General features: G+C 55.4%; 40 protein-coding genes (2 of these 40 cut by a window edge). 28 read left to right on the top strand and 12 right to left on the bottom strand.

The genetic code is table 11. From position 1 onward, the window contains the following. The 11 genes from BM258_RS20405 to BM258_RS20355 form a co-directional block, all read left to right on the top strand. Positions 1-1,443, top strand: partial view of a hypothetical protein gene (locus BM258_RS20405; protein WP_090075082.1) — the 3' portion only. 183 nt of this gene lie to the left of the window's left edge; 1,443 of the gene's 1,626 nt are visible here — the last part of the coding sequence; its start codon lies beyond the left edge, outside the window; the stop codon is at positions 1,441-1,443. Continuing rightward, on the top strand, positions 1,436-3,631 hold the full coding sequence (locus BM258_RS20400; protein WP_090075081.1) for a hypothetical protein: 2,196 nt from the start codon (positions 1,436-1,438) through the stop codon (positions 3,629-3,631). The genes BM258_RS20405 and BM258_RS20400 overlap by 8 nt, the downstream gene beginning before the upstream one ends. After that, the gene (locus BM258_RS20395) at positions 3,624-4,118 is read left to right on the top strand and encodes a hypothetical protein (protein ID WP_090075080.1); all 495 of its coding nucleotides are present in this window, start codon (positions 3,624-3,626) and stop codon (positions 4,116-4,118) included. The genes BM258_RS20400 and BM258_RS20395 overlap by 8 nt, the downstream gene beginning before the upstream one ends. After that, positions 4,115-5,413 carry a hypothetical protein gene (locus BM258_RS20390; RefSeq protein WP_090075079.1) on the top strand — a complete coding sequence of 433 codons (1,299 nt, stop codon included), beginning with the start codon at positions 4,115-4,117 and terminating at the stop codon, positions 5,411-5,413. Before BM258_RS20395 ends, BM258_RS20390 begins: the two co-directional genes overlap by 4 nt. Position 5,414: 1 nt before the next feature. Further along, positions 5,415-12,653, top strand: coding sequence for a hypothetical protein (locus BM258_RS20385; RefSeq protein WP_090075078.1), 7,239 nt, complete (start codon positions 5,415-5,417; stop codon positions 12,651-12,653). Next, positions 12,646-13,647, top strand: coding sequence for a hypothetical protein (locus BM258_RS20380; protein ID WP_090075077.1), 1,002 nt, complete (start codon positions 12,646-12,648; stop codon positions 13,645-13,647). Before BM258_RS20385 ends, BM258_RS20380 begins: the two co-directional genes overlap by 8 nt. Continuing rightward, complete coding sequence (locus BM258_RS20375; RefSeq protein WP_090075076.1) at positions 13,634-15,604, top strand: M48 family metalloprotease; 1,971 nt, start codon at positions 13,634-13,636, stop codon at positions 15,602-15,604. The genes BM258_RS20380 and BM258_RS20375 overlap by 14 nt, the downstream gene beginning before the upstream one ends. Then, the gene (locus BM258_RS20370) at positions 15,601-15,963 is read left to right on the top strand and encodes a hypothetical protein (RefSeq protein WP_090075075.1); all 363 of its coding nucleotides are present in this window, start codon (positions 15,601-15,603) and stop codon (positions 15,961-15,963) included. Before BM258_RS20375 ends, BM258_RS20370 begins: the two co-directional genes overlap by 4 nt. Before the next feature lie 266 nt (positions 15,964-16,229). Further along, entirely contained in the window at positions 16,230-16,754 is a 525-nt protein-coding gene (locus BM258_RS20365) for a TRAP transporter small permease (RefSeq protein ID WP_090075074.1), read from the top strand. A gap of 29 nt (positions 16,755-16,783) precedes the next feature. Continuing rightward, a complete protein-coding gene (locus BM258_RS20360) occupies positions 16,784-18,073 on the top strand; it encodes a TRAP transporter large permease (protein ID WP_090075073.1) in 1,290 nt (429 codons plus the stop codon). 75 nt (positions 18,074-18,148) lie between these two features. Next, on the top strand, positions 18,149-19,201 hold the full coding sequence (locus tag BM258_RS20355) for a TRAP transporter substrate-binding protein (protein ID WP_090075072.1): 1,053 nt from the start codon (positions 18,149-18,151) through the stop codon (positions 19,199-19,201). Between the two features lie 116 nt (positions 19,202-19,317). On the opposite strand, the gene BM258_RS20350 is transcribed toward BM258_RS20355, so the two are convergent. From BM258_RS20350 to BM258_RS20320, 6 genes are all read right to left on the bottom strand, one after another. Then, a complete protein-coding gene (locus tag BM258_RS20350) occupies positions 19,318-21,480 on the bottom strand; it encodes a tetratricopeptide repeat protein (RefSeq protein ID WP_090075071.1) in 2,163 nt (720 codons plus the stop codon). Beyond that, on the bottom strand, positions 21,444-22,520 hold the full coding sequence (locus tag BM258_RS20345; protein WP_090075070.1) for a family 8 glycosyl hydrolase: 1,077 nt from the start codon (positions 22,518-22,520) through the stop codon (positions 21,444-21,446). Before BM258_RS20345 ends, BM258_RS20350 begins: the two co-directional genes overlap by 37 nt. Then, positions 22,517-24,958 (bottom strand): cellulose biosynthesis cyclic di-GMP-binding regulatory protein BcsB, encoded by a 2,442-nt coding sequence (locus BM258_RS20340; RefSeq protein WP_090075069.1) that lies wholly within the window; start codon positions 24,956-24,958, stop codon positions 22,517-22,519. The genes BM258_RS20345 and BM258_RS20340 overlap by 4 nt, the downstream gene beginning before the upstream one ends. Continuing rightward, on the bottom strand, positions 24,955-27,159 hold the full coding sequence (gene bcsA, locus BM258_RS20335) for a UDP-forming cellulose synthase catalytic subunit (RefSeq protein ID WP_090075068.1): 2,205 nt from the start codon (positions 27,157-27,159) through the stop codon (positions 24,955-24,957). Before bcsA ends, BM258_RS20340 begins: the two co-directional genes overlap by 4 nt. A 243-nt stretch (positions 27,160-27,402) precedes the next feature. Next, positions 27,403-28,311 carry a cellulose biosynthesis protein BcsN gene (bcsN, locus tag BM258_RS20330; protein WP_090075067.1) on the bottom strand — a complete coding sequence of 303 codons (909 nt, stop codon included), beginning with the start codon at positions 28,309-28,311 and terminating at the stop codon, positions 27,403-27,405. Between the two features lie 236 nt (positions 28,312-28,547). Then, complete coding sequence (locus tag BM258_RS20320) at positions 28,548-29,318, bottom strand: DeoR/GlpR family DNA-binding transcription regulator (protein WP_090075065.1); 771 nt, start codon at positions 29,316-29,318, stop codon at positions 28,548-28,550. A 228-nt stretch (positions 29,319-29,546) separates the two neighbouring features. Between BM258_RS20320 and deoC the strand changes: the two genes are divergently transcribed. From deoC to rbsK, 7 genes are all read left to right on the top strand, one after another. Continuing rightward, positions 29,547-30,218, top strand: a complete 672-nt coding sequence (deoC, locus tag BM258_RS20315; protein ID WP_090075064.1) for a deoxyribose-phosphate aldolase — start codon at positions 29,547-29,549, stop codon at positions 30,216-30,218. A gap of 95 nt (positions 30,219-30,313) precedes the next feature. Beyond that, positions 30,314-31,360 (top strand): autoinducer 2 ABC transporter substrate-binding protein, encoded by a 1,047-nt coding sequence (locus BM258_RS20310; protein WP_090075063.1) that lies wholly within the window; start codon positions 30,314-30,316, stop codon positions 31,358-31,360. Between the two features lie 77 nt (positions 31,361-31,437). Continuing rightward, positions 31,438-32,937 carry a sugar ABC transporter ATP-binding protein gene (locus tag BM258_RS20305; RefSeq protein ID WP_090075062.1) on the top strand — a complete coding sequence of 500 codons (1,500 nt, stop codon included), beginning with the start codon at positions 31,438-31,440 and terminating at the stop codon, positions 32,935-32,937. Positions 32,938-32,947: 10 nt separating this feature from the next. After that, positions 32,948-33,925: an ABC transporter permease gene (locus BM258_RS20300; RefSeq protein WP_090075061.1), complete on the top strand. Its 978-nt coding sequence runs from the start codon at positions 32,948-32,950 to the stop codon at positions 33,923-33,925. Between the two features lie 11 nt (positions 33,926-33,936). Next, entirely contained in the window at positions 33,937-34,926 is a 990-nt protein-coding gene (locus BM258_RS20295) for an ABC transporter permease (protein ID WP_090075060.1), read from the top strand. A gap of 108 nt (positions 34,927-35,034) precedes the next feature. After that, positions 35,035-36,117: an aldose 1-epimerase family protein gene (locus BM258_RS20290; protein WP_090075059.1), complete on the top strand. Its 1,083-nt coding sequence runs from the start codon at positions 35,035-35,037 to the stop codon at positions 36,115-36,117. A 47-nt stretch (positions 36,118-36,164) separates the two neighbouring features. Continuing rightward, positions 36,165-37,094 carry a ribokinase gene (rbsK, locus tag BM258_RS20285; protein ID WP_090075058.1) on the top strand — a complete coding sequence of 310 codons (930 nt, stop codon included), beginning with the start codon at positions 36,165-36,167 and terminating at the stop codon, positions 37,092-37,094. An 88-nt stretch (positions 37,095-37,182) separates the two neighbouring features. Here rbsK and BM258_RS20280 read toward each other — a convergent pair whose 3' ends face one another. Next, positions 37,183-38,076, bottom strand: coding sequence for a helix-turn-helix domain-containing protein (locus BM258_RS20280; RefSeq protein ID WP_090075057.1), 894 nt, complete (start codon positions 38,074-38,076; stop codon positions 37,183-37,185). 575 nt (positions 38,077-38,651) lie between these two features. Between BM258_RS20280 and BM258_RS20275 the strand changes: the two genes are divergently transcribed. The 5 genes from BM258_RS20275 to BM258_RS20255 all read left to right on the top strand — a co-directional run bounded on the left by BM258_RS20275 (position 38,652) and on the right by BM258_RS20255 (position 46,703). After that, positions 38,652-42,068 carry a DUF5107 domain-containing protein gene (locus tag BM258_RS20275; protein WP_090075056.1) on the top strand — a complete coding sequence of 1,139 codons (3,417 nt, stop codon included), beginning with the start codon at positions 38,652-38,654 and terminating at the stop codon, positions 42,066-42,068. A 30-nt stretch (positions 42,069-42,098) separates the two neighbouring features. After that, positions 42,099-43,073 (top strand): substrate-binding domain-containing protein, encoded by a 975-nt coding sequence (locus BM258_RS20270; protein ID WP_090075055.1) that lies wholly within the window; start codon positions 42,099-42,101, stop codon positions 43,071-43,073. A 144-nt stretch (positions 43,074-43,217) separates the two neighbouring features. Further along, positions 43,218-44,720 (top strand): sugar ABC transporter ATP-binding protein, encoded by a 1,503-nt coding sequence (locus BM258_RS20265; protein ID WP_090075054.1) that lies wholly within the window; start codon positions 43,218-43,220, stop codon positions 44,718-44,720. Between the two features lie 14 nt (positions 44,721-44,734). Beyond that, a complete protein-coding gene (locus BM258_RS20260; RefSeq protein WP_090075053.1) occupies positions 44,735-45,733 on the top strand; it encodes an ABC transporter permease in 999 nt (332 codons plus the stop codon). A gap of 64 nt (positions 45,734-45,797) precedes the next feature. After that, complete coding sequence (locus BM258_RS20255; RefSeq protein ID WP_090075052.1) at positions 45,798-46,703, top strand: aldose 1-epimerase; 906 nt, start codon at positions 45,798-45,800, stop codon at positions 46,701-46,703. A gap of 37 nt (positions 46,704-46,740) precedes the next feature. Here BM258_RS20255 and cbiQ read toward each other — a convergent pair whose 3' ends face one another. From cbiQ to BM258_RS20235, 4 genes are read right to left on the bottom strand one after another with little or no spacing between them, the layout of a single operon-like run. After that, positions 46,741-47,469 carry a cobalt ECF transporter T component CbiQ gene (gene cbiQ, locus BM258_RS20250; protein WP_090075102.1) on the bottom strand — a complete coding sequence of 243 codons (729 nt, stop codon included), beginning with the start codon at positions 47,467-47,469 and terminating at the stop codon, positions 46,741-46,743. Continuing rightward, the gene (locus tag BM258_RS20245; protein ID WP_090075051.1) at positions 47,466-48,053 is read right to left on the bottom strand and encodes a cobalamin biosynthesis protein CbiL; all 588 of its coding nucleotides are present in this window, start codon (positions 48,051-48,053) and stop codon (positions 47,466-47,468) included. The genes cbiQ and BM258_RS20245 overlap by 4 nt, the downstream gene beginning before the upstream one ends. Next, positions 48,050-48,676 carry a cobalt transporter CbiM gene (gene cbiM / locus BM258_RS20240; RefSeq protein WP_090075050.1) on the bottom strand — a complete coding sequence of 209 codons (627 nt, stop codon included), beginning with the start codon at positions 48,674-48,676 and terminating at the stop codon, positions 48,050-48,052. The genes BM258_RS20245 and cbiM overlap by 4 nt, the downstream gene beginning before the upstream one ends. Positions 48,677-48,681: 5 nt before the next feature. Next, positions 48,682-49,455 carry a DUF4198 domain-containing protein gene (locus BM258_RS20235; RefSeq protein WP_090075049.1) on the bottom strand — a complete coding sequence of 258 codons (774 nt, stop codon included), beginning with the start codon at positions 49,453-49,455 and terminating at the stop codon, positions 48,682-48,684. Positions 49,456-49,700: 245 nt separating this feature from the next. On the opposite strand from BM258_RS20235, the gene nikR reads away from it, so the two are divergent. Next, on the top strand, positions 49,701-50,183 hold the full coding sequence (gene nikR / locus BM258_RS20230) for a nickel-responsive transcriptional regulator NikR (protein WP_244544794.1): 483 nt from the start codon (positions 49,701-49,703) through the stop codon (positions 50,181-50,183). 275 nt (positions 50,184-50,458) lie between these two features. Beyond that, on the top strand, positions 50,459-52,186 hold the full coding sequence (locus BM258_RS20225; RefSeq protein WP_175528183.1) for a sensor domain-containing diguanylate cyclase: 1,728 nt from the start codon (positions 50,459-50,461) through the stop codon (positions 52,184-52,186). A 67-nt stretch (positions 52,187-52,253) separates the two neighbouring features. On the opposite strand, the gene BM258_RS20220 is transcribed toward BM258_RS20225, so the two are convergent. Beyond that, the gene (locus BM258_RS20220) at positions 52,254-54,203 is read right to left on the bottom strand and encodes a glycoside hydrolase family 127 protein (RefSeq protein WP_244544793.1); all 1,950 of its coding nucleotides are present in this window, start codon (positions 54,201-54,203) and stop codon (positions 52,254-52,256) included. A gap of 380 nt (positions 54,204-54,583) precedes the next feature. Here BM258_RS20220 and BM258_RS20215 point away from each other — a divergent pair, with 380 nt between their 5' ends. From BM258_RS20215 to BM258_RS20205, 3 genes are all read left to right on the top strand, one after another. Then, complete coding sequence (locus tag BM258_RS20215) at positions 54,584-55,312, top strand: FadR/GntR family transcriptional regulator (protein ID WP_090075046.1); 729 nt, start codon at positions 54,584-54,586, stop codon at positions 55,310-55,312. Beyond that, on the top strand, positions 55,309-56,469 hold the full coding sequence (locus tag BM258_RS20210; protein WP_090075045.1) for a PLP-dependent transferase: 1,161 nt from the start codon (positions 55,309-55,311) through the stop codon (positions 56,467-56,469). Before BM258_RS20215 ends, BM258_RS20210 begins: the two co-directional genes overlap by 4 nt. A gap of 175 nt (positions 56,470-56,644) precedes the next feature. After that, a protein-coding gene (locus BM258_RS20205) for an ABC transporter substrate-binding protein (RefSeq protein WP_244544792.1) crosses the window boundary here: on the top strand, positions 56,645-57,671 show its 5' portion. Its footprint extends 743 nt past the window's final position; only the first 1,027 of its 1,770 coding nucleotides appear in the window; the start codon lies at positions 56,645-56,647; the stop codon falls past the right edge of the window.

The raw sequence follows: 57,671 nt of genomic DNA, 5'->3' as shown, positions 1-57,671 counted from the left end.
GAAGTATCCAATCCGGTGCGGCTTGCGGTCTATCGGCGGCTTCTGGATGCCATGGATGCGACCCGCAGCATGAAACAGGATCCGCGCCAGTTCGATCATGTCTCGCGGGCGCTGTTTTATGATGTCTGTCTTTTGCCCCTTGGCGCGATGATCATGGAGGAGATGGAGGAGACTTATCTCTTCAGTCTTGATGCCGAGCTTGAGCCTGTATCCGAGGTGGACTATCAGGCCTTTTGCGCGCGTTTTTCCGAGCTGTTTCAAACGGTCTGTGATCCTGATATGCCTCTGGTAGATGGTGCTTCTGGTGAGGATCAAGCTGCGGACAAAGCGGATAAATGGCATCTTTTCTGGGAGCGGGCCGCACATCAGCTTTGGGGCGAATTGCAGCGCGTGCGCCATGGTAGCGGCGTGGTGTCCGGGGCTGCCTATTCAAGTGTCGTCTATGATGATGTCTTGCTCAGGTTGATCTATGGTCTGGACCCCAGACCCAAGCTGAAATTTGATCCCGGGCGTGACAGCTTCGATTTGACCGATGAGCAGAATGCGCATCTGGCCCACCCCAAGCAGGGAGGGGTGGTGGGCATTCACACCAGTTCGCGGGTTGAGGATATCGAGGATATGCTGCTCTCGGAGATGGTTTTGCCGCCACCGCTCCTGGCGGACAAGCTGCTTAATTCCTCCTTCTTTGCGCGTCACCGTCCTCCGCCACTGGATCAGAAGAAACAGGTTGTGCTGATCGGAGCCAGTATTGATGACGGAAGTGATCCGGTGATAGCGCTGGCCAAGGCTTGTTGGCTGGAGGCGGTGTTCCGCATGGGGATCGTCTTTTACCAGAGTGAGCTGCTGCAAAGCGAAATCCGCTTCGGGCAATGGCACGGACAGATGGGCCTTGTTTCTTCTCGCATGCGGGTGGGGGACTATTCCCACTTGCAAGGGCTCAATCCGCTGACGGCGAACCGCGCGCAGCTGCATCGCTTTTTTTGCGATGCGGGCTGGCTGCCGGGCTTCCTCTCGATGATGCCCGGGGTTGAAGGGCACCAGACAGGGGAGGCCGCGCGGCGCCAAGCGCTTGGATCGCAGGATTTGCAACTCTACGACATTCTGGATGCGCTATTGCCTGAAGCCAGCGATCTGGATAGCGATATGCTGCCTGATTTCAGTGCCGCTCTGATGGTGGTTATCCGGCGCGCCCATGTGGCCAATGCTCCCCTTTTGCAAGGGCGACGGCAGGCAGCACTGGAAACCTTCAACCTGACCATCGGGTGCCCTGCCCAATTGCGCGGTGGGGCGATTTTCCAGCTCGAAGATGGCCAGAAGGCACCTCTTTCTCTTTCCATTCCGGGAGATGAAGGGCAGCCGATTGGCATGGATGCCCTTAACAAGCTGGCCGCTGATCTGGTCGTGGCGATCTTTCAATTTTATTGGGAGCAGGTGCATGGCTGAAACTGCAATCTATACCTTGCCGCGGCTTCCGGCTCCTGTGGCGCTGGACATATTGGCCCATCTGTTTGGAAAGACCGGAACCGCCATGGTGGACCGGTTTGACATCAGCGCCGAGCGCGATGGCTCGATCACACTTGCCTTTCGGTCTGATCATCGAAGCGTTGGGGCTGAAGAAGATCCGCGTTGGGAGGGGATGCTCTATCAGAGCTATAATCGTCACCCCTATATCGCGCAGAGGGGCGGGCGGTTGCCTGATGACCTTTCCAATGTGGCGCTTGAAGAGCGATCCACTGGCGATATTGCGCAACACTATGCCGGTTTGATCGGCATGGCGATCGCAGCCAGCCAAAGCAGCTTTCTTATTCAGACCGATGCCAGCACCACGGAACTGGCTGCCCCTGAGGAAGAAACCGCCTATGTGCTCGGTGTCGTCGGGGAATTCACCTCGGTTGCCAAGGCCTTTGCGCGCATCGAATGGCGGGCCAATGGCATGACGCTCTCCTGCCTTGGTGTGGAAAGAGCTGTGCCGGAAAGTGCCGGGGAGATTGACGGGCATCTGGCGATTGCGAAAATCGGCATCAGCCCGGATTGGGGCGGTGCGCAGGATATCGTTGCAAGGCATCAGGAACTGTTCGAGAGCAATGTCGATGTCCGTCTGGCCTATACGCTCGCAGAAGGCAATCTGTTGCTGCTCAAGCCGACGGTTCTGTTGGAAGAAAGGCTGCGCAAGGCCGCCAGCATGATCGTGGCCAGTGTTGCACGCTATCTGCAAAGCCAGACGCCCGTCGGGCTTGCTCTTGACTGGATGCGTGATGACAGTGGCTTTGCCTCTCTGGATGCCCTTGAGGTCGGCTTGCCGAAGCTGGATATTCTATCCTCCGCTCAAGCCACTATGTCCGATCCTCTTGCCGTTGTTCAGGAGAGGGATGGCGTAGCGCGCGGCCCGGTGCGCATTGAGTTTGTCAAGCTCACCCATCTTGATGATGCAACGGCGCATTTGCGCTCTCTGCTGGAAGAGCATGCCAGCACATTGGGGCATCGTCTTAGTCTTCAGAGGTTGCCCAACTATCAGGACAGCTCGGACCTCTTGTTGGAAATTGATCAGCAGATTGATGAACTGTCTATCCGGCGGGATCTTATTCTGGGTGAAGGGGCGGGAGACTGGCGCCTGCTGCGCTTTCCCGCTGATGGCCTCAGCGCCTTTATTGATTATCTCAGGCGGTTTAGCTTGGAGATCATCGATTCAGGGCATTTGCGTTATGCCTTCCGTGGCAGCCAGAACGACGTGCGCGGGGTGCATTTCCTGCTCTATCGGTTGCGCGATGTGGGCGTGGAGCCGGCCTATCCGGTTGCGCTTTGGGAAAGTCGTCTCAAATCGGGCACCATAAGCCATCGGGTTGATCCGATGTTCGCCCAGTTTGCCGTGTCGCAAAAGGCAAGGAGCCTTGTTTTTACGCCACCGGCGCATGTGGTGGTGCCAAACTTCCGCGCCACGCAAAGCGACATTGATGCTTATCTCAAGCAGGGCTTTGGTGGCCTGTTTGATCAGCAGACGCTGGAAGAAACGAAAGCCTTCGAGAGCCCGATCTATTGCTTCGGGGAAACTGAGCACGGTGCCATGCGCATCGAGATCCTTGATGGTGGCGCATTCCAGCCTATCCGGCGGGTCATTCCGTTCCTCAATGATGCTTTGCAGATCGGGCACTATGTCGACGCAGAGAGTTTCGCTTCCGAGGTGACCGAACAGAGCTGGCGGCAGGAGCGGTTGCACAGGCTGGAGGCGGCCAACGCGGATCTGTCCGCCCGGTTGGATGCCGACATCGCCACCGTGGACAGACAACTGGCGGCCCAGAGCGAACAGCTGCTTGGGGCCATGGCTGAGGAGGTCAATGCGCTAAGGGCCTATCTGTCCAAGATTACGGGCCTCATGGAAGATCTCAGTGATCGCTCAGTGGCGCTTGAGACGCTGGTTGGCGAGAGCATTCGCAATGCGGCCTCTTATGAAGATATGGTCAAGAAGGTACCGGAGAAATTCTCCGAGCTGGAACAAGCAAGGCGGAGCATTCAGGATGCCATCTGGACAGAGCATCAGAATTCTGACGCCTTCATGCAAACGGCAAAGCGCAATATCGCGGCAATCCACGATATGATCGACGATCTGCGGCAGGAGCTTGAGCCTGATGACTGAGCCTTCCGCACCTCGATCCCTTGGTGACTATAAGAAGCTGCTGGAGCCGTTCGATCACTCCTTCGAGCAGGGGCTGGCCGAGATTCCGGACAATATCATGCGGTCACGCAAGACCATTGCTCGCATCAAGGCCGCATCCAAAACGGGTAAAGGTGATATCAAAGGGTTTCTCGCCCAGCGAGCGGGGCAAACAAGGGAGGTGCGAAAGCGCTTCCGGCGGCAGAAATGGGCGCTGCGATTGAGCAAACTGCGCTATGGATGGGCGCGGCTTGGCAAGCGGATTTTCTACACGCTGCTGCATCTGCGTCTGTTTTGGTCTCGCTACAAGTGGGCGTTCATCATGCTCTTTGCTATCTGCGCTCTCTTTTACGGGGTCATGGCTTATTCCTCTGATGTGATCGATTTCGTGCGAACCCTTCTGGCATCCTTCTCTGATCGAGCGGGTGCGCAGTCAGCCTCTCTTCTCTTTCGGGGAGGGCTGGGATGATCTCCTCTCTTGTGCAGCGTCTGCGCCAGTTGATTGGAAGGCATGATGATAAAATCTTGCCTCCTTTTGATGAACGCCGCTCAGCTTCCTTGTCGCCGCTGTTGCAAGACGGGGCGCAAAGCCCCTATATGCGCGTGCATTCCAAGCGGCTCTTTTGGGTTGGTGGCGTGCTGTTTGCGCTCTGCCTGTTCGGTGCCGCTACCCTGTTGAAGCTTTGGCCGGATGTTGCGCCTTTTGACAGCATTTACCGTTTTCATGATGATGTCTGGCTGCCGCTGAAAGGGCGGCTCTGGACGGCGTGGTTCCCATGGAGCCTCATCCTGTGGGTGCCGTTGGGGGCGCTTGTCGGGCTCGGGGTCGGCATGTGGACGAGCGGCAAGGACCCTAGCCGTCCTCTGCATCGATTGATCATTTTGTTCTTGAGCGGCTTGCTGCGCTTACGTCTTGCTGGCAAGGCTGAACCGTCTGCCGGGCTGCTGCAGACAGTCGCTCATTGGAGCCAGAAGCCGGGATTGCGCTTTGACTATATGGAGCTTGTCATCAGGCATTCTCTTGATCATCAGTTTGAACAGATGGAAGCGGCTGTGCTCGCGGGGCGGCAGGTGGATGTGGCATGGCTGCGCCGGGCAGATCGCCTGATGCGGGCGCGTGCCTTGTTTCCGGCAAAAGAGGTCAATGCGGGTGAGGGGAACCTTGGTGAAGCCGAGGCGCGGTGGCTGGAAGCCTTTTTCGATCTGGCCTTTCTCAGTCACATCGACACAGATCAGGATGTGGCCGTTGCGGATTATCTCGCCGATCTGATGAAGGCACTCGGTCCGGAAGAAAGACAGAAATTCGCGCTGCTTGACGCCTTTGTTGCGGCTCGTCCTCTATCGAGCTGTCAATATGCGCTCTGGCAGGCTCTTGCGGGGTTTGATCAACTCTCCGCTTCAGCCAGTGCCCAGATCGAACAGATGCGGCGGGTGCCACCAGCGAGCGGACGCATTCCCGAATTTCTGGCCCCTTGTACCTTTGCCTTTTTGGCAGTTGCTGACCGGAATTGGGCCTTGGCTTCCCTCACTGCGCTTTCGAGCATCGAGCGGGCCTATAACGCCTTGCGTCTCTCTGGCGACTATCAGCAGGATGCGGATGCATTGGCCTGGTGGATTGGTCGCTCGCGGCTGGCGACCATTCGGTTGCTGCACCAGAGGAGCCATCAGACTTCCCTTTCTGCTGACGATCTGGCGCTTTGGCCTGATGAGCGTCCTGTTTATCACCCTCTGACGGGCAGCCGGTTGGCTGCGGGAGGGGTATAAGATGTTTTCCCAGTGGCGAAGTCGGACCTTGCAAAGGATTGAGGCCAAGAGGCGGGCGATTGAGCGTCTTGTGCCGTTGCGTCGGCGGATGGATGCGATTTTGCTGTCTCTCTATGGGCTTTTCCTTGTTTGCCTGGTGGCCTTCGGGGTCTTGCTTGCCAACGGTCATATGCGCTTTGGCTGGTTCGATCCTGATCCGATCCAGCCACTTGCCGATGATCGGCTGGCGAGCAATGTGCGCGATGAAGGGGCGCAGAGCGCCGGTGCTTTTGTTGCTGCCTCCTATCAGCAAGGCGACAACCGGCTGTCGCTGTTAAGAGAAAAGGGGCTATTGCATAGCGTCAATCTGAGTACGGGCGTCTGGGCCGAAGAGGAAGGCCTTGAGGGCGTAGAAGGGATCGAGAGCACGTTTGTTGATATGTCTTCGGCCTGCCCGACCCAGACCAAAGAGGCGCTTTCCCATTGTGCCGACGAGGCGGGCCTGTTTGCCTATTCCGCTGATGGTGGGCTGGTGGTACGCGACAAGACCGGCTGGCGGACGGTGCTGCCGGACACACGGTTTACCGGCGCATCTGGCGACGCCGTCCAGCAGGATGATCTGGTGGATGCGGCGGTTTCTGCAGACAAGCGCTGGCTGCTGCTGGCCACAAAGGCCGATGGTTTGGGGCTGTTTGATCTTGTGCGGCGTATCTGGGTGCCCATCTCCCATGCTGACCAACAGGCGATATTGGGGGATGAGACGCTCCAAGCGCCTGATCATATGGTCGCCTTTGGAGGCGATTTCCTGCTAGGCACGCAAAAAGGGCTTATGGCCCTGTCCTTGGGAGCTGATGGGCAGCTGGTCTCTTCCGGTCTTGTAAGTGACGGGCTCGGAACCATTCTCGATATGACCGTCTTTGACAAGGATGCGCTGATCCTTGCGAGCAATCCATGTGAGGGCGGTGCCTGTCTGTCGCTCTATCGCTATGAAGCCAGCGGGGATTTGCAGCGTTTGTTCGGGGAAACGCAGCTCTATCCGGCGCTGTCGCAGGCCCGGCTTTCGCGGGCGCTGGTGGCTGAAGATGGCAAAAGCATTCTCATGCTGGGAGAAGCGGGCATCTATCGCTATGACCGGGTGGGGCGGAACTGGCAACAGTTGCTTGATGAAGCCGTGTCGACCTATCTGGAAGTGCCCTCTGTGAATGGCATCTATTTTGCTGCTACTGGCAAGGTAGGCCTGCTTGAAAGATCGGGCGAGATGACCTTCTGGTCGATTGCCGGAGAGAAGGTGACCTCTCTTGCGCGCGATGAAACAGGCGCACTTCTGGTGCTAACGGCCAGCAACCAGACCTGGCGCATTGCTGACGATGCGGTCGCCATGATCAATGATGGTGTTGCGGCGCGCGAACCGCTTGCCAACATGAAGCGGGCTGTATCGGCCTTTGATCGTCTCGTGATGATCGGCAATTCCTATCTGGTTCTGCATGATATCAAAACGCGTTCCTATCGTTCCATTCCGCGGGCGCGCCTGTCTCCGGGGTTGCTGTTCGGGGCGGACACACAGCTTTATGGCGGTAAGGACGTCCTGTGGGGGCTTGCGGGTGATGAGCTTGAGGCGTGGCGCTTGACGGGCTCTGATGCTGAGCCTTCGCTTGAGCGTCTTGCGCACTCTTGGCTAACCTCCAAACCACGCGCCATACATAGGGACGGTGATGCTCTGTTGTTCGTTGATGCCGAAGGGCGCCCATTCCGGGCAAAGGCAGTTGGGCATTCCATTCAGCTTACGGCGCTTTTGGGCGAGGCTGATGACGAGCGAGGGCCGGTGCGGGATGTGATCAATGAGGGAGATCTCACCTATCTGGCGCGGGACCGCAGGGTTAGCGTCTATTCTCTTGCCGAGCGCGGCTTTATAGACACCCTCTCCATGCCCATCAGTGAAGATATTCGCGAAATTGCCCGTGTGGATGATGCGCTCTATTTTCTGGGATCGAACGGCAGCATTGTTGAAGAGGGACGCGGCAGGCGCTTGACAGGCAGCGATAAGCCCTTCTCCTTTCCGTCCGCTCGGATTTCTGATGCCATGAGCAATGGTACTGCGCTGTTTTTTGCCTCTGGAAATGGCGTCACCACCTATTCTTCAGCCGAGCGAAGCATCACGCAGAGCCTTCGGGTCGATGCCTCTGGCCCGTTGCGGTTTGCCGGTTTGGCCGGTTCTGTTCCCATTGTCTATGATGGGCGCAACGCCTGGTTCGGCAATGAAAGCCTGTCCATTGATGGGGCGCGGGTTCTCTCTGCCAGCAAGGTGGGCGCGGATATTGCATCCGTACAATATGATGGCGAGGTGACCTTTCTGGCGCGCCACACCATCAAGGATGGCGGCCTAGCTAAACCTTCCTGTTACTATCGCAATCCCGGCCCGGCCGGTGACAACATCATCGATGTGGCTGCTGTGCCTGATGTCGGGGTGGTGTCTCTGGTGGGGGGTGCCTTGTGGCTGAGAGATCAAGCCCATCGTCGCTTTGCAGGCTTCACGCTGTCTGCCAGCAGCTTGCCGCGCAATGCCCGCATTTCAGTGATCGACGATTATCTGGTGGTGCATAATGAACAGGACGCCTGGATTGTTCCTCTGGCGCGGCTGAGGATCTCAGATAGCTGTTCGCGATTGAATGAAGATCTGACCAACGAGACGACGCGGCTGAGCGCGGATCAACTGGCCGTCTCAAAATCTGACAATCTGGTTGGGCTGCTCTATACGGACGGGGAATATCGCATCTGGAAGGATGGCACACTCTCCGTGCAGATTCCTGCCGTTGAAGGGCCGCAACCAGCCCCGCAGAGTTTTCAGTCTGTTTCGCAGATGGGCAATGCGCTTTATTTCGCAGATGATCAGGGCATCTGGCGCTATGAGGGCATTCGGCGGCAATGGGCGAGAGCGGTGCTTCCGACGATAGAAGGCAGCCGCACCAGCGTTGATGTCTGGGCGCAAGAAGATGGTCTGGTTGTAACCGAAACTTATCAGGACGGACGTGCTTTGGGGGCTGTTGCAGACCCTGAGCTAACCTCCATTCCGCTTATGCCGCTTGATCAGTGGAGCATGGATGCGCTGCCCATTGCACCAGAGGCCATAAAGGACGTTGTGCGTCTTTCCAATGGCAATTGGCTTTATCTGACAGCGCAGGCGGCGGTTATTGCCGAAGCGCCGGATCGGCCAAATGCACGGGTTTCCTCGCCGATTGCGCTGCCTTTCGCTCAAGGGGCGCGATCTGTCTCAGAGCAGAATGGGCAGATTGTGATTGCCGATGGCGAAGAAGGATCGCTTCCTGTTTCGCTGTTGATCATCGCCCCTGAGACGGCCTTTGGGCAAGAAGGGCGCGCACCGGTGCATCTCGCCTATCAGCCCGAGCGTGGGGAACGGGTCACCGTCCTTGCCGATCACCAACTGCTCAGACAATCAGCCGATGGTGCGGTCAGTCTTTGTTATTGGGGTGGCGGGCAAACCGGCCTCACATCATGCACGCCTCTTGAGGCTTCATCCGGGGATGCGGACGCGATCACGTTGCGTGAGCAAGAGGGGCAGATTGTTGTGTCTGCTGGCGCGCGCGAGATCGAACGCTTTGACGGTCAATTGAGCATGATGAAGGCGCCTGCTGCGGCAACGGCCTCAGTGCGTTGGGATCGCGAAAAGGCAGTCTTCTCCTTCCTTGATGTGGATGGCACCCGTTTCTCACTGCCCGCCTCAGAGGCCATGCCCGATGGGCGGTTTGCTTTTGCCGCGCCGGGGCGTGCCGTGATGCTGGATGCTGAGCGCTATATGGTTGCGAACCGTTATGGTGTGTGGATCTATCAGACAGGCGCTGAGCCCACGGTGCGCTGGCGCCGCATGACACTGCCGGATAATATTCGCGCGGTTGGCAAGGGGCGGATTTATTTCACTGATGGGCGTTCCGTCGGGCCAGAGGATTCTTATCCGGTTGAGGCCAATGGCACGTATGAGGTCTCGCTTGGTGCATTGCAGGTAAAGGCCGAAGTCGGAGGAGGGATCACTTCTGCACACTGGTCGGATGGGCTCCAGATTTACAATGCCTTCTCGGACAGCGGGTTTTTCTTTGATGTGAAGCGCGATGTGGCTTTTGCCGATGGGGAGGCCTGGTTCCTGACGCCCGTCGGGCTGGTGTCTGCGCATGATCTTGGCCGCACCATGCCGCTGCCATCGGGGCAATCGATCTTGTTGACCAGCGTTGGGGACAGGTTATTTGCGCTTGAAGGGCGTAACCAGTGGCTTGTTCTGGATGTAATGGGTTGGCAACGGGCTGACAATCCCTTTGCCGATCGTCAGATAGCCTATGATCAGGATCTCATCTGGCTTTATCAGAATGGCCGGCTGATCACGCGCTCCACCACCCGAACCATGAGTGCGGAACGGCGGCTGGGTTTGCGCTTTGAAAGCGACATCCTGTTTGACGCAGCTTATTCCCCGCAGGGGCTTGTGGTGCGGCTGGGGGATGGGGTGCGCCAATATTCCGGATTTGATGGGCTTTCGGCCAGCGTGGATGCCAGTGCCGAGCTGCCTTCGGGGTTGCGGCTGGCGGTGCAGCCCATGCGGGATGGAGAACGGCAGGTTGTTGCCATTAACCGGCGAGGGGCAGTTAGCCGCCGCTGGAACGGGCAGGCCTTTGAGCGCGTCGCCTATGAAGACAATCCCGATATTGAACGGATCGCAACATCGCTGGATTGGTTGCGCGTGCGCTTTGTGGCGGGCAAGCCGTCTGTTGAGCTGAAAACCGAGATAGCCGGTTTTGAAGATGGCTGGACACCTGTGGCGTGGGATCAGGGCGAACCGATGCCGATGGATCGCTTCTTGTCACTCTATGGCCGCGATGGCGTTCTTTATGCCGGGTCACCCGTCGGGTTGCAGATTTTGAAGGTGGATCGCGGCAGGATCAGCAGTCAGCGTTTTGTCGAGCTGGGGCGAGGGTCGGCTGCGCGTAACGGGCGTGAAGCGGTGGTGCATATCGGCGCCTATCGCAATGGGCGCGCGCCTATCTATGCGCTCGGGTCTGAGCAATGTCTGGCGATTGATGAAGGCTCTGTTCTTCCTTGTGGGCGGGGTGCTGATTTCTCGGTTGAGGATTTGGGTGGCAATGATTTTTGGCACTGGGAGCGGCAGCAGGGGCGCATTTTGTTGCGCTATTCCGATGGGGATGGCCAGCCGTTGGGGGCTCCGTCTGTGCTGTCGTCATCGGGGCGCTTTCCGCATGATCAGCTTGATGACATTATCCGCTGCAATGGGAATCTGGCGCAAAGCTGGCATGGTAATTTCACCGCACTTGATGAGGCTTTCGGGCTTGCGCCTGCTGGTCCTGCCACGAGCGAAGGTAAAGGGAAGCGGGGGCGCAGTTTCCGTTTTCTGGAAGACGGGGCGGTGACGCTTTTCTGCCAGTCTGAAACGGTGGCTCCTTCGGTCAGTGAGCCACAGGGATTGCCTGAAGGGCTCTATATCGAGGCTGGCAATCTATGGCGCTGGGATGGCAATGGGCTGGTGGCTGCAAACGAGTTCTCCGAGGCCTTTGAGGCACATGAAGACGACCACATTGCCTATCAAGCGGGGCAGATGCGTGTGCGCAATGGCGATGGTGGTGTTTCGTTTGACTATCGCGATGGCAACCAGTGGAAGCGGCTTGCCTTTGCCGGAGGGCGACTGGCCATCGATGAGCGGCAAGGGCTGGTTTCTGCCGAAGGGCAGATCTGGGCTTATTCGCCGGAAGGCTTTTCGTCTGTTGTTGCCGAAGGGGGAGCAATCGATCCGGATCATTTTGCACTTTATGCTCTCACAGGCAAAGAAGATCAGGCGGCTTGCCGTTTTGATCGGGCCCAAACGGCCAATGACGGGTCGTCTCTGCTGAGCCTGGGGGGCGAGGGGGACGATGGACCGGTAACGCTGTTGCGCTGTCAGGATGGGCGCCTGTGGCAAGGGCGTTTGGCGCGTTCAGAAGCCGGTGAGCCTTTCGCTTTGCGACAGGATCAGGCTGACCCCTTCGAGACACGGCGTATTGTCGGCGATGAAGAGACAGGCGTCTGGCTGATTGGGCGCACTGCCGGGCGCGAGGGCATGTTGCAGTTTCGCTGGCATGGGGAAGAGAACAGCCTTTCAGCTGGGCGTTTTGCTCTGGATGCCATTCGGCAGATCGCCAAGATCGAACCCAAACACATCGACTTGATGACGGGGCTCGGATGGGTTCGGCAACCTGTTGGCCAGTGGGAAACGGAAAATGGAGCGCGAGCGGCCAATGAGGCGGGGCTCGCTGCCAGCATTCGCGCATTTGGCGCCGATGCCGATGTTGATCGCGTGCTGGACAGGGGACGAGCCGCTGTCCGTTCGCTTTGCCTTGAAGATGGCGATGGCCGTTTTTATCGCTGGCGCACCAACGGCCAGCTTGATCAGGTGGAAGCCTGTGACGCATTGTTGGCTGACGATGGAGACTTTGCCTATCGCCGCGGCGAAGGGGATGGTGATGATGCCATCCGTATTTCGGCGGCAAGCTTGAATGGCAGCAAGATGACACGCCGTCTGGTTGGTGGCCGATTTAGCGATCTGGTCGCTCGCGGGCATGCTGTCTTGTCTCATTTTGAAGGGGCTCCTGTCATCGCCATTGGCAGCGAGAAACGGGTGAACCTGTTTGATCCGGATACGTTGGCGTGGAAGGGCGCATGGGCGTTAACGCGCGATCCGCAAACGCTGTACCTAGATGAGGCGGGTGACATAGGCGCTGTCTTTGACAATGGGCGCTCTGATCTGCGCGGACAGGCCGCCTCATTCTGCGCAGGCTTTGATGGCTTGCGTGCGCGCTTGGGTAGCCAAATGGTTGGAAAACTACGCGAATTTGAGGTGATGGGCGGGCGTGGTTATGTAGATTTTGTGAGCGACAATGGGTCGTCTCAGGTCTTGGCCTTTGACTGCGAAGATGCGGACAATGTTGTTGCGGGAGATATCGCCGAACTGGAAGACCGCACGCGCTATCTGAGCAATTTCGAGCTGTGGGGGCGCCCTGCGGCCATGCTCTTGCTCGTTGCGCGGCCTGATCAGGTGCTTGAGGCTCGTGTCGGCGACAAGCAAGTGTCTGTTGCAACGCTTGCTTCCCGGCCTCTCTTCTTGAGACGGATTGGCGAGCGCTTTGTCATATTGGATTCATCCGAGATCTATGCCGCGGATCTGGATGCCCTGCTATCTGTCACCATTGAGCAAGGAGCCCGTCATGAATGAAGCCCCTGCCAGCACCTTGACTGTCGGTGATGCCTTCTTTTCCTTCAGCGAGATAGATCGCAAGGTCAAGGCGGGTTTGTTGCAAGGCCAAGGCATTGATGACAGTTCGCTGCTTGCGGGGCGCGAAGAGCGGCTTGAGTGGCTCTGGCAATGGTCTTTTTGGCTCGACAGGGAAAGAGACCCTTTGCAGGCTGTGCCTGATGCGCTTGATGCAGACAGTATCTTGCGTGATCTGTTTGACTATTCCGCCAAGCAGGAAGGAAATCGCCAAAGCTGGGTTCAGGTCGGGGACATGCCGCTGCTGCCCAGATGGGCCGCCTTTGTTGCCGGACAGACCTGGTTACCGCGCCGCCTGCGTGCTTCGCAAGGCAGGCGCATTCATGCTCACAGGCAAGTCATGGCGCAATGGCTGGATGGCGAGCAGGACCGATGGGAAGGCATGCGAGCGGTTGCTTCTGATGAACAGCAGACCGAGGGCCCCTATGAGGCTTATCTGGGCCATCTACGTCGACAAATCGAGGCCGGGCGCTTTTCCCTTGAGGTGAAAACTGCTTTTCAGGCCCTGCTTCAGCGCATTTGCCCGTTGATCGAGCTTGTCGAGCTCAAGAGCGCAGATAGCGACAATCTTATTTTGATGTTGAAGGTTGCCGATAAATACGGGCAATTTTCCAAGCCCCGCCATCAACCCTCTGATGCGCTGGATCGTCTTGATCGCGTGCGGGGAGATGCGGTTGCCGAGCAACGGCTCAAGGAAGTCGGCTATCGGGTTGCCATTCTGGTGAGCGAGATGCTGCAAATCATGCATTGTCGCAGAAATCAGGTTGCCATGGCTTTCATTATGACGCACCATGGCGCGAGTAAACCCGTGTTTGCAATCACTTTTAAAGCACCTTTGTTATTGACCTATCGATCCTTTATTCTTTCCGCCATCGGCAGGCGGTTCATCCCCGATCTGCCGGTCTGTAAGACTCTTAAACTGCATGAACTCTTATAATCCATCGCGCCAGACTATTCGCGCTCCGCTATATCCGAACATCCGTTCCTTTGTTCTTTCCGGTGTGCGGCTCTGGAGCATGGTTGCCTTTCTACTGCTGGGTGGTGCGGCCTTTATTGCGCTTTGCTTATCGATGCTGTGGGCGCTCGATATGGTCCGAGGGGCTGGCTCTCTCTATGCGCAGTTCAGCTTTTTGATCAATGGGGCCAATCCACTGTTGCTGCTGCCATGGCTTGGCAAGGCGGTGGATGCCTTCAATCAGGCAAGAGGCAATTCCGCTTTTGATCTTGCCGCATGGCATCTTCTTTTCTTCCTTTGCCTGTTGCTGTTTGCCGCTCATATCTGCCGGTTTGACAAGCCTTCCGGCGAAAGCCTGTTGCTTTATCCTGCTGCGCGGGGCGTGGCTGAGCGATTGCTGCGTCGGGTGGGGTATTTCGTTGATATTCGCATGCCCGTCGGCAAGGGCGGGGAGGCGGGTACTGACTTTTTTGGAGCCGACCAGCTGTTTTATGCGCCGAGGGGGCATCTCTCCCGCATCCTCAAGGGCAAGCGCTCTGACGCCGTTCAGGAGCGTCTGGCCTTTTTCATGGTGCATGAATGCGCCCATGCGGTCAGCAAGGACAATCTGGCGAATTCGGCATTCGTGGTGATTGTCGCGTTGCTCACCTTCATGTTCCTCATGGTGTTTGGGCCTCTTCTGCTTATAGGATCGACGGTGCTCTCGATGACACCTATGGGGCCTTCCCTTACGCTTCCGCTTTCCATTGTGATTTTTCTAAGCTTCAGTGCCGGGGTCTATCTTTCCTTTAGAGGCATGATTGTTTCCTATATTAAGGCGCGTGAATATTTTGCCGATGCTGCCGGATTTCATTTTGTCTCAGAGGTCGAAGCGCCCTACGGGTTTGATGGCCTGCCTGCTACACCAGACATCTTTTCTGCACTTAGAACCGGGATTTCGCCTTTCGAGCGGGCGTTGCATCAACGGGGGCTGAGCCTTCACGCGCGGGATATGCTGACCTATTTCTGGGGCTTCTTTTTCAGCATCCGCACCTTGTATGTGCTGGTTGCCCCGAAGGATTTATGCTGGACGGTGTTGGGCTTTGATGCAGTGGCGCTCGGGGCTTTTGCCTGCCTCTATGTCACGCTGCCCAAGCGTCCCGCCAAGCCTTTGCGGCGGAGTGGTTTGGCCTGGTTTTTGACCTTTCTTGCCGTAACCGCCGTGGAAGTGTGCGGGCCGGGGCTGATCGGTTCGGTGATGATGCTGTATCGGGGGATTTTCTCCAACTTCAATGCGCAATTGATCGGTCTGCCCGGAGCTATACTCTTCCTTGTTTTTGCCATTGGCGGGGCTGTGAAGGGTATCCGACATCTGGCTTCGGGGCAGGTGTCGTTTTCAAGGCTGAAGGGAGACACGGGGCACAAGGGGCATAGAGGGCGTGTGCTACGACGGCTTGGCCTGTTTTCCCTCTCATTGCCGGGGGTAGTGGTGGGCTTTTTCATGCTCGTTGTGTGCGGGGTGATCTTTTGCGTTATTCCGCTCAACTATTTTCTGCGCTTCGGGCTGTTTCATGCAAGGATACTGGAAAGCGGTTTGCTGTTACTGATCGTAATGGGCGGATTAACGCTGCTCTTTCATCAGTATCTGCTGCTGTTCATGCGCAAGCTGAAGGTGGTCGCGGCTGTTTCCCTGATTGAAGCTTTCCTCTTTTTCCTGTTTTCCTGCACATTTTATCTGGCTCAGGCCGATGTCATGCAAGGGGTGCGGCAGGGAGTGGTTCATGCCACGCCGAGCCTTGATCGCTTCCCCCAGCTTTTTTCTCAGGCGCATTGGGCTTCTGTTTTGCCCACTGCGATTATTTCGACCGCTTGCTACCTCCTGTTGCGCTTGCTTGCATTTTGGGCACAGGATACCATAAAGCGAATGGATACAAGATGGGCACAGGAGAGTGGCCGATGATGATTGATGCTAAACAGCTCCAAATGGAGCTCACCAGAGCCATGGCCGAAGCTGTCGATGAAGCCGATAGCTATGATGATTATTTCGGCGAGGGAGCCGATAGTGCAGATTATGGTGTTGCGCGCGCTGATGGCGTCATGCCCGCCGATTTGCTGTTCTTGTGGAATTATGCCGGTCAGCTGGTCGACTATATGGTTCAGCATGGTCTGGATGCTCTGGATCTGGCCGAGCAAGCCGGCAATCTTTTTATGGCCTTCCAGGCCGTGAAGAGTGTTAAGAGCGATTTTGACAATAGCGAGAAGAAAAAGATACAAAAGGCCGCAGAAGACAAGCTGCATGATCTGGTGGATAAAGAGTAGCTTTTGAAATCGGATCGGGCTTTTGTTGCCTTGCGGGCTGTTCGTGCTTCTCACTGCTCGTGTTTCTGGCCTCTATGGGGGATGGTGGCCTTTGCGAATTGATATGCCGAGGGGAGGCATGGAGCTGTGATCCACAGCTGTCATATCTTTGCGTTTTTTCCTCCTTATGCAAGACCGGACAGATTGAAATGCCAGAGCGTGGCAGAGGGTTTAGCCTTGCTCTGACGCTTTCAATACCACTTTGATCATCAAGGGAAGCGTGTCTCATGTTGGCGTCATTGGAAAAGGGGCTGAGCAGGGTGAATGCACCACTGGCGCGGCTGGGAAGCTGGATTGGTGGCGCGATGCTTGTCGCGATGACAGTGATCGTGCTGTTGCAGGTGGTGTTTCGCTATTTGCTCGGCATGCCGCTCAGCTGGACTGATGAGCTCTCGCGGTTCCTGATGATCTATATGGCTTATCTCTGCCTGCCGCTGATCTATCTGCAGGACAAGAATATTGCGATGACCTTTCTGCTCGAAGCCCTTAAGCAGCGGCGAGGGCGGCATCTGCTGATGGTCGTCATCCATATTCTGGCAATCCTGACATTCTGTGTGTGGATCAAGTTCGGCTATGACTTTTTCCTGCGTGGGGGCAGCAGGGCCGACAGCCTGCCTATTTCCATGCGTTTCATCTACGCTGCGCCTCCCATTCTGATGACAATCACGCTTTTGAGCGCCTTTCAGAAGATCGTTGCGGAATTGCGTCTTTTCATGGCTGATGCACCCGGCGAGCAGACGCCCGCCCTTTGAGTGCAGAGAGCTGCGCAAGGATTTTACACATGGTTTCGCCGATTTTTGCCCTATATTTTCTGCTGTTGCTGCTGATCGGCCTGCCGGTTCTTTTTGCGCTGGGGCTGTCCCCTGTCATTGCCCTGTTTCAGGCTGATAAATTGTTGTTTCTCAACATGCTGTATCAGCGTCTGTATGCGGGCATGGACAATTTTCTGCTGCTTGCCTTGCCCTTCTTCATGCTGGCAGGCGAGTTCATGGTCAATGGCGGTATTACCACGCGCATCATCTCCTTTTCCCAGACCATGGTGCGCCACTATCGTGGTGGATTGGGGCATGTGGTCATTCTGTCTGCAACCATCTTCGGTGCGTTGACCGGCTCGTCGGTGGCGGCAACCTCTGCCATAGGCAACATGATGATACCGGAGATGGAGCGCTTCAAATATGACCGGACCTATGCGGCTGCCATCACGGCGGCGGCGACCGTTCTGGGCACCATCATTCCGCCAAGCGGCATCATGCTGATTTATGCTTTTGTGATGAATACCTCTGTGGCGGCGATGTTCATGGCGGGCATCGTGCCGGGGCTCATGTTGTGCGGAGCGCTGATGCTGGTCAATCGCTGGCAGATCAAGAAATATCCGCAGGTGCAGCAGTTCGACAAGGCCTTGCCCGCCGAACGGTCGGCAGCGCTCAAGGCGGCGGTGCTGCCTCTTTTGACGCCGGTGATCATTCTGGGTGGCATCTATGGTGGCATCTTCACGCCCACGGAAGCGGCGGCCGTGGCGGTCTTCTACGCCTTCATCCTGTCGGTTTTCATCATGCGCATTCTGAAATTGAGGGATGTCTTTCCGATGTTTGTGCGCATTGCGGTGAATGCGGGAGCCATTCTCATTATCGTAGCTGCGGCGAGTGGCTTTGCATCGGTGGTGTCCCTGTCGGGGATCGCGGATACGATCTCGCGCTTTTTCTATTCGGTCACCGATAATCCCTATCTCTTGTTCTTCATCATGAATATCTTCCTGTTTTTCGTGGGGATGTTTCTCGATGCAGGGCCAGCCATCCTTATTTTTGCACCGATCCTAGCTCCCATCATGACCCATGTGGGGATTGATCCTGTCCATTTCGGCGTTGTCATGGTGGTCAATCTTTCCATCGGTTTGGCGACACCACCAATGGGGCTGGTTCTGTTTGTCGCCTCTGCGGTTTCCGGAGTGCCGCTGCAAAAGATATCCCGTGTTATCATTCCGTTTCTGGCCATTGAGGCCTTGGTTATTTTCGTGATTTCATTTTTCCCAACGCTTGTCATAGGGCTTCCGAAATTGTTGGGCATGATGTGAAAGGAAGATTTTAAGGGGGCAATCGGCTTTTCGTTGAGACGGGCCGGTTGGTGTATTTGTCACAAGGAGGATTTTATGAAATTGAAGACTTTGGGTCTGTCACTGCTTTCGGCGATGGTGATGTCTGCTGGTGCTCACGCAGCGGATTACGAGCTGACCGTCCCGCATGTGACGAACATTGAAAGCTACAATCATCAATCTTTGCTGGTGTTCAAGAATTTCGTCGAAAACCACTCCAACGGGGCCATCAAGGTCAATATCTATCCAAGCGGTCAGCTTTGCAGCACGGCAAGGGAATGCCTTTCCGGTGTGCAGGCGGGCACATTCGACTATTTCCAGACGACCATTCCGGAACTGGCCAATTATTGGGGGCCGGTTGGCGCCTTCGATCTACCTTATATGCTGCGCGATGACCGGGTGGCCGAATGCGTCTATGACAATCAGGATTTTCTCTCTGATGTACGCGCCAACGTGCTTGAGCAGACCGGTAATCTGCGCCTGATGATGGTGTCCAACTCCGGTGGCTGGCGCAATTTTGCCACCACGGACAAGCAGATCAAGTCACCAGACGATATCAAGGGGCTGAAAATCCGTACGGTTCCGGCGCCGATCCAGCAGGAGCTGGTCAAGGCTCTGGGCGGAGCGCCGACGCCGATTGCTTGGCCTGAGGTCTATACCGCCCTTTCAACCGGCGTTGTCGATGGTACCAAGAATGGCATTGTCGATATCACGATGATGAAGTTCGAGGAGAGCCTCAAATATCTCATTCTTGACGGACATGCCTATATGGGCGGTGTCTGGATCATGAATAATGATCGGTTCAACAGTTTCCCCGATGCACTGAAACGGGTCGTTCTGGATGGTGTTGCTGCGCAGAACCAGTTCTTGCGGGTCTATCCGAAGTGGAAGGAATATGATGCTTATGAAACCTTCCGTAAGGCCGGAGGAACGATCTACACACCGACTGCCGAAGAGAAAAAGGCCTTCCAGGCAGCAACCGCGCCTGTGAAAGACTATTTCATCGAACAGGCTGGTGAAGATGGCAAGGCTTGGCTTGAGCGCTTTGAAAAGGAAATCAAGGCATGCGAAGCTTCCATTGATGCGGATTTTGCCACTGCATCCAAATAGGTCTGGTTAGCGTTGGAGCTTGAATGTAGCGCATAGAGGAAAGGGACCGGCTTTGCGCGGCCCCTTTTTCTTCTTTGTCGCAAAATGCCATATTGCAGAGAGCGGATTTCTCGCGCTTATCCTTGCGACGAGGCCTGCTGCCTTGCTTCATTCAGGCTGCGGATGGCATCCCGATTGCCGGTTGCGGCCAGTGCGTCAAATATATGGATCGCCTGTGCCATATGCTTGAGCTTGAGATAGGCATGGCCGCGCATCAGCATCAGATCCACCGGTTCCGGGCCAAGCTGGGCTCGCTGGTCCAGATAGAGGATCGCTTCCCTGTAATGACCGAGCTTGAAGGCTGACGTGGCTCTCTGTGTCAGGATGGAAACCTGTAACTCGTGCGCACGTTTTTGGCTGAGCGTAGCGCGGGTGGCGGTGAGGGCAGCATCATCGACAAGACCGAGGCGCAGATAGGCCAGCGATTTGCCATAGGCGGCTTCACTGCGTGCGCTGGAGACGCCTTTGTTTAAGGCGATCTCGAAGCTGTTGGCCGCCTCCAGTGCGCGCTCCATGCGCATGAAACACCAGCCATAACTGATGGCTGTTCTGGCTGAGGATGCTGCCGAGGGCCTGTTGTTGCGGCAATTGACGGCAACGGCGCCGCTGCCGGACGCGGTGGGCTGTTTGAGCGCTGCGATGCGTTCGGATGTTTCTTGCCAACTCTCGCGGATGGATGCCAGACGCTTCCATTGCTTGAGATCAACCAATGTAACCGCAAGACCATAGGCGGTGGGTTCGCTTTCTTCATCCCAGGAAAGCGCGGTTTCAAACCATCGCAGGGCTGTCTTCTGCTGCTTGAAATGGCGTGCATACCAACCAAATTGCTGGGCTATCTTGGCGCTCTTCTCTTCAACCGTAACGGTTGCGATACGGGTCAGCTTGTCTTGCTCAAGCGCCTTTGGCGGGTCCTGTGATAACAGCTCGGTGGCCGCCGCCAAATAGGTCTGCATGGCGTCCGGGCTCTCAGAGCGCCATGGATACATGACCTCTTCGGCTTCTTCGGGCTTTTCTTGCGATAGCAAGACCAGAGCCAGACCCTGAGATATTTCTGCCGTGTCTTCTTTCTCCCGAGCTGCACGGAAATAGGGCTCGGCCTTGTCTTTGCTGTCATGCAGCCAGAGATACCAACCCATCAGTGCGATATCGGACGCTTTCTTGCCGCCATCGGCAATCTGACGCATGGCGTTGACATAGCGATCATCAATCTGCAAGTCAGGGTCTTCGTTGGCCTCGGCCACAAAGCGCCTTGCCAGATTGTCGATCAGGGTTTGATAGTCAGCCACGTTGAAAGCATTCGGATCGGTGGATTCCAAGAGGCTTTGCATGGGCGCGTAAGGCAGCAACTCGGCAGCCTTTTGCAAGGTGGCCAGACGCTCCTGTTGATTGCTACAGGTGTTGAGAATGTAGTTATAGGCATCAAGGCCGCGCTGTTGGCGGTCTGTCTTGAGAAAGGCCTCGGAGACGCGCCAGAGGATGTCGACGTCACTGCAGGTCAGCAGGTTGGGTTCGGCAGCGGCAATCTTGATGACCTGGTCATATTGTTTGAGTTCGGAGCTGTTGACGATCCGGTTGCGCTTCTCAGCCAGATCCAGCAGACCGATCAGCTCCTCGGGGGGCTGCCAGCCGGGTTCCTGCTCCTGCCGCGTCTTGATCTCAGCGCGCAATTCAGCGAATTTTCCCTCGGCATAGAGAGACCAGAAGGCATCTGACTCACCGCCGGGTTCGTTCGCCATGGCCAGGGGATTTTCCGGTGGTACCCAGTTGGGATAAAGCAACTGCAAGCGGGAAATCTCCGCCTTCAAGCGCTTGGTGTCTCCCTTGCTGGCAAAATAGCGCAGGGCGCTTTCATCCACCTCGGTCTGTTGGCTGCGTGCGCCCCCTGCTGCCTCTTGTTCGCTGGTTTCAGCTTGCGTGACCGTCAGGGACGGTTTGGGGCTGGCTTGGGCCGGAATGGCATTGCTGATTGCGTTCAGGCGGGTTTTTACCGGATTGGCAGAAGCCGCTGGCCGGTCTCTTTCAGATGCTTCGCTTTCAGATGGCGCGCTCTGCGGCGAAAGCTCCGGCTGCACTTGCATTTGTGCATTTGACAGCACAAAAGGAGCGTTGGCATCCTTGGGGGTTGATGCATCCTGCTTGAAGGCAGCAAGAGCAGGCGAGAGTTTGGGAATCTCCAACTCTGTCGCAATGGCTGCAATCGCTGCTAGCGAGGCGATGATGATGATCGGCTTACGAGACACTCTGAACGCTTCTCTTTCACATAGGCCAGGCCAAGTAACTGGAGTGTAGAAGGATAATAGAACTCTGGGTGGAAATCCCTCGACACGGTCGGATTGGTGTTGTCCATATTCGAACATGCCATGATATGGTTAATGATTTGATATCCGGGGTCTTTCAGGTTTTCGAGCTGAACACCTGTTTCGACATTGACGAGTGCAGGGATATGGTCTTGAAACGTCATGCCTTTTTTGATGCGCTCAAGCAACTCCGGCGCCTTGATGCCAGCGCGAATGAGATAGAGCGGTATGCGGATGCTGTTATAGCCGAATTGCGGGTCAAACCCTGCCGCCGGAACCGGCTCTTTTCCGCCAAGACTGATCCAGTCGGAAGGCAGTTTTCGGGGTCCGAATTGTGTCGCTTCCAGCAGTTGCAGGCCACTGTTATAGACTCTCTGCCATTTCTCTGATGGCGCGAGCGCATTCATAACCGGTAGGGCTTCAAATACCCAATATGATAGATTCACAACCGGACCGTCCTTGCGATCCTTGGCAGAGAATCCCTCAACGCCCGGCAAAAGCAGGCTCTGCTTGCCATGCTCTATCACCGTGCGTTCCAGAAGGGTTTTGGCGATACGGGTTGCCGCATCCATATAGGCTTCGCTCTGCCATGAGAAACCGGCCAGCGCCAGAGCATAAGCGATCAACAGATCTCCATCTGTGGCATTGTTGATGTCGGTGACATGGGGGCGTACGGCCGGATCCCATCGCCATGCGGCCAATCCGTCGTTGCGCACCATCAGTTCTGATTGTGTGAACGACCAGATGCGCTCGAAGTCTGCCGGTTCATTGGCGAGATAGGCCAGAAGCAGGCCGTATCCCTGCCCCTCGCTATGGCTGATATTGCCGTTTGCATTGTCTATGATGCGACCGTTCGGTGCCAGAAACCGGGCCTTGTAAAGCGTCCAATTCGCGCTGGAAACGCCCCGGTCCTGTGCGAACCCGGTCGTCATCGCGGTGCAAAGAACGATGGCTGCCAAAAGAACGGTCATCAGGGGTTTCATTCCCGTCTCCCAGAGCGTTTGAGCAACGCACCCCATGAAAGGGCAAGGAAGATGGCGGCGAGAATGAGGAGGCCGACATAGACAAGACTGTTATGTGAAAGCCAATCGGTTATGACCAACCTGAGATTGCGAATATCCCAAGGGTCTGACAGGTGTAAGGTCGGGTTGGGATCAAGGCGGGAAACCATCCGGTCCGGTGTCAGTGCTGTCAGGTAGCCTTGGAGATTTTCCCAACGAGACTGGCTTGCGATGAGGGCATTGCCCAAGGCGAGATTCTGCACTGTGGGGCCGGTTATCAGGGTCCAGTTGCCCTTGCCCTCGAAGCTTGTATTCTGCGCCAGTAGCAGGATGTCGCTGGGGGTGGGCATGAAAGATTCCTTGATATCCTTGAAGAGCTCCAACTCGTCTGTCGTCAGGCCAAAGCGGTCATGCAGCCAAGAACCGGCCCTTTCCAGATAACCCAATAGTCCCTCGCTGGAGATGCGATCTTGCCATTCGCTGAACTGTTTGGTGGTATCGGCTTCTTCTGTTCCTGTGACTGCAATCTGGTTCCAGGTTTCGCTGGCATCCGGCGCTATGTGGAAGCGATCAAGAAAACTGCGCGGAATCTGGGAAATCGGAGCCACGAAAATTGTGTCTTCTTCACCGATGGCCCGAAGAGACGTCTTGGGCTTTACGCCCAGCGCATGGCCAGAGGAAAGCGCCATTTTTCCCAATACCGTTGCTGCGGACGACATGGTTTCCGGTCCGACAGGCTCGAGAAAGAGAGAAATGCTCTTCTCGTCTTTGGTATAGGGGAAGCCGGTGCGCGCGGTTGCTGCGAGATTTGGAAACTGGCCAGCCCGGGCGAATTTCTCGATCTGTATTTCCGTTGTGTTGAATAGGGCGAACCGGGGTTCGCGCGTATTATTTTCACCGGGCGCGCAAACCGCATCCTGGTTGGTCGAGAGCTCTGCGCTCAGGGTAATGGTGTTTCGCCCCGGCTTGAAGTGACGCATGGTCACGCTGACCGGAAAATGCTTGAAGATGCCGCCATGGCGATTGTTGATCTGCACCACGGAAGCCACTTCGCCATTGACGAAAACAGTGATGTGGTTGCCCGGCAGAACATCCGGCGCATAGGCTGCGTCCAGCAGGATCGTGAATTCGCTTGAGGCCCGGCCGTAGAAGTCACCCGGCAGCATGATCGAGAAGGTTGTCTGGAAGCGACGGCCGCTAAATTCCTGCGTTTTTAGACCCAGATCGGAAAGGCTGAACTGGCTGTCCGACAAGATGACCGGCAGGTCCGGTCCGGTCCAGCCACTATTTTGCAAACCGGCGCGCTGATCAACGGATGCCTCGCTTAGGGGGGCGACAATCTTGCCGATGGCGGAGCTGATGCTGGCCCAGTCTGGGCCGCTTATGACCAGAATGGGCGCGCTATCTGGGGTGACGCGCAGCATGGATGCCAGCTGACCGACGCGGGCTGCCTGCGGCAGATTGGGTACGATGGGAGCCAGCTCGGAGGCGGTTCCCACCAGAACACCAAGGCGTCCCGGCCCGGAAACCGGCAGGGCATCGCGGTTGAAGGCGAAGTCTTGATTGGGCATGCCTGCCAGCAAGGCCAGCCCCTGACCAAGAGAGAGTAGATCCTCTACAGCCGTTGATTGCTTGATAGACGGAGAGCTGATTTCAAAATGGGTATCGCCATTTCCGTCGACCCCGATGGCGCGGATCGCCTCCAGATCGGATATGCGCTCGGATGCAGGCAAGGTGAGATAGCTGCCTTGTGCATTGAGGGTCGTTACCAGCTCATAGGTCGAATCGATCGTGCAATCCGTTCTATGGCGCTGTGCCACCCGAACCGAAATGGTGTTCGCGCCATAGCGCAGCAGGCCCTCGGGCAGCGGCACTGTGAGCTTGGTGAAGCTGGCTGGAGACCTTAAGGGTTCCTCTATGACGACATGGTCGTTGATGCTCACGATCATGCGGGAACTCTCCGGCGCGATCACCACCGTGTTTCGGTAAGACAGTGAGAGACTCTCTGCATTGGTGGCCTGCCATGAGGTGAGAAACAGGCTCCAGTCCTTCTGGTCAATTTCTCCGTTAAGGGTCAACTGGTTTGCGGGAATCAAATAGCGGCGGTTTATCTGTCCCGGTGATGCCAAGCCGGTCATGGTTGCCGACGGTTCTGAAGCTGAGGAGACCGGAGAGGAGGCATCAGGGGCGGCTAAAGCCGGTGCCGAGGACTTTGCCGGTGCGTCGGGGGTGAGAACCTCACCCAGTTGGCGGGATTGTTCTTCGCTCGTTTCTGGTCTTGCAGCCAATGGCGCAGCGGGAGAGGATTGCACGCGCGGATCGGCATTCTCGGTGGACATATCGAAGGGCAGGGGATCAGCCAAGCTGTTAGCCGCAGGCAGGGCAAACAGCATCAGGGCGAGCAGAATGGATTTCATCATGCTTTCCTCCCTTCATTTTCGGCCAGATTTTTCTCTTTTGAGCCTGAGATCGAGCCCTTGATGAGATACTCAAATCCGCGCAATGTCTGCCGGAGCGAAAGAGCAAGGAACCACACTGTTCCGCTTACGATACCCGGATTTTTTCGGCGGCTGCGCATGAAATCTGTCCACTGTCTGGAATTGGCGAACACAAGGTCAGCAATGGCGGAATAGTCCTTGGGGCTTTCTGGCTTGAAAGCACTGCCAAGAATGAGCCTGTCTCCGCTTTGTCTGACGTTACGCACCTTGATGCTCAGAGATGCTTTATTCTCACCGTCATGCTTGGTGAAGCGGATCTTGCCAATGGCATCGCGTTTGATTTCCGGGAAGTCCGGTTCATAGATATGCAGTGCAGCGCCGTGAATGGAGACATTGTCGATGGAGCATTCGTGCCAACTGTCGCCATAAAGAAACTCGCAGCTTCTGGACACCGAAATGCGTCTTGCGCCCTGCCTTTCGCCGCGCTCGGAAACCACACCCAGAGCGCATCCCGCAAGGATGAGGTTGAAAATGTTCCAGCCTCCAACGACGAGGGTCACGTCTGCCTTGTAGGGCTCGGCGTAAATCTTGTAGATGGAAAAGGCAACCGCTAGCAAAATGGCAAAAAAGACAACGAAAAACGGCCGGTTGATCTCGGAAAGCCGGTTGGATGTGATGCTCTCATCCTTTGCTGTCACGTTGAAGCTGGGTTTGGACGGGTTGATGATCGCGGACAAGACCGCGGGCAGCAGATGGATCGTCTGTGAATATTCATACAGTTCGGAAATCCAAGGCCAGCGGAAAGACCCGTAGAGATAGTTCTGCATCATCAGGTTCACCAGCATATAGGCCAGTGTATAGGCCATGAAGTCGCCGCCGGAGGCCTCGAAAATCTTGAGATCAAAGAAGATGTAGCAGAAGGGGGCAAACAGGAAGATGGTCCGTGAGATCGGGAAGAACCAGAACATCATCGATGAGAGATAACATAGCCTTTGTGGCAGCGAGAGCCCCGATTTGAAGAGCGGAAAGTTATAGCGCATGAGCTGGATCATGCCCTGCGCCCAGCGGCTGCGCTGGCCGATGAAGCTGGCAAAGGTTGCTGGCTGCAATCCTGCGATCAGAGGCTTGTCGATATAGACACTGTTCCAGCCCTTGGCGTGTAGCGAGAGCGCGCTTTCGCAGTCTTCGGTGATTGTTTTGCCCGAAAAGCCGCCGGTTTCTTCCAGGGCCTCGCGGCGCAGAACGGCAGCAGAGCCGCAGAAAAAAGATGCATTCCACTTGTCCAGCCCACGTTGGATGATGCCGTAGAACATCTCGTTTTCACTGGGCATGAAGGAGAAGGTCTTCAGATTGCGCTCAAGCGGATCCGGGTTGATGAAGAAATGCGGTGTCTGTACCAGAAACAGCTTGGAATCCTTGGAGAAATGACCCACGGTTTCAGTGAGGAATTCGCGTGCCGGTGCGTGGTCGGCATCAAAGATCGCGACGAGATCACCCGTGGAATGCTCCAATCCATAGTTAAGGTTGCCTGCCTTGGCATGTTCGTTGCGCTCGCGTGTCAGGTAGCGCACGTCCAGTTCGGCACAGAGCTTTTGCAAGTCCTCGTGACGCTTCCTGGCGGCATTGGCCTTGAGAATATCGCTTGAATTGCGCTTTTCGAGCGTGCCGCCATCATCGAGCAACCAGACGGTGACTTTTTCCGCCGGATAATCCATGGCCTTGGCTGCTGCCAGCGTGTTGCCGAGAATATCGGCTGGTTCATTGTAACTGGGGACAAACACGTCAACCGTCGGCAAGCGGTTGTGGCTAGGCAATTCGCAGGACGGACGGGAAGGCAAAGGACGGCTGACCACAAACAGACTGAGGAGCAGCGTCAGCACATTGTACATTTCCGCGATATAGAGCAGCAAGCCTGGAATGAAGTTCTCGATCTGGTTCGGAGAGGGAATGGTCTCCGTTGTGCGCCAGAAGACATAGCGCGCAATGATGGAGAGGCCGAATGTCAGCGAGATGATGCGCAGAGAGCCGTTCTTCTTGAGCAGCTTCAAAATAGCCATGAGCGTAAAGACGACAAGGCTGCAGATGAGCTGTGTCTGCAGGTTGATCGGCATCGTTGTGATGATCAGAAATGCAACAACTGACAACACCCAAACGAAGAAGACCTGGATTTTATACAGGGACATATGCGGCTCCTTTTGAGGAAAGCCTTAACGCGCAGAGGTAAATTTAAATTGAACTTTCGTCGATTCCTGATGCTGCCCACCATTGGAGCTGTTCTACATTTGGTGGATAACTAACTGAAATCACGAATTTATGATGTCTAAATGTTTCTGCGATGAGATCCGAAGCGCCGCAGAATCGCGACACTTTACCCTTCCCAGTCTATACCAGACGGCTTGCGTGTGGCAGGCGTGAATTCAAGCCAGTCAATTGTCTGTTGATTGCTGGATAACCGACGTCAAGGGAGGCAACGGAACGATTGGCGCGTTCTCTTGTGCTGACTCGCTGCTACCAGAGGGCTGCGGAGTAACAGGTGGGTCCAGAATCAATGGACGGTCTTCCGGGGTCTTGGCGACGGGCGTAGTTCTCGGGGCTTTGGTTCTTCTGGGAGCGGGCGCCGAAGCCAGCGAGAAGCTACCAACACCGTCTGGTGGATAAATCGGGCTGCCGGTTTCTCCCAGTGCACTGTCTGGTGTCTGTGGTTCGCCATAGGGGTTCCAAAAGCGTCCGGAATAGCTTGTTGCGATTGTGTAACCATACATCAGCGAAAGAAGCTGTTTCTCGGTTGCCTTGCTGTCGCACATGCGCAAGCGGATCTGCACTATGCCATTGTTGCGGAACAGGGCGCGATCTTCCGTGCGGCTGCGGATCTGCTGCCAGCCGTAAAGGCAGGTATCGCCCGTGGCGGCTTGGCCAACTGCGTAACTGAAGGGGCCGTAATTGTTTTGCAGGAACAGCGAGGATGGCGTCATCCGCATGGACGGGAACTCCGCGCGCAGCTCTCTTTGAATGCTGCGGGTGTCGGAGTAGGCGGTTGATGCGTTGGGCAGCGAAGCCTGATTGACGCCGGAAGCGATCACCAGCTTGACGTTGGCATAGTTTTCGCCCGGAACACCTGAACTGGTCGCCAGAGTGATCTGCTGTTCGGTGCCGTTGGAATAGTCTGTCTGCAAAACCCCGACAATGGCAGGGCCACCGGGTGGGGTAAACAGGAACGCTTCGCTTGATGGCACCATCTTTGTTGCCTGGATGCGGTTGAGTTTACTGGATGTTCCGCAGCCGGCAAGCAGGGCAAGCGTCGAGAGGAGTGCTGTGATTTTTGCGCTTGTGTGCATGGTCCTGCAGGTCCTGGCGATGGCTTGTCGAGGGCAAATTTCGATTCAGACTTTTGTCTGGCTTTGCCGCTCAGTAAACACTGCAGAATTTAATAAGCTATTAACTATGTTTGTTAACAGAAGAAAAAGCTTTGATGTTTTGCTGCTGGATCAAACAAGTGAGCGGAATAAGGCGCGATTGGGACGAGATGAAAGCCTTTGGAAATAGCTGAGGGTATATGCGCGGGATGGCCCCTTCAGGGAACCAACTCGACATTGGCATCCATGAGCAGAGACCGTTGCTCGGTACTGATGTCATCATCGGTTGCCAGAAAGTCAATGGCGTTTGATGGCGCAAAGGGCGCGGCCTTCACCTTGCCTATCTTGCTGGAATCCATCACCAGAATGTTGGTCACAGCGCGGCTCATGGCCATCTGCTTGATACGGACCTCATGGAAATTGGAACAACTCAGCCCATGTTGGGCATGCAGGCCGCCTGCTGAAAGGAAGGCTTTGTTGATGCCTAGATTGGAGAGCATCACCAGCGCTTCTTCGCTGGCGAAGGATGCCGAGGAGGGGTGATATTCTCCGCCCAGCAGGATGACTTTCAGATTGGGCTGCTTGCAGACGATTTCGGCGATATTGACCGAGTAGCAAATGACGGTCAAAGGCCCTCTGTCGCCGAGGGATTCGGCGATATAGGGCAAGGTGGTGCCGCAATCGAGAAAGACAACATCGCCGGGCTGAATGAGATCGATTGCCTTCTGGCAGGATGCCTTTTTGGCTTGAACATTGGTGGCATTCTCCCGGTGCAGAAAATAACCCTTGCCTGAGGGTTGTTCGCCGGAAATGACAATATGCCCACCCAGAAAAGAGAAGCGCTCATCACTTGAAGCGATGTCGCGTCGGACGGTCATTTCAGAAACACCGAGCATCGAGGCTGCATCACGCAAGTGAAGCGCGCGCCCTTCATCGAGCGTTTTTTCCAGTTTATCAAGCCTCGTTTTTCTGCGGCTCTGCATCGTCATAAGCCTTGCAATCTGCGTACTGAATCGTTTCGGTTTTGTGAGGTGACCCTCTTATAACGAAATTTTCGTGTTACGCCATCCTGTGATTATGAAAAACTTGTCACAACTATCTTTTACAATTTGACAGAAAGGGCGTCAATATGTGAATATGCTTTCAACAAATGTTACAATAGTCACATTGATTAACAAAACCTTGTTTTCATATGTTGAATAACAGGAGCAGATTCCATGACTACCCTTGCCTCTGATTTAACCTCCGAGACCCTGGCCAAATATATCGATCACACCATTCTGGCGCCACAGGCAACGCCTGAAGAGGTTGAGAAGATCTGCAAGGAAGCTCTGGAATTCGGCTTTTGCTCGGTTTGTGTTAATCCGGTCAATATTCCTCAGGTCGCCAAATTATTGGCGGGCAGTGATGTGGTGACATGTTCGGTTATCGGCTTTCCACTTGGTGCGATCCCGACTGTGCTCAAATGCGCCGAGGCCCGTTGGGTGGTTGCCGAAGGAGCCGGAGAGGTTGATATGGTGATCCCGGTCGGCCAGCTGAAGGCCGGGGATGTCGACTATGTGAGGAACGATATTGCCGAGGTCAAAAAAGCCTGTGGCGAAGCAAAGCTCAAGGTGATCATAGAGACCTGCCTTCTGAGTGATGAAGAAAAGAGATTGGCCTGCCAGCTTTCTAAACAAGCTGGCGCTGATTTCGTCAAGACCTCCACCGGTTTCATGAGCGGAGGGGCCACGGCCGAGGATGTGGCCCTGATGCGCGCTGAAGTCGGGGAAGAAATGGGCGTGAAAGCGTCCGGGGGTGTTCGCACACATGCCGATGCCCTGAAAATGATTGAGGCGGGCGCCTCTCGGCTGGGAGCCAGTGCTAGCGTCGCAATCGTTACCGGCTGAGGCCGGGACCGGATAGCCGCGACTGTTTGGAGGAACGCGCGGTTATTCTCTCACTTATCTGAATAGATGACATGGACAATCCAAGGGAGGATTCAATGAAGTCTTTGTTCTCATCAATTCTTGTAGCGGCAGCGCTTGTTGCCGCTCCTGCTCTTGCAGAGGGGCCTGTCGACACCTCACAGGTGCGCAAGGATATTTACAAGAGCGAAACGGGGAAAGAATATTCCATTGCCACGGTCGTCAAGGTTGACGGCATTGCCTGGTTCGATCGCATGCGCGACGGGGTCAAGCAGTTTGGTGATGAAACGGGCCATGACACATGGATGCTTGGCCCAAGTCAGGCTGATGCGGCCGCTCAGGTGCAAATCGTCGAAAACCTGATTGCTCAGGGCGTGGACGCCATTGCCATCGTGCCATTTTCCGTGGAAGCCGTTGAGCCTGTTTTGAAAAAAGCGCGTGATCGCGGCATTGTTGTTGTGGCCCATGAAGCTTCCAACATCAAGAATGCGGACTATGTTCTGGAAGCCTTCGATAACCACGCTTATGGCGCCAAGCTGATGGAAGTGCTTGGTGGTTATATGGGCGGTGAAGGCAAATATGCCGCAACCGTTGGCAGCCTCACGTCCAAATCCCAGAATGAATGGATTGACGGGGCGATCGATTATCAGAAAGCCAATTTCCCGAAAATGGAACTGGTCACCAAGCGTCTGGAAACCTATGACGACGCCAATACTGACTATAACAAGCTGAAAGAAACGCTTACCACCTATCCAGATCTCAAAGGGATCGTCGGTGGCCCGATGCCTACATCTGCCGGCGCTGGCCGTCTGATCGCAGAACGTGGCCTCAAAGACAAACTCTTCTTTGCCGGCACGGGCCTCGTGTCTGTGGCTGGTGAATATCTGGCTAACGACGATATCCAGTATATCCAGTTCTGGGATCCTGCCGTTGCTGGCTATGCAATGAACATCGTTGCTGTCATGGCGCTTGAGAAAAAAGATGCGGAAATCAAGGCTGGCCTCAATCTTGGTCTGCCGGGTTATACCGATCTGATTACTCCGGTGGCAGACCAGCCAAACCTGCTCTATGGCGCAGGCTGGGTCGGTGTGACCAAGGACAACATGGACAAATATAACTTCTGATCATGTCGCCTTCGGGGCAGCGCCTGGCGCTGCCCTTCTCACACCAATTGTTAAATTCTCAAACGCCTGGTTCGAGCATGTCTGAAGCGTTCATTGAACTGCGCAGTATCGGGAAGCAATTTCTCGGTTTGCGTGCACTGGATGACGTCTCCCTAACCATCAACAAAGGCGAAATCCATTGCCTTGCTGGTGAGAATGGGTCGGGGAAATCCACTCTTATCAAAATTATATCCGGGGTCTATCAGCCAACCGAAGGTGAGATCATCATCGAGGGGGAGAAGGTAGAAAACCTGTCGCCGATCGAGTCGGTGAACCGAGCCATTCAGGTCATCTATCAGGATTTCTCCCTGTTCGGAAATCTGACCGTGGCAGAAAATCTGGCCCTCAACACCGAGCTACGGGCCAAGACCAAGCTTGTCAATTGGCGTCGTGTGCGCAAACTGGCCCATGAGGCGCTGGAGCGTCTTGGCGTGGATATCGATCTGGATGCCGAGGTGGAAAGCCTGCCCACATCCAGCAAGCAGCTGGTGGCCATTGCCCGTGCGCTGATGTCTGATGCCAAGCTGATCATCATGGACGAGCCGACGACCGCGCTGACAGGCAAGGAAGTGGAGACGCTCTTCCGTATTGTGCGCGATATTCAGAGCCGCGGCATCGCCATTCTGTTCGTCAGCCACAAGATGCGCGAGATGCTGGATATTTCCGAGCGCCTGACGGTTATCCGGAATGGCGCGAAAGTGGCCGAAGGGCCAACCAGCGAATTTGATGAAGCCTCTGTGATCCGCCATATGACGGGCCTGGATATCCAGATTGAGCCTTTCCGTCGGGCCCGCCCGGATGCAAGCGAAATGCCGCGCCTCAAGGTGCAGGGGCTTTGCCTTGCTGGCGACTATCAGGACATCGACATGACCCTTCATTCGGGTGAGATTGTCGGGCTTTCAGGGCTTTTGGGGTCAGGCCGCACAGAGCTGGCGCTCAGCCTGTTTGGCATGCTGCCACCAGAGAGTGGCACTGTAGAGGTTGATGGCAAGCCGATTGCGCTTCAGAGTGTGCAGGATGCGATTGCCGAGGGCATTGCCTATGTGCCCGAAGACAGGCTTTCTGAAGGTCTGTTCATGACGCAATCGATCAAGCGCAACATTATCGCGACGTCGCTGGAGACGCTGGCAAAGGGCGGGATCATTGATATTCAGCGAGTGGATCGGGTGGCCGATGAGACGATTGCGTCCATGCAGATCGCCACTCCCAGTGCCGAAAAGCAGGTGGGTGAATTGTCCGGTGGCAATGCACAGCGCGTGGTGCTCGGTCGCTGGCTGTTGACCGATGCCAAGGTGCTCATCCTCAACGGGCCGACGGTTGGCGTCGATGTGGGGTCCAAGGCCGAGATACACAAGAAGATCCGCGAACTGGTCGATAATCACGGCCTCGCCGTTCTGATGATCTCGGACGATGTTCTGGAACTGGCCCAGAATTGCAGCCGCGTCATTCTCATGCATCGTGGGCGTTTCGTCGACGAGCTTGAAGGCGATGCCATCATCGAAGATGTGATCAGCGATCAGCTGAAGTCGTTCACGTAAGGACAAGGCCATGAAACTCTTCAAAAGATCAGAATTTGTCATAGCGGCCATCCTTTTGTTTGCCATGATCGTGATCGGACTGATCAACCCTGCCTTCTGGCAGCTGGATAATATTTTCTCGCTTTTGCGCAGCAATGTCATCGTTGGCATCATGGCGCTCGGGGTGTTGATCATCATGATCTCGGGTGGCATTGACGTGTCCTTCCCGGCCTTTGCCGTGGCGGCGATGTATCTTACCGTCAAGGGGATGATCTATCTGGGCTATGACGGGGTAATCCTGCCTTTCATTGCAGCGGCTACGATGGGCATGCTGTTTGGCTGCCTCAATGCCTTCTTTGTCTACAAGTTCCGCATGATCCCGCTGATCGTGACGCTGGGCACCGGCAGCATGGTGCGTGGTTTCCTGCTCGGGATTGTCGGCACCAGTATGATCAACATCAACAAGATGCCGGACGCGCTGATTGATTTCGCCAAGACCGAAGTCATCTCCATGACCAAACCTGATGGCACCCATTTCGGTCTAACGGCCATGGTGCTGATCTATGTGGGGCTGGCGATCATCGTGCATCTGGTGCTGCGCTATACGATGATCGGACGCAGCGTCTATGCGCTGGGGGGCGACGAGGAAGCGGCCAAACGCGTTGGCTTTGATGTGCGCAAGACAATCTTCTTCATCTATTGCTTTGCCGGCATGCTGGCTGGTTTCGGCGGTCTGTTGCATAGCGGCATGATCTGGCTGGCCAACCCGCGCGATTTCGTCGGTCTTGAGCTGGATGTGATTGCCGCCGTCGTGCTGGGCGGGGCGAGTATCTTCGGCGGACGCGGCTCGGTGCTGGGCACCATGCTTGGCGTGTTCATGCTGGTCATGGTCAAGAACAGCCTGATCATCATGAAGGTGGAAACGACCTGGCAGCGTGTTGTGGTCGGTATCGTCATCGTTATTGCGACAGCCATGACTGCATGGCGTGATCGCAAACGGAATGTATGAGGAAATAGAACATGAAATTCTCCCTCGATTTTCGCAACATGGTCAATCGCGACAATAATATTCTGCAATTGATCATGATGACCGTTCTGATCTTCATCATCATGACGGCTCTTAGCCCGGACAAGTTCCTGCGCTATTATAACTTTGAATCCATCACCTATCTGTTCCCCGAGTTGGGCCTGTTGTCCATCGCGATGATGATTGCGATGCTGACCGGCGGGATCGATCTCTCGGTTGTCGGGATTGCCAACCTGTCCGGCATTCTCTCAGGTGTGCTGTTTCACTATCTCACCCGGGATCTGGGCATGGAACAGAGCGTGCCGATGGTGATGTTGGGTGTTTGCCTCTCGCTGGGGGTAGGGCTTGTGGCCGGGGCCATCAACGGGTTTCTCATAACCAAGCTCAATATCATTCCCATTCTGGCGACACTTGGCACGGGGCAGGTCTTTATCGGCTTGTGTCTGGTGCTGACCGGCGGTCCTGCCATCGTTGGTTTTCCTGATGCATGGGCCTTCCTTGGCAATGGCAAGCTGTTTGGAATTGCGGTGCCGTTCCTGTTGTTCCTGCTGGTGGCTGGCATGGTTGCCTTCTTGCTGACGCGGACGACGTTGGGCGTCAACCTGATGTTGATCGGCTCCAACCCGCGGGCGGCCGTCTTTGCTGGTTTGAAGAAGTCGCGCATGATCCTTTACAGCTACATGTTGTCTGGCGTGCTGGCCAGCATGGCGGGCATCATCCTGTCGGGACGGACCAATGCGGCCAAGTCGGATTATGGCACATCCTATTTGCTGCAAGCGGTGCTGATTTCCGTGCTCGGCGGTACAAACCCTGCCGGTGGCAAGGGAACGGTGGCCGGTGTGTCGATTGCCGTGGTGGCCTTGATGCTGCTTTCCAGTGGGTTCCAGATCCTGCGCTTCAGTAACCATCTGATCGACTTCATCTGGGGGGCCTTCCTGCTGCTGGTCATTGCCATCAATGCCTGGAAGAACCGCGCCCGGTAGAGCAATCTATGACCGTCGCAGCCTCTGGCGCGGCGGTCTTTTGGATCACAATCAAGCCGGGGCCTGTTCTTCAGAACAAAGAGCTTCGGACAAGACGGAGGAAATACCATGGAACCGGTAAAGATCACCCTTCGCAAAGTCGACTTCGCCGCCCATGAGCAGACGGTAGCCAACTGCGATGAATTGAGCGCGTCCACCTTCCGCTATGACAGCGGCATCGAGGGATTGCGTATCAGCAACGCCAGAGGCCATCTGGTCATCCTGCCTTTCTATGGGCAAATGATCTGGGACGCGGTGTTTGACGGCGTCGACTTGACCATGAAAAACATGTTCTCCATGCCGCGTCCGGCCCATGACATTGCGGGCACCTATGGGTGCTTTGCCTTTCATTCTGGCCTGTTGCGCAATGGCTGCCCATCGCCCGATGATACTCACGCGCTGCATGGCGAAATGCCTGTGGCTGCGCTCGATTGTGCGGGGCTGGAAATCGGCGAAGATGACGAGGGGCTCTATATGGCAGTGACGGGCACTGCTGAATATGTCATGGGCTTCGGGGATCATTATATCGCTCACCCCAAGGTGATCTTGCGTCCCGGCAAGACCCTGTTTGACATGTGCATGGATGTGCAGAATGTCGGTGGGGCGCCGATGGATCTCATGTATATGTGTCATGTCAACTTCGCTTATTGCGAAGGGGCCAAGATCATTCAGCCCGCTCCCTTTACGCCTGATCGGACGGTGGTTCGCACCGCCGTGCCGGGCCATGTGCAGACCACGCCGGACTATCTGGCCTTTATCGATTCACTTGCCAAGGATCCGACGGGGCTGGAAGTGCTGGATGAACCGGAGCGCTACAATCCCGAGCAGGTGCTCTATGTGCGTGGCGTGGGAGCCGATGGTTATGGCAACACGGCATCGCTGATGCGTCGGCGCGAGGGCGACGGCTTTAAGATTGCCTATAACCGGAATGATTTTCCCAAGACCGTACGCTGGATTTTGGTGAATGCGGACCAGCAGGTGGCTGCCTTCGCGCTGCCATCTACCTGTGAGCCAGAGGGCTATCTGGCCGAGAAGGCAAAGGGCAATGTGCGCCAGCTCGCCAGCGGTGAGGCGGCCAGCTTCAAGGTTCGTCTGGGGTATGTAACAGGAGAGGAAGCCGAGGCGGCAGAAGCGCATATTCACGCGCTCTGATCTCGCATACGGTGGCCATAACAAAGGCTAATCAAGGGAAGAGAACCATGTCAGGAAAAGTCGCTGTCGTTGGCAGCAATATGGTCGATCTGATCACCTATGTCACCCGCATGCCCGGGCCGGGCGAAACGCTGGAAGCGCCATCCTTCAGTCTCGGATGTGGTGGCAAGGGAGCCAATCAGGCTGTGGCCGCCGCCAAACTGGGGGCCGACGTGATGATGGTCACGCGGGTGGGGGATGATATCTTTGCCGACAATACCATCAACAATCTTGAGACACTGGGCGTCGATACGCGCCATGTGGTGCGCGTGCCGGGCACCTCTTCAGGTGTTGCGCCAATCTTCGTGGAGGAATCGGGCGAAAACAGCATCCTGATCGTGAAAGGGGCCAATGAGCATTTGACCCCCGAGGAAGTTGACAAGGCGGCAGAAGAACTTAAGCAGTGTGATCTCATCGTCATGCAGCTGGAAGTGCCGCTGGAGACGATCTATCACACCATCGCCTTTGGTGCGAAGCACGGCATTCCAACCCTGCTGAACCCTGCTCCGGCACAACCGGATCTTGATGCCTCCCGTATCACCGATGTGACCTATCTGGTACCCAATGAAAGCGAGCTTGAATTGCTGACGGGTATGACGGTGAGTGATGAGGACAGTGCGGAAGCAGCCGCCCGCAGCCTCATGGCCAAGGGGATCAAGACGGTGATTGTCACGCTCGGGTCAAAGGGTGCACTGCTGGTCACCAAAGAAGGGCGCAAGCATTTTGCTCCCATTACCGTGACACCGAAGGATACGACGGGAGCTGGCGACGCCTTCATTGGCTGTTTTGCGCATTTCTATACCCGCGACAAGGATCTCGAAGCGGCGCTTTCCATGTCCGTGCGCTATGCAGCAGATTCCATTACGCGACAGGGCACGCAGAAATCCTATGCAACGGGGGCAGAATTCGAAGCCTTTTGCGCGTCTCTCGAGAAATAGGGGTATCGCCCTTGGTGAAAGCCTCTAAGCCGGAGTGGATTGCCATTCCGGCTTTTATTGTATCAAGAGAGAGCAGGATTGGATGACATCAACCCTTCTGCACGGCCTTATACTGGATGGGCGAGCAATTGTGTATCAGGCGGAAGCGTCGCGAAAAATAGAGTGAGTCATCAAAGCCAAGCTGCATGGCTATGACTTTGACCGGAAGGTCTGTTGTATCGAGCAGATAGCAGGCCCTCTGCATCTTCAGGCGCAGGAAATAGTCAAGCGGGGCGAAGCCCGTACGCTTCTTGAAAATGTAGGTGAAATGCGACTTGGACATGCTGGCATGGGCGGCCAGTTCTTCCAACGTCAATTTTTTGTCCAGTGCCTTGTTCATGAAGTCGATGACGCTTTTGATGTTGGCGCGGTGGCTATCTTCGCCGTGTGGCTGTCTGTGGCGTATGGAAACCAGATGCGTTGCCATCTGATGCGTCGCCATTGAGGCGAGACGCAAGCTTTCGTCGGAATAGCCGCTATCGAGGAGATAGAGAATGCGTTCGAAAAGCGAGGGCAAGGCAGGGTCATGACCAGGATAGAGCATCAGGGATGCCGGATCCAGATCGAGAAGCTGTAAGAGGCTGCGTGTTTTTCTGCCCGCAAGGTGAATCCAGTAGATGGTCCATGGATTATGCTGGTCCGCGCCATAAAGATGGGGTGTGTCGGGGGGAACAAGCAGGGCTTGCCCGGCATGGATGCGGAAGGTGTGGTCCGCGATGGTTGCCCATCCTTCGCCCGATACGCAATAGATGAGGATCAACTGGGTCGAGCCTTTGGGGCGGTCGACATAGTGCCATTGTGCTTCAGGGAAAAGGCCGACATCGCTGGGGACCATATCAAACAGTGGGTCATTGGCGAGCCAGGTTGCCACAACCGAGCGAGGCAAAACGGCGGATCGTTGCCCTGCAAATCCTTCCCGTATTTGGTGCTGATCTGGTGTCATAGATGCAGGCCTCTTGCGAACGGTGGGCTGGCTGTTGGCCCTTTCGATATAGAGACTATATCAGGATCGGGTATCTTTGTGATGCGCGAATAGAATGGTTTTGTTCTAATTCAAAAGAGATATTCCGGTAAATAATCCATATCCCGTATTCTGAAAAGGTCTTTTAGGGCGGTGCGAGGTTGTCACTCTCGATTATCGCGCGCGGAGCGTTCCCAAGCGATCCCTTCCTTGTTTCAGAGCCTGTTTTTTTGCCAATGAGCGATTATGTTCAATATCTATCGAATAAAAGGATGATTTTCTTCGAAACAGGGACAAATGAAGCGGTGCGTCGATGGCGTGTGTGAGCCTCCAGATTTTTACGGAGATTGATCAAAGCTAATACTTTCGTTTCAGATTGAATTGTTGGAGCCGGATTTTCAGATATGCGTTTTACGCATGTCTGTTTCACATTTCGGAATATCTTCCATACTATTCAGTAAATTTGCCATTCTGGTTTTTAATTCCAAGGCTCACCATGAGGGCCGGAGGATGTCTTCAGGGATTAAATTGTCAGCAGCTGAAGACAAAATGCACACATGACTTGCCATACCCTTTTTGCTGAGGCACCCGCATCCCAGAAGGGCCGCCCTGTGAAGGCCTGGAGCCAACCACTGGCGTTACCGACCTATGAACCTGCGCAGGCCGAACGCAATCCGATGTTTCTTGAGAAGCGCGTATTTCAGGGGTCCAGTGGACGTGTTTACCCCCTGCCTTTCATTGACCGGATCGAGAGCGAACCGGTGGAGCATGAATGGACGGCTGTTTTCATCGAGAATGACCATCTTTTGGTGATTGTTCTGCCAGAGCTGGGCGGGCGCGTTTATGCGGCGATCGACAAGGCCAACGGGTATGACATCATCTATCGCAATCATGTGATCAAGCCTGCACTGGTCGGGCTGGCCGGGCCGTGGATTTCCGGTGGCATAGAGTTTAACTGGCCACAGCATCACCGCCCGAGCACCTATATGCCGACCGACTGGATGATCGAAGAGGGCGATGATGGCGCCCAGACGGTCTGGATGAGTGAGCATGAACCCATGAACCGCATGAAGGGCATGCATGGGGTGCGTCTTTATCCGGACATTGCCCGTTTCGACATTTTGGTGCGGTTGCATAACCGTACAGCGATGACGCAGACCGTCATGTGGTGGGCCAATGCGGCAACCGAGGTGCATGAGCATTATCAGAGTTTCTTCCCTGAAGATGTGACCCGTGTTGCTGACCATGCCAAGCGAGCCATGATCGATTTTCCGCGTTGTCAGGGGCACTATTACGGTGTTGACTATGGCGAAAGGGCGCGCTCCGGTGTGCCAGAGATCGAAGCGCCCAGCCAGTTTGTTCCCGAGAGCAACTATGCGCCGAATGATTTGCGTTGGTACGCCAATATTCCTGTGCCCACATCCTATATGTGCGTGGATACGTTGGGGTCCTTCTGCGGCGGCTATGATCATGCGGCTGGTGCTGGCCTTGTACATGTGGCCGATCGCCATGTCTCACCGGGCAAGAAACAATGGACCTGGGGCAATCATGATTTCGGCTATGCATGGGACCGCAATCTGACGGATCCTGACGATAATGGCATCTATCGGCCCTATATCGAGCTGATGGCGGGAGTCTATACCGACAACCAACCGGATTTCGCTTTCATTGCACCGGGGGAAACAAAGATTTTCACCCAGCATTGGTATGGCATTCGCGATATTGGACCGGCACATCAGGCCACGCCTGAACTGGCAGTCAATGTGTCCCTTGAAGGCACGCGTCTGCAAATCGGTCTTCATACCGTGGTGCCTTTGTCCGGAGCCTTGATGCGGGTGCGCAAAGGCCAGCAGGAGATCGCCTGTTGGGGCGTTGAGGCAAAACCGCAAAAGCCGCTATTGCTTGAGGCTGAGGTGCCGGAGGGCACTTACCGCGATGAGTTGGCGCTGGTTATTCTGGATGCGGACGGGACTATGCTGCTCGATTGGGGCATTGATCGCGTCCGCGATGACGAACCCACCCAATCGGCCACGGAGCCGATGTTGCCCGAAGATATCGAGAGTCTTGATGAACTTTACATCACGGGGCTGCATCTTAGTCAGTATCGGCATGCGACGCGGGCACCCGAGATTTATTGGCGCGAAGCTCTCAAGCGCGATCCGCAGGATAGTCGTTGCAACAACGCCATGGGGGTATGGCATCTGCGGCGCGGCGCATTTGAAGCCGCTGAAGCGCATTTCCGCGCCGCCCTTGGCAGGCTTCGCCTGCGCAATCCCAACCCGCAGGATGGCGAGGCGTTCTACAACCTCGGACTCACCTTGCGTCATATGGGGCGCACGGAAGCGGCCTATGATTATTTTGGCAAGGCTGGCTGGACCGTTGCATGGGGGGCGCCAAGCCAATTGGCCATGGCTGAAATAGACGCAGCCAAGGGGCGTTGGGCCGAAGCATTGCGCCGGTCCAATGAAGCCCTGCGTGTTGGGGTCGACAATTTGAAAGCGCGTAATCTCAAGGCTTTCTGTCTTCGTGCGCTGGGGCGCAGTGACGAGGCGGATGATCTGTTTGCGGAAACGCTGGCGCTGGACCCGCTGGACTATATGGCGCGGGATGCGCTGCGGCTTCCTTTGAGTGTTGATCCGCAGGTGCTGCTGGATTTGTCTCTGGATTATGCCAGCATGGGCGACTTCAACCGGGCGTTCGAGTTGACGTCACGCGGTACTTCGCCGGGCTCTTCGGGCACGGAACCCCTCATGCACTATTACGCGGCCTATTTTGCCGATCAGTTGGGGCTGCATGATGAAGCCGACAGACAGCGCCAATGCGCTCGCAAAGCCAACAGCGACTATTGTTTCCCCAACCGTCTCGAAGAGATCGCCATTCTGAAGGCGGCGATTGCCGCGGATGCTACGGATGCCATGGCTCCTTACTATCTGGGCAACCTCCTTTACGACAAAAAACGGCATGAAGAAGCCATCGTGCTTTGGGAGCAATCCGTTGAAAACCAGCCCAAATTTTCCATTCCCTGGCGGAATCTGGGTATTGGCTATCACAATATTCTCAAGGATGCACAAAAGGCGCTTGCCGCTTATGACAGGGCCTTTGCCTGTGATCGTGCTGATGCCCGCATCTTCTATGAGCGCGACCAGCTCTGGAAACGCCTTGGCAAGCAGCCCGATGAGCGGCTCAAGGAGCTGGAAGCTCATGGCGGTCTGGTCATGAAACGCGATGATCTGACAATCGAACTGGTTGCTCTCTTCAACCAGACCGGAGCCCCAGACAAGGCATTGGCGACACTGATGCAGCGGCAGTTCCAGCCATGGGAAGGCGGGGAAGGAATGGCTCTTGAGCAATTCACCCGAACCTGTCTGAATCTGGGCAGGAATGCGCTGGAGCGCGGTGATCTTGTGGCGGCGTGCGAGGCCTTTGAGAAGGCCATGACCAGCCCGCACAATCTTGGCGAGGCGCGGCACCTGCTCGCCAACCAGTCCGATGCCCATTACTGGGCCGGCGTGGCTCATGCCCAAGCGGGAAATCAGGAACAAGCTTTGAAAAACTGGACTTTGGCCGCTGATTTCAAAGGGGATTTCCTTGATATGGAGGTCAGGGCCTTTTCCGAGAAGACATATTATTCAATATTGTCCATGAAAGCTCTGGGGCGCAACCGGAAGGCTGACATGTTGTGTGATGCCCTTGAAGGTTACGCCAAGGACCTTCTGGGCACGACGGCCAAGATTGACTATTTCGCAACCTCGTTGCCGACGATGCTGATCTTTGACGATGACATACAGCTTAGACAGTCCATTTCTGCCTATGTCATGCTCGGGCAGGTGGCGCTCGTGCGCAAGCAGGAGGATGTTGCAAAAGACTGGCTCTATCGAGCCCTCAAGGACGATCCTAATCATGCTCTGGCTTCAGAGCTTCTGGTTGAAGCCGAAAGAGGGGACGCCGCGCATGCGCCCGTTCTGGCGGTCTGACGCCAACGCCCATAACTGTGGAGGAGAAAAATGGGTAATTCACTAAAATGGATAGGCGCTGCTGTCGCATTTTGCAGCGTTTCATCTCTGGCCAATGCCGATGACATTAAAATCGGCTATGTGAACAAGATGGGTGACCATCCATGGTTCGTAGCCGAAGTGGTCGGGGCGCAAAAGGCCGCAGAAGCACGTGGCGCCTCGCTTATCGCGCAGGATGTGCAATTCAATGCCGATCTGGCAATCACCGCTGTTGATACCATGATTGGTGACGGTGTGAAGGGCATCGCCATTGTCGTGCCAGATCGCGGCATCGGCCCGGTTGTTGCTGCGCGCGCCAAGGAGGCTGGCGTCAAGCTGGTGGCGGTCGATGACGACATCTATCATGAAGATGGCACCAAGGTACCGTTCGTCGGGCTTGATTCCTATAATATCGGCCTGGCCGTTGGCGAAGAATTGTCAAACCTTTACAAGGCTTCCGGCTGGGATCCTGAAACTGTCAAGATTGCCTCGATTGAAGACCGCAAGGCTGATACCTGCATGCTGCGCAACAAGGGTGCCGAGGATGCTTTCCTGAAGGCCAATCCGGAATTCGAACGCGATGATATTGCCCGCGTTGCCTATGACAACACGATGGTCAACTCCATTGACGTGATGACCACCACACTGACCGCCAATCCCCAGATCACCAACTGGATTTTCTATTCCTGCAATGATGACGGCGTTCTGGGGGCTGCACGCGCCATGGAAAATTCCGGCTATGCGGCAGAAAATGGCATCGGCGTTGGCATCGATGGCAGTCGCGCCTGTGACGCCTTCGGCAATGGACGCGCATCCGCCTTCAAAGGCACGATGTGGTTCAACCCTGAAAACCAGGGCAAGGTTGCTGTCAATCTACTAATGGACGCAATCGAGAATGGCAAAGACCTGCCCGAGAACACCTATTCTTCGCCTGAACTGGTCAATATGGGCAATTTCGACGCGTATAAAGGGCGTCTGTGCAAGTAATATAGTTTTAAAATGCGAGGCCCCGTGCTGCACGGGGCCTATTCCGGTCCAAACTGCCCCTCGTCGGGCTTTGGAATATGGCTGCCGTCAATGGCAGGGAGGGGCAGATGCCTGCCCGGTCTTCGCATCTGAAAAGGAGGCGAGATGCAGAACACAATTAGTATGACCAACATTTCCAAGCGCTTCGGGGTTGTTCAGGCCCTTGCCGATGTGGAGGTGACCTTCACACCCGGAGAGGTTTTGGCGTTGGTGGGGGAAAACGGGGCCGGAAAATCGACCTTGATGCGCATTCTTGAGGGCGTGTTTCCGCCCGACACCGGATCTGTGCTGATCGACGGGCAGCCGGTTGTCTTTGGGCAGACGAGAGAAGCTCATGCCAGGGGCATAAGGGTGATCCACCAGGAACCGGAAATCGTGCCCGATATGAGCGTGGCGGAGAATATCTATATCGGCGAGCTGCCGCGTGTTGGACGCGCCTTTCTGGATCGTTCGCGGCTCAAGCGTGATACGTTGGCGCTGCTCAAGGATTTCGGCATGGCCGATGAACTGGATCCGGACCAGAGTTGCGAGCGGATCGGACCAGCCCAGCGCCAGATGATCGAGATTATCCGGGCCGTGCGCGCAGGCGGGCAGTTTATCGCATTCGATGAGCCAACATCTTCCCTTACCGATGACGAGGCGCGACGCCTGTTCCGCATCATTCGCCGCCTGCGCGAAGAGGGTAAAGCCATCGTTTATATTTCACACCGCCTCAATGAGGTGGTTGATCTGGCCGATCAGGTTGCCGTGTTGCGTGATGGTCGTATCGTGTCCCAGACACAGGTTGCTGAGGAGACGACCGAATCCATTGCTCGCAAGATGGTTGGTCGAGAGCTGAGCACGCTCTTCTCGCGGCGCCCGAGCAAGCAGAATCGCGCGGTCCTGGAGGTCAGGGACCTGTCCTCGGCCGCGATTGAAAATATCTCCCTGACAATCAATGCCGGTGAAGTGGTTGGGCTTGGCGGCTTGATGGGGGCGGGGCGGTCCGAGTTGGCCAAGGCCATATTTGGCTATGACAAGATCACCGGCGGCACGGTTCATATGGAAGGCAAAGCGCTTGCTGCCAACAATACGGCGGCTGCCATTCAGGCGGGGATCGGCTTTGCGCCGGAAGATCGCAAGCATGAGGCCCTGTTGCTGATGCGCTCCATTCTGGACAATGGCGCGATTGTCATTCCCGATCTGGTCTCGCGTTATGGCCTGTTTGATCGCCAGTCGGCGAAAAATCTGGTTGGCGAGGCAGCAAGAGCTATGAAGATCAAGGCGCCGAGCCTGGATACGCAGGTGTCGGATCTTTCCGGTGGCAACCAGCAGAAAGTGGTTCTGGCCCGCTGGCTGGCGCGGTCGCCCAAGGTTCTCATTCTTGATGAACCCACCCGCGGGATTGATGTCGGTGCCAAATCCGAAATTTACAAACTGATTGATGACCTTGCCGCCAGCGGTATTGCGATTTTGCTGATTTCTTCGGAAATGCCCGAGCTGATGGGGCTGGCTGATCGCGTTCTGGTCATGGCCGATGGTAAAATCACCGCCGAACTGGAGGGGGATGCCATCAATGAAGAGGAAATTCTGCTGCACGCGATGCCTTCCGCATCGATGGTTGCTTGAAGGGGACCCTGACTATGTCTGATGAAACACTAAATACAAGCAGTGCCAATGCGCGCGAGACCTTCTATGAAGCAACCGCCGGCCGCATCGGCATTCACAATATGAGCCTTATTCTGGCTCTGCTCGTTCTTCTCGTACTGTTTGGTACGTTGCGCGGGGATGTCTTCTTCTCCATGCGGAATTTCCTGAATATGGGGATGGGGATTGCCATTCTGGGCGTGCTGGCCATATCCCAGACCGCTGTAGTGATCTCCGGACGCATGGATATTTCGGTAGGCTCCATCGTCGGACTGACGACGGTGGCGACTGCAACGGCCATTCAGGCGACGGACTCGGCCACTCTGGGCATCTTTTTCGGCATTCTTGTTGGTGCGTTGGCCGGTCTTTTCAACGGAACGATCATTACCTACGGCCGCGTCAATCATATCATCGTCACGTTGGGCACCATGGCTATTTTCCGCGGGGTTGCCTTCATCATCTCCGATGGCCAGTCGATTTCGATCTTCAATGATACCTTCCGCCTGATCGGTATTGGCCGTTTTCTGGGTATTCCAATGCCGATATGGATTCTGATCCTGACTGCGATTGTTTTCCATATCTTCCTGTCGAAATCCATCGTGGGTCGAAACTTCTATGCCATTGGCGGCAATCCGATTGTAGCGCGCTTCGCGGGCATCAATCTCAGCCGTTACAGCATCGGTACTTTCGTGATGAGTGGTGCGGTTGCTGGCATCGGAGGTATTCTGCTTGCCGCCCGTACCGGGTCCGGTCAGCCGATTTCCGGGTCGCAAGGATTGGAGCTTGAGGCCATTACGGCTGCATTCCTGGGGGGATGTGCCATGCAGGGCGGCAAAGGCAGTGTCATCGGCGCTTTGCTTGGTGTTGCCGTTATCGGCATCCTCAACAACGGCATGATCCTAACCTCGGTACCCACCTTCTATCAGTTGCTGGCCAAGGGATCGCTGCTGATCCTTGCTGTGGTCTTTGCCGAGTTCCAGCAGAACAGACAATAAAAACTATTACAAGCGGGCGCTTTGAGCCCCCGCTTGTCTTTCATTAAGGAATGGATGAAGCGGCATGTCCCTGATTGCTCTGGACCATGGAGACTTTTCCGCAACGCTCTCACCGCGGGGCGGGGCGCTCTGGTCCTTTGAGATGCGGCATCAGGGCCGGACTTTTCCGTTGCTTCAGACAAGGGGCGATGGTGCAAGCGACGGGGCAGACCTGTCGGGCTGCTTTCCTCTTGTGCCGTTTGGCAATCGCGTCAGAGGCAATGGCTTCTCGCTCGCGGGGAAGCATCATGTCTTTCTTGCCAACACGGATGATGACCCATTCTACCTGCACGGGGATGGCTGGTTGGGGGAGTGGCAAATTGTCGAGCACGCGCAAAGTCGCTGCCGGCTCTCTTTCGAAAAGCAACAGGACGCAGAGGGCACTTCGTCTCCTTATGTGTATCGGGCGACCGAGGATATTACGCTTGATGATGAGGGATTGATCCTCACACTCACTGTGACCAATCTGGGGGATGAGACCCTTCCCTTTGGGCTCGGCTGGCACCCCTTCTTTCCTTTGACTTCCCGGACCAGATTGACCGCTGGCGCCTCTCACTATTGGACTGAAGAGAGTGACCGGCTACCGGGGTCTAGAGAGGCTCTTCCTCGTGCGCTGGATTTCAATGAGGCCCAGTCTCTGCCGGATCATTGGGTGAATAACGGCTTTGAAGGATGGGATGGGTTGGCCGAAATTGCATGGCCTGACGACAATCTGATGTTGGAGATCAGGGCGAGCGATCTGTTTACGCGCTATCAGATTTTTGTGTCTGATATCTCCTTTGATCCAACCTACCAAAAGGATTTTTTCTGTTTCGAACCGATGTCCCATGCGGTGGATGCGCATAATCAGGAGGGACTGGCTGGCTTGCGTCTGCTTGAATCCGGTGAGATTCTCAGCGGATCGATGCGCCTACAGCCTCGGATGGGCTGAGGGGCTTATGGGAAGCGCGAGGGTGGACTTGGGCCTCCTAGAAAGGGATCTTGTCCATGAGGAGAATACCGAGCGCCAACGCCATGAGAATGGAGCCGGAAAACCAATCCATTGGTTTTGGCGCGCTCAATTCGGCATAGGGGTAACGGCCATTATAGCCTCTACAGAGCATGGCATTTTCCACTCTGTGCGCCCGATCAAGGGAGCGGACCAGAAGCATGCCGATCAGGTTGCCATAGCTGGTGTAAGTGTGACGGTTTGTGCCCGGTTGAAAGGCCCTTGCCCTCATGGCCTTGTGCAGACGTGTTGCCTCCATGCGGATAACCGACACATAGCGCACTGTCATGACAAACAGGCGCACCAGACTTTCCGGCAGTTTCAGAGCATAGAGTGCTGCGCCAAGGCGGATTGGCTCTATGGGGCCAAGAAAGACCATCAAAAGCAGAACCGACGCCGAGACCTTGCAGCCGATCAATGCAGCTCTCGCCACGCCTTCCAGAGAGGCTTGCAAGGGGCCGATGCTGAAAAGGGAGGGGCCGGGTATGAGGAAGGGCATCGTGATGAAAATCAGCAACACGAAGCCTTCGACATGCATCAGCCGTCGCCATAGGCTGCGCTCGATTCTTTCGGTCGCGCCAAGAATGAGGCTCCCGATAAAGGCGAAGAAGGCCGTCTCAAGGCTCTGTAATTGGGAAAAGATACAAACCGCCAGAAAGACGACAATCAACCGAATCCGCAGGTCTTCTGGCAGCAGACTTGGTCTCATCGGCGAGACCGTGCCCATAGACCAATTCCCGCAAGCCCGATGATGAGAAAGATGCCCGAAATGATATCGGTAAAGCGCATATGGCTGTCCATTTGCTCGATGCGCTCCAGAAGCGGCTCGACCTGTCGCTGAACCGCCGCTTCGATCATCGGCTCCAGTTGAGATGTAGACGGGAGTTGGGGTTTTGCCTCTGCCGGGTTGGCAGGGGATGTTTGAAGGACGTTGTCTTGCGAGCCGGTTTGAGGGGTATGCATGCTTGTGCCACCCAAGCGGTCTGCCGCAACATGAGCGGAGGCGATATGGCCTTCCTGTGTGTTGACCGTGATGGTGATGTCAGACGAAGCGGGATTGGGAGGGGCGAAATCATAGGTCCCTTCCATGTCCGTGGTGCCTTCGGCCACTATGGCGCCGGAGGCATCTTTGGCTATCCATTTGGTCCCTTGCGCACGGCCACCGCCTATGAAAAAGGCATATCCGGCGATATGATCGCCCTTGACGGTGGCAAAGACTTTCAGTTTGTGCGCGTTGGCCGGGCTTGCGAAGAGCGCAAGGGATGCAAGGGCAATGAATAGAAACCGCATCATGAAGCCGCAGCTCCGGTTGCAAGACTCAATGCGTCGGGCTGAACGCGAGAGAGAAAGCCTACCACTGCCGCCGTGACGAAAGCTTCAGCCAGCGCCAGCGGCAGATAGGTGGCCAACAAGACGCTGGCGACGGGTGTATATTCCGGTGCCGAGAGCGCCAGCGAGAGGGCGACAAGACCTCCGGTTCCCAAGACAGACAAGGCCCCGATAAGAGCAGACAGGCCTGCCCGCATGGCGCTGGAGTGGGACGAGCGGATGATCGGGCCGATGGCCATGGCAAGGATAAAGCCGGGCAGGGCGATATTGACGGTGTTGACGCCCAATGTCGTCAGGCCGCCAAAGCCGAACAGCAAAGCCTGCAAAATGAGGGCAACCCCGACGGCGGGGAAAATGGCAATGCCAAGCATGATGCCCATAAGCCCTGACAATAAAAGATGCACACTCGACGGGCCGACGGGCACGGAAATCAGCGATGCTGTAAAAAAGGCTGCCGACAGAATGGCCGCGCGGGGAATGGCCCGATCACTCAAGCTGCGCAGCCCCAGCGTTACGCCGCCAAGGGCCACAGCAGCGCCGCCAATCAGGACCGGTGCACTGAGTATGCCGTCAGGGATATGTGCCATGGCGCTTATTTCCCGCTCATATCTGTCGTTTTTACCCACATCAGGGCGCCCAGTTCTACCGGCACGTCCTTGCCCTCTGGCGAGGACATTGGCTCATCGCCTTCGACCAGCGCGGCAAATCCCCACCAGCCTGCGCGTGGCATGGCATAGGTAAAGGTGCCGTTGGCATCGGCTTTGATCACTTGCGTAATGAAGGCATCGTTAGGGGCTGTTATAGAGGCGTCATTGATAAACTCAACCTCGATTTCGGCGAACGGTACAGGATTTCCCTCCTTTAGCACCACGCCGGAAAAGACATTGCCTGCCCACAGGCCGGTTGGACGCGTGAGCGGCTGGATTTCTACCGGCAAGCCGACGAGTTCATCCCAGCCTTCTCCGGATGCATAATTGTCCACGACGACCTTGGCGTAATGAATGATATATTTGCCTTCAGCAGGTTCCCAATAGGGCTGCGGTTCGACGTAGAAAATCGATGCCCCCGGCTCAACAAGCTCTGTTTCAAGGCTCCATGTGGTCTTTCCATCGATTTCGGATTGCTTGATCCGGGGCAACAGGTCGGTTGTTGTGCCAGCTTTGAAAACACCCATTTTGACGGGTTTTTTCATTTCCATAACCGGTCCGCCTTCAAAGGGGTGGGTGAAGACCATATCGATGTTCACTTCACCGCCTTCGGGCAGGACATCTGCGGAGGGAATGACTTCCTGAAAATGGGCCAAGGCCGGAGCGGAAAAAAGGGCAAGACAAGCGAGCGCAGCGAAGGAAGGGGCAAGAGGACGCATGGGAAAACCTTTGAGTATGAAATTTTGGATAATTGATCATACTATTGACCCTTGTTCAAGCACTTCCTGCTGCTTTTGGACAAGAGAGATAAAATCACATGCCGTATCCGCCATGATCTCCGCTCTGCAGCTGTGCCTCTAGGTCGAATAGCGGTTTTACAAACGGATCTGAATGTGTATTTATCAAATGGTTACAGCCCTGCTTGAAGCCCTTCGAGCCACGCGTGAGAAGAAACGAGATTGACATGAACAGCATGACGCGGACAACCATCACTCTGGACGCAGAATTGACAGAGGTTCTGGATCGTTTCATTGCCCGCTCGGGTGCTTCCAATCGCTCAGAGGCCATAAGAGACCTGATCCGGCGAGGGCTTGCTGCCATGCCGGCAGAAGAGCAGACAGCCAATTGTATCGCCGTTGTGTCCTGCACCGTGGATCATTCCGTTGTCGGGCTGGAGAAGAAGTTACAACGGGGGCGGCACGACAGGCACGGGCAGATTCTGTATTCCACGAGCCTGCCCATCGACCATGATCATGCCTTTGATGTGACTGTATTGCGGGGGTCTGTCGAGCAGGTGAATGATTACGCACAAGCCTTGTTTCTGGAGCGCGGGATCAAGCACGGGGCTGCCTCTCTCACTCCGGTGGATGAGGATGTGCAGCAGCATTCGCATGCCGAATCGGACCCCAAGGAGCATGTGCATCTCAAGGTGCGCGAGAGCTTCTAAATAGGCCTTTGGGTTTTTCTTTCTAGGGTTTGTTCCATTTTGATGCGGGCTAATGCGTAGGGTTTAGCACGCCTTTTCTTGCACACATGATGATGAGGGTAAGGATATTTTCACGGACTGTGGATATGGACCGCTCTGTATATATGTTCTTTTAGCTATTTGATGGAATAGTTGATAGAGAAACATAAAAACAAAGCGCCAATATTGAGGCTAAACGCATGAAATGTCTAAATATACTATATAGAAGTAGTGATGATTTGGACGTTTTACTACAAATGGTTGCAGATGTGCCTCGTGACCAGATACTCATCCAGGTTTACGCCGGTGGATGCGGGCGCGACTCTCTGCAGAGCCTGCAGGCTGTTCTGGTGAATGCCTTTCCCGGCGTGGCCATTCTGGGGGCGACGACCGAAGGCGAGATACTGGGAAAGACCACCTCGCAAAATACGATTGTCCTCAGTCTGTCTGTTTTTGAAGACACCAAGGTCAAGACACTTTATGCCGATGATAGCAAGCCAGAGGCGACGCACCGATTTGCCAAGGAGATCAGCGCTCAGGGGGCAACTGCTGCCATTCTGTTTCGCTGTGGTGCTACGGATGGCCATTTGCAGCGCAGCCTTGATTTTATTCAGGCCATCGGAGTTGAGAATCCCGGTCTTGTGCTTGCCGGAGGGCAGGCTGGCGTCGGGGATGAATATATTGATACCTTTGTCTTTACCGAGCATTTTCTTTCCAGCCATGGCTCTGTGATTGCAACCCTGGCAGGCCCCGATCTACACGCGGAAAGCCTGCGGATAGATGGTTGGGAGCAGATCGGCAGAGAAATGCAGATCACCAGAGCTGAAGGGGAGCGGGTTTATGAAATTGATGAACGCAGTGTCATCGATACCTACAAGCATTATCTCGGGGTCGATATCGATCTGGCAAAATTGCAAAATCCGACGCTGGAATTTCCCCTGACCTGTGTTCGGGACGGCATCTTGATGAAAAATGTGCCGGTTACCTATCATCCAGATGGTGCGATCGAGTTTCTGTTTCCCTTCAAGGAAGGTGAAAAGATCAAGTTCAGCTTTTGCGACATTTCCAAACTGCATCAGGATCTCAAGCAGATGCAGAGCCGCGTTGCGACCCTGAAGCCGGACGCCATCTTCTTTTTTTCCTGCTCCGGACGAAAAATGATCCTTGGCAACAAGATTTCCGATGAGACGCAGGGCTTTAGTCATCTATGCGACAGCACGGGCTTTTTTACCTCATCGGAATTCTACTCCGGAGGCAACCATTCCAGTGTTTCGCTGATCCAGAATATGACCATGCTGGTCTTGTCGGAAGGCAGTAAAAAGGAAAAACCGGTGCAATGGGGCGTGCCTGCCCAACAGCATTCCGAAGAAGAGCTGCAGTCCATCAAGACACTCAAGATTCTGACCAACCTGATCTCTGCCACGTCGCGCGAACTGGAGGAATCCAATCGGGCCTTGTATGAAATGGCGGTTCTGGACAGCATGACTGGGTTGCTCAACCGCCGTTCCTTTGATGTGATGATGAAAAGCGAGCTGCGCCGCCATGTGCGCTCTTTGGAGCCGATGTCGCTGCTTCTGATCGATATCGACTATTTCAAGCAATATAACGATCTTTATGGCCATGTGGCGGGGGACGATTGTCTTGAAAAGGTTGGCGCCATTGTCCGGGATACCCTTCTGCGCACGTCAGACATGGCTTTCCGCTATGGTGGAGAGGAAATGTGTTGTCTGCTGCCCGCCACTGATTTCAGCGGTGCACGCCATCTGGTTGGTCGCTTGCAAGAGAATGTGAAAGCGGCTGGAATTGCGCATGAACGCTCAGATATTTCTTCCCAACTGACCGTCAGCATTGGTTTCATGACCTATCATTTCAGGGGCAAAAGCCTGCCTGATGAAGATACGGTCATTCAGGCCTGTGACAAGATGCTTTATGCGGCAAAGCAGGGAGGCAGGAACAAGGCTGTTGGTGGAGAGCTGACCCTTTGAGTCACGCTTGACGAGGCCTGCTCCTGCTCTCTTGGTGAATATTTTTTCTTATTTCGGATTGATCGGTTCAGGCTTCTTCCTGCAGCCAGACCATCATGCCCCCTTTTTGCCTGTTGGCCCACAGATGATAGGGAATGGCTGTCAATGTGGTCTCCATCATGCGCGCCTTGCTTTTTGAATAAAGCCCGTTGCCCCAGTTTGTTTCGTCTGCTGCCAAGGCATCGCATGTCAGAACTATTGCGCCGCCCAGAAGGTCTTCTGCGAATGAGGCCTTGAAAGCAGCTTCGGCGGGCAAACGCAGGCGCTGGGGTGGAAAGCCCAGATCAGCTTCTTCGGCGCAATAGACAAGTGGTCCGCGCTTGATGGCAACGCGGCCAAAATCTTCCGAAACATCGGGATGGGCATAGAGCCGTACGGTGGGCATGGGCAAAATCAGTCGGATTTCATCGCCTCTCTGCCACCGGCGGGTCAGGTTGGCATAGCCCTTGATTGTGACATCTGAAAGATTGATGGCCTCTCCATTTACTTCGATGCTTGCCTTGTCGCACCAGCCGGGGATGCGCAGATGCACCGTAAAGTCCAAGGATTCGTCGAGATCAAGGCTGAGGCGGATATCGCCATCCCAGGGGTAGGCGGTTTTCTGCGTGATGCGCACAGGCCGCTCACTCAGCATAATGTCGGCTTTACTGGCGGCGTAGAGATGAACGGCCACTGCGTCGTCGGTGCTGCTATAGACATACCCTCCCAGCGAGGCGATGAAGCGGGCGATATTGGTGGGACAACAGGGGCAGTAGTGCCATTTCCAGCGCCGGTGCTGGCCATGGCTTTCGAGCACATTCTCGTAGAAATAATGCTCCCCATCCCGCGCGATGCCAGATAGGGCGCCATTATAGGCGATCAGCTCGAGGATATCGGTATAGCGGGAATCAAGATCAATCTGGGCCATGCGGCTCACCCAGAAACCTAGGGCGATGGCCGCGCATGTTTCCGCATAGGCGGTTTCGTTGGGTAGATCAAAATCCCGCGTAAAGCCTTCATTGTCGCCCGAAGAGCCGATGCCACCTGTGACATAGAGCAGCTTGGATGTCATGTGCGCAAACAACTTTTCCAGCGCGATCCAGAGTGTGGGGTCTTTGGTTTCGAAGGCCAGATCAGCCATGGCGCTGAAGAGATAGGTGGCACGCACAGCGTGACCTTCCACTTCTTCCTGCGCGCGCACGGGTTTGTGCGCCTGAGAATAGGCATAGGTCTTGTAGACATAGTCATCGGGATTTTCGCCGCGTTTACGGGCTTCTTCATCAAAATAGGATGGCATCTGCCCGCGCTCATCGACGAAATAACGGGCCAGTTGCAGATGTCTGTCCTCTCCGGTCAGCCGATAAAGTTTCATCAATGCCAATTCCACTTCGGCATGGGCGTCATAGCCCTTGAGCTTGCCATCTTCGGTGCCAAATTGGGTGATGATGTGATCCACGGCCTTGAGCATGATGTCCAGAAAGGCCCGTTTGTCGGTGGCCTCAAAATAGGCGATCGCTCCCTCAAGCAGATGTCCCATCGAATACATTTCATGCAGGTCGCGCAGGTTGGTCCAGCGCTTTTCCGGCTCGCGGCGGATAAACCATGAATTGAGATAGCCATCGGGCATCTGGCCTTCGCTTAGCTTTGCGACAATATCATCTATTTTGGCTTCGATGTCGGGATTGCGCTGATATTTGAGCATGTAGCTGGCCGCTTCGATCCATTTGCCAAAGTCGCTATCGAAAAAATGCTGCATCGACAGGCCTGAAGGCTGGATGGGGCGGGCGAGGGGCGCTGGAGGGCTCTTGAAGTCGAGAACCTCGAGGAATTTCTCTTCTTCAAGACGCTTATATTGGGTCGGGATGGTGATATCACGCACTATATCTTGCCAGCTCTTCCAGAAGCCTTCGGTGAAATGCACATGAGCATGATCTATCGGTTGGAAGCGTTTGGCCTGGCGGGAGAAAGGGGCGTCCATATCCGGGCTGTCTTGTTTCATGAGAACATTCCTTCGCAGTCATCTGGTTCCTGTGCATCGTGCCGTTCAGCTTAGCGCAGAACAGAATTATGTCTACACGCTGTCGACAATTAGTATTCAATGCGTTGTAATTGGAGAGAAGAGGGCGGCTGGTGGTCTCTGCCAGATCCGCGAAAAGCTTTGAAACAGTCGCGTTAACCTGATGAAATTTAGACCTAAATGAGGGCTGGAAAACTCTCTGAGATCTGACATCAAGAGCTGGGACAACCAGTGCCAGACACAGCATTTCAGGGCGTGGTTGGTCGTAAAAGTCACAAAATACTGCATTTGAGAGGGTTAAAGAGGACAAGTTATCCCCAGTTTCCTTCTCTTCAAATTGGTCAGACCTATTACCAAAGAGAATTGCATTGAAAGACAGGAAAAAGCGCGTCGCGGGGTTGAAGCCGCTTCCCCAGCAGGGGCGTAGCGAGCAGGTGATCAAGGCTTTGGCCAAGTTCATCACACGGCAAAAGATGGTGCCGGGTGATCGCTTGCCGCCTGAGCGGGATCTGGCCGAGGCGTTGGGCGTGGCGCGAACCAGCGTGCGGGAAGCGGTCAGCCAATTGGCAGCTTTGGGCATCTTGGAACCACGTATCGGCTCGGGCACGTTTTTACTGCGTAAGATTACATCCGATACCGTTTATATGCCGCTTTCTCTGGATACTGATGGGCTTGAAGACCTGCTGCTGAAGGCGCTGGAAGTGCGACGCGGTATCGAGGTGGAAGCGTCGATCGCGGCCGCCAAGCGGCGCACCGAAGAAGACATCGAGCGGATGGAAGCCGCGCTTATCCATATGGAAAGCCTGTTCAAGCCCGAAGGGGGCAGCGGCCCGGCGGATCTTGCATTTCACCTGTCCATTTATGATGCCGCTCATAACCCGCTGTTTCGCCAGCTTCTGGAGCAATTTCGCGATCTGTTCGAGCGCTTCTGGACACGTCCCTATGGGCGGCCGGACTTTGCCTCCAATTCCTTTCCCTATCACCGGACCCTTTTTGAAGCGATCCGTGATCAAGATCCTCACAGAGCCGAACAGGAGACCCGAAAGCTCCTCAATTCGGTAGAAGATGACATCAGGATGATGAAACCATGACCTCATGCGTGGAACGGGCACAGTTGATCCTTGCCCATGACGAGCATAATCCGCAGGACGCTGTTGTTCCGCCCATTGTGCAGACTTCTCTCTTCACCTTTAGCAGCTATGAAGAGATGGTGGCCACCTACAGGGGAGATCTTGAGCGACCGGTCTATAGTCGCGGTCTCAATCCCACGGTTCGGGCGCTTGAAGAGAAGATTGCCTCTCTGGAAATGGCCGATGATGCGATTGCCTTTGCCTCAGGCATGGCTGCCATTTCGGCATCCATTCTCTCGAATGTGGCTCCGGGGGACAGAATCGTGGTGGTGCGTAATGTCTATCCGGATGCTTTCCGCCTGTTCGGAACCTATATCAAGCGCATGCAAATCGAAGTGACCTATGTTGATGGCACAGATCATGCTGCCGTGGAGGCAGCTCTTGTTGGTGCGCGGCTGTTCTATATAGAAAGCCCAACAAGCTGGGTTATGGAAGCGCTGGATGTGGGTGCTCTTGCGGCTATGGCCAAAAAGCAAGGCGTGTTCAGCGTGATTGACAATAGCTGGGCCACGCCGATCTTTCAGAACCCGCTCGAGCTGGGCGTTGATCTGGTGGTGCATTCCGCTTCGAAATATATCGGCGGGCACAGCGATGTGGTTGCTGGTGTCGTTGCTGGATCGAAAGAGACTATCGCTCGCATTCGGGGTGAGATCTATCCCTATCTGGGCGGGCGCATTGCGCCCATGGATGCGTGGTTGCTGCTTCGCGGTCTGCGCACTTTGCCGCAACGCGTAATGGCCCATCAGGAAAGTGCGCTAGAGCTCGCTCGCCGCCTGTGTGAGCGGGATGAGGTGGTCAAGGTCTATCATCCCGGCCTTGCGCCTCTGCCTTACGGGCTGAAGGGAACAACGGGCCTCTTTTCCATTTTGCTGGCGGATCATGTCGACATGCGTAGCTTCTGCAACGCACTCGAGCTGTTCAAGCTTGGTGTCAGCTGGGGTGGGCATGAAAGCCTCATTGTGCCGGGTGATGTCGGGCTGCAACAGAAATCGGAACCCAATTCGGCGCGCGCCTTCGGGCAATCGCCACAATCGGTGCGTCTGCATGTCGGTCTGGAAGGAACCGAGGCTCTCTGGCGCGACCTTTCGGAGGCACTGGGGACTGCTTCCAAATCCTAAATCTATCTCCCTTGGTAAAAATGCCGAGAGAAACGGCGGGATTTCAACTTTGCCTCTATCATATGTCGACAATTATAATACAAAATATTGACGTATGATTATTCAATGATAATACTATGAAAATACAAACTATAAAAACACACCTTTCCATCGATCATCTTCAGAGGAGAAACTGATGTCTCAGTTCAAAATGAAGACTTGTGGCCTGTCGGGCACCATCGCCCGGACACTGCTCTGTGGTGTTGCTGCCGCAGCTACGCTTTCTATTGGTCTTGACGCCAATGCTGCCCCTCAAAAGGGCGGCACGCTCAAGGTTGTCGGCACTGCCGACATTGACCGGTTTGATCCCACCAGCGCCGGTCTGGTTACCACCAACAACTTTCTGCGCCCGACCCAGCGTACGCTGATCAGCTATGACTCTTCAACGGACGAAACGGTGCGAATCACGCCGGTTGGCGATCTGGCAACCGAAGTGCCTCAACCAAGCGCAGACGGCCTTTCCTACACGTTCACAATCCGTGATGGAGCCACCTGGAACACACCTGATGGTGCCCGTCAGATCTCGTCGGAAGATGTCGAGCGCGGTATCAAACGCATGTGCAATCCGGCGCTTGGGTCTTTTGCCCTGACCTATTACACCTCGCTCATCGAGGGGATGGACAGCTTCTGCGAAGGCTTCTCCAAGGTCGACCCGACTGTCGACGCCATGAAGGCCTATATTCAGGAAAATGATATCTCCGGCATCACCGAAGAAGATGACAAGACCGTCACCTTCAAGTTGAAGGAAGAAGCGGGCGATTTCATTTATATGCTGTCTCTGCCAAGCGCCACACCGGCGCCGGTGGAAGTGCTCGACTATATGCCGGATAGCCCGGATTATCGCGACAATTATATTGCGTCCGGCCCTTACACCCCGACCGATTATGTGCCCGATAGCAAGCTGGTGCTGGAGCGCAATCCGTCATGGAATGCTGAAAGCGATCCGCTGCGCGCAGCCTATGTCGACAAGATTGACATCACCTTCGGTTTGCAGGCCGATGCTGCTATTCAGCAGCTTCAGGCAGGTGACGCCGATGTGGTTTGGGACATCATTATTCCACCAGCTATTCTGCAGATGCTGACGATGACCGGCGATGAAAAGCTCTCCACCATGGGGGTTGGCCGTACGTCCTTCATCTTCATCAATACGGTATCCGGCAATA

Source organism: Cohaesibacter marisflavi (assembly GCF_900115225.1).
Lineage (GTDB): Bacteria > Pseudomonadota > Alphaproteobacteria > Rhizobiales > Cohaesibacteraceae > Cohaesibacter > Cohaesibacter marisflavi.
The sequence above is the reverse complement of the archived record's forward strand: the minus strand, read 5'-3'. Positions and strand labels throughout refer to the sequence as shown.

What these genes read in the sequence shown, in the direction of transcription:
- BM258_RS20290 (WP_090075059.1), top strand. Translation starts at nt 35,035, where the DNA reads ATGGAACCGGTAAAGATCACCCTTCGCAAAGTCGACTTCGCCGCCCAT.
- BM258_RS20235 (WP_090075049.1), bottom strand. Translation starts at nt 49,455, where the DNA reads ATGCGTCCTCTTGCCCCTTCCTTCGCTGCGCTCGCTTGTCTTGCCCTT.
- bcsA (WP_090075068.1), bottom strand. Translation starts at nt 27,159, where the DNA reads ATGTCCCTGTATAAAATCCAGGTCTTCTTCGTTTGGGTGTTGTCAGTT.
- BM258_RS20355 (WP_090075072.1), top strand. Translation starts at nt 18,149, where the DNA reads ATGAAATTGAAGACTTTGGGTCTGTCACTGCTTTCGGCGATGGTGATG.
- BM258_RS20225 (WP_175528183.1), top strand. Translation starts at nt 50,459, where the DNA reads ATGGTTGCAGATGTGCCTCGTGACCAGATACTCATCCAGGTTTACGCC.
- BM258_RS20275 (WP_090075056.1), top strand. Translation starts at nt 38,652, where the DNA reads ATGACTTGCCATACCCTTTTTGCTGAGGCACCCGCATCCCAGAAGGGC.
- BM258_RS20375 (WP_090075076.1), top strand. Translation starts at nt 13,634, where the DNA reads ATGAACTCTTATAATCCATCGCGCCAGACTATTCGCGCTCCGCTATAT.
- BM258_RS20340 (WP_090075069.1), bottom strand. Translation starts at nt 24,958, where the DNA reads ATGATGAAATCCATTCTGCTCGCCCTGATGCTGTTTGCCCTGCCTGCG.
- deoC (WP_090075064.1), top strand. Translation starts at nt 29,547, where the DNA reads ATGACTACCCTTGCCTCTGATTTAACCTCCGAGACCCTGGCCAAATAT.
- BM258_RS20300 (WP_090075061.1), top strand. Translation starts at nt 32,948, where the DNA reads ATGAAACTCTTCAAAAGATCAGAATTTGTCATAGCGGCCATCCTTTTG.
- BM258_RS20380 (WP_090075077.1), top strand. Translation starts at nt 12,646, where the DNA reads ATGAATGAAGCCCCTGCCAGCACCTTGACTGTCGGTGATGCCTTCTTT.
- nikR (WP_244544794.1), top strand. Translation starts at nt 49,701, where the DNA reads ATGAACAGCATGACGCGGACAACCATCACTCTGGACGCAGAATTGACA.
- BM258_RS20270 (WP_090075055.1), top strand. Translation starts at nt 42,099, where the DNA reads ATGGGTAATTCACTAAAATGGATAGGCGCTGCTGTCGCATTTTGCAGC.
- BM258_RS20385 (WP_090075078.1), top strand. Translation starts at nt 5,415, where the DNA reads ATGTTTTCCCAGTGGCGAAGTCGGACCTTGCAAAGGATTGAGGCCAAG.
- BM258_RS20295 (WP_090075060.1), top strand. Translation starts at nt 33,937, where the DNA reads ATGAAATTCTCCCTCGATTTTCGCAACATGGTCAATCGCGACAATAAT.
- BM258_RS20390 (WP_090075079.1), top strand. Translation starts at nt 4,115, where the DNA reads ATGATCTCCTCTCTTGTGCAGCGTCTGCGCCAGTTGATTGGAAGGCAT.
- BM258_RS20360 (WP_090075073.1), top strand. Translation starts at nt 16,784, where the DNA reads ATGGTTTCGCCGATTTTTGCCCTATATTTTCTGCTGTTGCTGCTGATC.
- BM258_RS20255 (WP_090075052.1), top strand. Translation starts at nt 45,798, where the DNA reads ATGTCCCTGATTGCTCTGGACCATGGAGACTTTTCCGCAACGCTCTCA.
- rbsK (WP_090075058.1), top strand. Translation starts at nt 36,165, where the DNA reads ATGTCAGGAAAAGTCGCTGTCGTTGGCAGCAATATGGTCGATCTGATC.
- bcsN (WP_090075067.1), bottom strand. Translation starts at nt 28,311, where the DNA reads ATGCACACAAGCGCAAAAATCACAGCACTCCTCTCGACGCTTGCCCTG.
- BM258_RS20395 (WP_090075080.1), top strand. Translation starts at nt 3,624, where the DNA reads ATGACTGAGCCTTCCGCACCTCGATCCCTTGGTGACTATAAGAAGCTG.
- BM258_RS20280 (WP_090075057.1), bottom strand. Translation starts at nt 38,076, where the DNA reads ATGACACCAGATCAGCACCAAATACGGGAAGGATTTGCAGGGCAACGA.
- BM258_RS20370 (WP_090075075.1), top strand. Translation starts at nt 15,601, where the DNA reads ATGATGATTGATGCTAAACAGCTCCAAATGGAGCTCACCAGAGCCATG.
- cbiQ (WP_090075102.1), bottom strand. Translation starts at nt 47,469, where the DNA reads ATGAGACCAAGTCTGCTGCCAGAAGACCTGCGGATTCGGTTGATTGTC.
- BM258_RS20260 (WP_090075053.1), top strand. Translation starts at nt 44,735, where the DNA reads ATGTCTGATGAAACACTAAATACAAGCAGTGCCAATGCGCGCGAGACC.
- BM258_RS20320 (WP_090075065.1), bottom strand. Translation starts at nt 29,318, where the DNA reads ATGACGATGCAGAGCCGCAGAAAAACGAGGCTTGATAAACTGGAAAAA.
- BM258_RS20305 (WP_090075062.1), top strand. Translation starts at nt 31,438, where the DNA reads ATGTCTGAAGCGTTCATTGAACTGCGCAGTATCGGGAAGCAATTTCTC.
- BM258_RS20210 (WP_090075045.1), top strand. Translation starts at nt 55,309, where the DNA reads ATGACCTCATGCGTGGAACGGGCACAGTTGATCCTTGCCCATGACGAG.
- BM258_RS20265 (WP_090075054.1), top strand. Translation starts at nt 43,218, where the DNA reads ATGCAGAACACAATTAGTATGACCAACATTTCCAAGCGCTTCGGGGTT.
- BM258_RS20400 (WP_090075081.1), top strand. Translation starts at nt 1,436, where the DNA reads ATGGCTGAAACTGCAATCTATACCTTGCCGCGGCTTCCGGCTCCTGTG.
- BM258_RS20220 (WP_244544793.1), bottom strand. Translation starts at nt 54,203, where the DNA reads ATGAAACAAGACAGCCCGGATATGGACGCCCCTTTCTCCCGCCAGGCC.
- BM258_RS20365 (WP_090075074.1), top strand. Translation starts at nt 16,230, where the DNA reads ATGTTGGCGTCATTGGAAAAGGGGCTGAGCAGGGTGAATGCACCACTG.
- BM258_RS20345 (WP_090075070.1), bottom strand. Translation starts at nt 22,520, where the DNA reads ATGAAACCCCTGATGACCGTTCTTTTGGCAGCCATCGTTCTTTGCACC.
- BM258_RS20310 (WP_090075063.1), top strand. Translation starts at nt 30,314, where the DNA reads ATGAAGTCTTTGTTCTCATCAATTCTTGTAGCGGCAGCGCTTGTTGCC.
- cbiM (WP_090075050.1), bottom strand. Translation starts at nt 48,676, where the DNA reads ATGGCACATATCCCTGACGGCATACTCAGTGCACCGGTCCTGATTGGC.
- BM258_RS20245 (WP_090075051.1), bottom strand. Translation starts at nt 48,053, where the DNA reads ATGATGCGGTTTCTATTCATTGCCCTTGCATCCCTTGCGCTCTTCGCA.